Origin of the sequence: Pseudomonas sp. 28 E 9 (assembly GCF_900004785.1) — a bacterium.
GTDB lineage: Bacteria > Pseudomonadota > Gammaproteobacteria > Pseudomonadales > Pseudomonadaceae > Aquipseudomonas > Aquipseudomonas orientalis_A.
The window spans coordinates 53,781-111,451 of record NZ_CVTK01000008.1 but is presented as its reverse complement, the minus strand read 5'-3'; the positions used below and the strand labels follow the sequence as shown (position 1 = coordinate 111,451).

47 protein-coding genes and 1 pseudogene (2 of these 48 cut by a window edge) are annotated in these 57,671 nt (G+C 61.1%); 29 read left to right on the top strand and 19 right to left on the bottom strand.

Annotated features, from left to right (window positions below; genetic code table 11):
* Positions 1–413, bottom strand: partial view of a spermidine synthase gene (locus BFQ00_RS00745; RefSeq protein WP_065886310.1) — the 5' portion only. The gene continues 274 nt to the left of window position 1, outside the view; only the first 413 of its 687 coding nucleotides appear in the window; its start codon is at positions 411–413; its stop codon lies beyond the left edge, outside the window.
* A gap of 78 nt (positions 414–491) precedes the next feature.
* Between BFQ00_RS00745 and BFQ00_RS00740 the strand changes: the two genes are divergently transcribed.
* Positions 492–770 (top strand): hypothetical protein, encoded by a 279-nt coding sequence (locus tag BFQ00_RS00740; RefSeq protein WP_065893510.1) that lies wholly within the window; start codon positions 492–494, stop codon positions 768–770.
* Positions 771–835: 65 nt separating this feature from the next.
* Here the strand turns inward: BFQ00_RS00740 and BFQ00_RS00735 are convergent, their stop codons facing one another.
* Complete coding sequence (locus BFQ00_RS00735) at positions 836–2,878, bottom strand: S9 family peptidase (RefSeq protein ID WP_065932340.1); 2,043 nt, start codon at positions 2,876–2,878, stop codon at positions 836–838.
* 24 nt (positions 2,879–2,902) lie between these two features.
* Here BFQ00_RS00735 and BFQ00_RS00730 point away from each other — a divergent pair, with 24 nt between their 5' ends.
* Genes BFQ00_RS00730 through BFQ00_RS00720 form a run of 3 tightly spaced genes read left to right on the top strand, consistent with a single transcriptional unit; the run spans position 2,903 to position 4,790 of the window.
* Positions 2,903–3,430 carry an MFS transporter gene (locus BFQ00_RS00730; protein ID WP_065893512.1) on the top strand — a complete coding sequence of 176 codons (528 nt, stop codon included), beginning with the start codon at positions 2,903–2,905 and terminating at the stop codon, positions 3,428–3,430.
* Between the two features lie 30 nt (positions 3,431–3,460).
* Positions 3,461–4,237, top strand: a complete 777-nt coding sequence (locus BFQ00_RS00725) for a class II glutamine amidotransferase (protein WP_065886314.1) — start codon at positions 3,461–3,463, stop codon at positions 4,235–4,237.
* A 10-nt stretch (positions 4,238–4,247) separates the two neighbouring features.
* Positions 4,248–4,790 carry a DUF2937 family protein gene (locus BFQ00_RS00720; protein WP_065886315.1) on the top strand — a complete coding sequence of 181 codons (543 nt, stop codon included), beginning with the start codon at positions 4,248–4,250 and terminating at the stop codon, positions 4,788–4,790.
* 123 nt (positions 4,791–4,913) lie between these two features.
* On the opposite strand, the gene BFQ00_RS00715 is transcribed toward BFQ00_RS00720, so the two are convergent.
* Complete coding sequence (locus BFQ00_RS00715; protein ID WP_065932339.1) at positions 4,914–5,828, bottom strand: LysR family transcriptional regulator; 915 nt, start codon at positions 5,826–5,828, stop codon at positions 4,914–4,916.
* A gap of 177 nt (positions 5,829–6,005) precedes the next feature.
* Between BFQ00_RS00715 and BFQ00_RS00710 the strand changes: the two genes are divergently transcribed.
* From BFQ00_RS00710 to BFQ00_RS00695, 4 genes are all read left to right on the top strand, one after another.
* A complete protein-coding gene (locus BFQ00_RS00710; protein ID WP_065932338.1) occupies positions 6,006–6,746 on the top strand; it encodes a 5-oxoprolinase subunit PxpA in 741 nt (246 codons plus the stop codon).
* The gene (locus tag BFQ00_RS00705) at positions 6,743–7,447 is read left to right on the top strand and encodes a 5-oxoprolinase subunit B family protein (protein ID WP_065932337.1); all 705 of its coding nucleotides are present in this window, start codon (positions 6,743–6,745) and stop codon (positions 7,445–7,447) included. The genes BFQ00_RS00710 and BFQ00_RS00705 overlap by 4 nt, the downstream gene beginning before the upstream one ends.
* Positions 7,444–8,352 (top strand): 5-oxoprolinase subunit C family protein, encoded by a 909-nt coding sequence (locus tag BFQ00_RS00700; protein WP_065932336.1) that lies wholly within the window; start codon positions 7,444–7,446, stop codon positions 8,350–8,352. The genes BFQ00_RS00705 and BFQ00_RS00700 overlap by 4 nt, the downstream gene beginning before the upstream one ends.
* Before the next feature lie 123 nt (positions 8,353–8,475).
* Entirely contained in the window at positions 8,476–9,015 is a 540-nt protein-coding gene (locus BFQ00_RS00695; protein WP_065886320.1) for a hypothetical protein, read from the top strand.
* Between the two features lie 32 nt (positions 9,016–9,047).
* Here the strand turns inward: BFQ00_RS00695 and BFQ00_RS00690 are convergent, their stop codons facing one another.
* From BFQ00_RS00690 to BFQ00_RS00680, 3 genes are all read right to left on the bottom strand, one after another.
* On the bottom strand, positions 9,048–10,226 hold the full coding sequence (locus tag BFQ00_RS00690; RefSeq protein WP_065932335.1) for a vWA domain-containing protein: 1,179 nt from the start codon (positions 10,224–10,226) through the stop codon (positions 9,048–9,050).
* Positions 10,226–11,071 carry an AAA family ATPase gene (locus BFQ00_RS00685; RefSeq protein WP_003189627.1) on the bottom strand — a complete coding sequence of 282 codons (846 nt, stop codon included), beginning with the start codon at positions 11,069–11,071 and terminating at the stop codon, positions 10,226–10,228. The genes BFQ00_RS00690 and BFQ00_RS00685 overlap by 1 nt, the downstream gene beginning before the upstream one ends.
* Positions 11,072–11,220: 149 nt before the next feature.
* Positions 11,221–12,297, bottom strand: a complete 1,077-nt coding sequence (locus BFQ00_RS00680) for a DUF748 domain-containing protein (RefSeq protein ID WP_065886322.1) — start codon at positions 12,295–12,297, stop codon at positions 11,221–11,223.
* A 125-nt stretch (positions 12,298–12,422) separates the two neighbouring features.
* On the opposite strand from BFQ00_RS00680, the gene cysK reads away from it, so the two are divergent.
* Positions 12,423–13,397, top strand: coding sequence for a cysteine synthase A (gene cysK / locus BFQ00_RS00675; RefSeq protein WP_065886323.1), 975 nt, complete (start codon positions 12,423–12,425; stop codon positions 13,395–13,397).
* 250 nt (positions 13,398–13,647) lie between these two features.
* Complete coding sequence (locus tag BFQ00_RS00670; RefSeq protein ID WP_065886324.1) at positions 13,648–14,586, top strand: aspartyl/asparaginyl beta-hydroxylase domain-containing protein; 939 nt, start codon at positions 13,648–13,650, stop codon at positions 14,584–14,586.
* Between the two features lie 69 nt (positions 14,587–14,655).
* Here the strand turns inward: BFQ00_RS00670 and acnA are convergent, their stop codons facing one another.
* Complete coding sequence (gene acnA, locus BFQ00_RS00665) at positions 14,656–17,397, bottom strand: aconitate hydratase AcnA (protein WP_065893518.1); 2,742 nt, start codon at positions 17,395–17,397, stop codon at positions 14,656–14,658.
* 191 nt (positions 17,398–17,588) lie between these two features.
* On the opposite strand from acnA, the gene rlmM reads away from it, so the two are divergent.
* Positions 17,589–18,665 carry a 23S rRNA (cytidine(2498)-2'-O)-methyltransferase RlmM gene (rlmM, locus tag BFQ00_RS00660; RefSeq protein ID WP_065895781.1) on the top strand — a complete coding sequence of 359 codons (1,077 nt, stop codon included), beginning with the start codon at positions 17,589–17,591 and terminating at the stop codon, positions 18,663–18,665.
* 126 nt (positions 18,666–18,791) lie between these two features.
* The gene (gene tusA / locus BFQ00_RS00655; RefSeq protein ID WP_065886327.1) at positions 18,792–19,046 is read left to right on the top strand and encodes a sulfurtransferase TusA; all 255 of its coding nucleotides are present in this window, start codon (positions 18,792–18,794) and stop codon (positions 19,044–19,046) included.
* Between the two features lie 90 nt (positions 19,047–19,136).
* On the opposite strand, the gene BFQ00_RS00650 is transcribed toward tusA, so the two are convergent.
* Positions 19,137–20,540, bottom strand: coding sequence for an MATE family efflux transporter (locus tag BFQ00_RS00650; RefSeq protein ID WP_065932334.1), 1,404 nt, complete (start codon positions 20,538–20,540; stop codon positions 19,137–19,139).
* A 176-nt stretch (positions 20,541–20,716) separates the two neighbouring features.
* On the opposite strand from BFQ00_RS00650, the gene pdxB reads away from it, so the two are divergent.
* Positions 20,717–21,859 (top strand): 4-phosphoerythronate dehydrogenase PdxB, encoded by a 1,143-nt coding sequence (gene pdxB, locus BFQ00_RS00645; protein ID WP_065932333.1) that lies wholly within the window; start codon positions 20,717–20,719, stop codon positions 21,857–21,859.
* 54 nt (positions 21,860–21,913) lie between these two features.
* On the opposite strand, the gene BFQ00_RS29555 is transcribed toward pdxB, so the two are convergent.
* Positions 21,914–22,087, bottom strand: a complete 174-nt coding sequence (locus BFQ00_RS29555) for a PA1571 family protein (RefSeq protein WP_163001695.1) — start codon at positions 22,085–22,087, stop codon at positions 21,914–21,916.
* Positions 22,088–22,332: 245 nt separating this feature from the next.
* On the opposite strand from BFQ00_RS29555, the gene BFQ00_RS00640 reads away from it, so the two are divergent.
* Together BFQ00_RS00640 and BFQ00_RS00635 are read left to right on the top strand one after the other, a co-directional pair.
* Positions 22,333–24,099: an ABC transporter transmembrane domain-containing protein gene (locus BFQ00_RS00640; protein WP_065932332.1), complete on the top strand. Its 1,767-nt coding sequence runs from the start codon at positions 22,333–22,335 to the stop codon at positions 24,097–24,099.
* A 64-nt stretch (positions 24,100–24,163) separates the two neighbouring features.
* Positions 24,164–24,919, top strand: a pseudogene (locus BFQ00_RS00635) (Fic family protein); the annotation flags it as partial.
* Positions 24,920–25,006: 87 nt separating this feature from the next.
* Here BFQ00_RS00635 and BFQ00_RS00630 read toward each other — a convergent pair.
* Positions 25,007–26,935, bottom strand: coding sequence for a transglycosylase SLT domain-containing protein (locus tag BFQ00_RS00630; RefSeq protein WP_065932330.1), 1,929 nt, complete (start codon positions 26,933–26,935; stop codon positions 25,007–25,009).
* Between the two features lie 213 nt (positions 26,936–27,148).
* Between BFQ00_RS00630 and BFQ00_RS00625 the strand changes: the two genes are divergently transcribed.
* Positions 27,149–29,068, top strand: coding sequence for an ATP-binding cassette domain-containing protein (locus BFQ00_RS00625; RefSeq protein WP_065886332.1), 1,920 nt, complete (start codon positions 27,149–27,151; stop codon positions 29,066–29,068).
* Between the two features lie 181 nt (positions 29,069–29,249).
* Here BFQ00_RS00625 and BFQ00_RS00620 read toward each other — a convergent pair whose 3' ends face one another.
* A complete protein-coding gene (locus BFQ00_RS00620; protein WP_065886333.1) occupies positions 29,250–29,696 on the bottom strand; it encodes a universal stress protein in 447 nt (148 codons plus the stop codon).
* Positions 29,697–29,803: 107 nt separating this feature from the next.
* Here BFQ00_RS00620 and BFQ00_RS00615 point away from each other — a divergent pair, with 107 nt between their 5' ends.
* The 7 genes from BFQ00_RS00615 (at position 29,804) to BFQ00_RS00585 (ending at position 38,247) form a co-directional block, all read left to right on the top strand.
* On the top strand, positions 29,804–30,241 hold the full coding sequence (locus tag BFQ00_RS00615) for a hypothetical protein (RefSeq protein ID WP_065932329.1): 438 nt from the start codon (positions 29,804–29,806) through the stop codon (positions 30,239–30,241).
* 572 nt (positions 30,242–30,813) lie between these two features.
* On the top strand, positions 30,814–32,961 hold the full coding sequence (fadB, locus tag BFQ00_RS00610) for a fatty acid oxidation complex subunit alpha FadB (protein ID WP_065932328.1): 2,148 nt from the start codon (positions 30,814–30,816) through the stop codon (positions 32,959–32,961).
* A 29-nt stretch (positions 32,962–32,990) separates the two neighbouring features.
* Positions 32,991–34,166 carry an acetyl-CoA C-acyltransferase FadA gene (gene fadA, locus BFQ00_RS00605; protein ID WP_024074080.1) on the top strand — a complete coding sequence of 392 codons (1,176 nt, stop codon included), beginning with the start codon at positions 32,991–32,993 and terminating at the stop codon, positions 34,164–34,166.
* Positions 34,167–34,261: 95 nt separating this feature from the next.
* Entirely contained in the window at positions 34,262–34,498 is a 237-nt protein-coding gene (locus tag BFQ00_RS00600) for a DUF1653 domain-containing protein (RefSeq protein ID WP_065886336.1), read from the top strand.
* A gap of 114 nt (positions 34,499–34,612) precedes the next feature.
* Positions 34,613–37,234 carry a type I DNA topoisomerase gene (gene topA, locus BFQ00_RS00595; protein ID WP_065932327.1) on the top strand — a complete coding sequence of 874 codons (2,622 nt, stop codon included), beginning with the start codon at positions 34,613–34,615 and terminating at the stop codon, positions 37,232–37,234.
* 194 nt (positions 37,235–37,428) lie between these two features.
* Complete coding sequence (locus BFQ00_RS00590; protein ID WP_065886338.1) at positions 37,429–37,950, top strand: DUF6586 family protein; 522 nt, start codon at positions 37,429–37,431, stop codon at positions 37,948–37,950.
* Positions 37,951–38,013: 63 nt separating this feature from the next.
* Complete coding sequence (locus BFQ00_RS00585; RefSeq protein ID WP_026136850.1) at positions 38,014–38,247, top strand: hypothetical protein; 234 nt, start codon at positions 38,014–38,016, stop codon at positions 38,245–38,247.
* 23 nt (positions 38,248–38,270) lie between these two features.
* Here the strand turns inward: BFQ00_RS00585 and sulA are convergent, their stop codons facing one another.
* Positions 38,271–38,744, bottom strand: coding sequence for an SOS-induced cell division inhibitor SulA (gene sulA / locus BFQ00_RS00580; protein WP_065886339.1), 474 nt, complete (start codon positions 38,742–38,744; stop codon positions 38,271–38,273).
* A 10-nt stretch (positions 38,745–38,754) separates the two neighbouring features.
* Complete coding sequence (gene lexA, locus BFQ00_RS00575) at positions 38,755–39,363, bottom strand: transcriptional repressor LexA (RefSeq protein WP_017137423.1); 609 nt, start codon at positions 39,361–39,363, stop codon at positions 38,755–38,757.
* A gap of 263 nt (positions 39,364–39,626) precedes the next feature.
* Between lexA and BFQ00_RS00570 the strand changes: the two genes are divergently transcribed.
* The 3 genes from BFQ00_RS00570 (at position 39,627) to BFQ00_RS00560 (ending at position 44,914) form a co-directional block, all read left to right on the top strand.
* Complete coding sequence (locus BFQ00_RS00570) at positions 39,627–40,334, top strand: TetR/AcrR family transcriptional regulator (protein ID WP_065886340.1); 708 nt, start codon at positions 39,627–39,629, stop codon at positions 40,332–40,334.
* Positions 40,335–40,469: 135 nt separating this feature from the next.
* Positions 40,470–41,480, top strand: coding sequence for a beta-N-acetylhexosaminidase (gene nagZ, locus BFQ00_RS00565; RefSeq protein ID WP_065886341.1), 1,011 nt, complete (start codon positions 40,470–40,472; stop codon positions 41,478–41,480).
* Positions 41,481–41,608: 128 nt separating this feature from the next.
* Positions 41,609–44,914: a DEAD/DEAH box helicase gene (locus BFQ00_RS00560; protein ID WP_065932326.1), complete on the top strand. Its 3,306-nt coding sequence runs from the start codon at positions 41,609–41,611 to the stop codon at positions 44,912–44,914.
* Positions 44,915–45,015: 101 nt separating this feature from the next.
* On the opposite strand, the gene BFQ00_RS00555 is transcribed toward BFQ00_RS00560, so the two are convergent.
* Genes BFQ00_RS00555 through mfd form a run of 3 tightly spaced genes read right to left on the bottom strand, consistent with a single transcriptional unit; the run spans position 45,016 to position 51,743 of the window.
* The gene (locus BFQ00_RS00555) at positions 45,016–47,706 is read right to left on the bottom strand and encodes a DEAD/DEAH box helicase (RefSeq protein WP_065932325.1); all 2,691 of its coding nucleotides are present in this window, start codon (positions 47,704–47,706) and stop codon (positions 45,016–45,018) included.
* A 9-nt stretch (positions 47,707–47,715) separates the two neighbouring features.
* Positions 47,716–48,282, bottom strand: coding sequence for a CsiV family protein (locus tag BFQ00_RS00550; protein WP_065932324.1), 567 nt, complete (start codon positions 48,280–48,282; stop codon positions 47,716–47,718).
* Positions 48,283–48,293: 11 nt separating this feature from the next.
* Positions 48,294–51,743: a transcription-repair coupling factor gene (gene mfd, locus BFQ00_RS00545; RefSeq protein WP_065932323.1), complete on the bottom strand. Its 3,450-nt coding sequence runs from the start codon at positions 51,741–51,743 to the stop codon at positions 48,294–48,296.
* A gap of 340 nt (positions 51,744–52,083) precedes the next feature.
* On the opposite strand from mfd, the gene BFQ00_RS00540 reads away from it, so the two are divergent.
* On the top strand, positions 52,084–53,547 hold the full coding sequence (locus tag BFQ00_RS00540) for a glyceraldehyde-3-phosphate dehydrogenase (RefSeq protein WP_065886346.1): 1,464 nt from the start codon (positions 52,084–52,086) through the stop codon (positions 53,545–53,547).
* Between the two features lie 174 nt (positions 53,548–53,721).
* Here BFQ00_RS00540 and BFQ00_RS00535 read toward each other — a convergent pair whose 3' ends face one another.
* Positions 53,722–54,255 (bottom strand): chalcone isomerase family protein, encoded by a 534-nt coding sequence (locus BFQ00_RS00535; RefSeq protein WP_065932322.1) that lies wholly within the window; start codon positions 54,253–54,255, stop codon positions 53,722–53,724.
* A gap of 215 nt (positions 54,256–54,470) precedes the next feature.
* Here BFQ00_RS00535 and sthA point away from each other — a divergent pair, with 215 nt between their 5' ends.
* Positions 54,471–55,865 carry a Si-specific NAD(P)(+) transhydrogenase gene (gene sthA / locus BFQ00_RS00530; protein WP_065886348.1) on the top strand — a complete coding sequence of 465 codons (1,395 nt, stop codon included), beginning with the start codon at positions 54,471–54,473 and terminating at the stop codon, positions 55,863–55,865.
* Positions 55,866–55,907: 42 nt separating this feature from the next.
* On the opposite strand, the gene BFQ00_RS00525 is transcribed toward sthA, so the two are convergent.
* Together BFQ00_RS00525 and BFQ00_RS00520 are read right to left on the bottom strand one after the other, a co-directional pair.
* Entirely contained in the window at positions 55,908–56,630 is a 723-nt protein-coding gene (locus BFQ00_RS00525; protein WP_065893538.1) for a glycerophosphodiester phosphodiesterase, read from the bottom strand.
* Between the two features lie 44 nt (positions 56,631–56,674).
* Positions 56,675–57,253, bottom strand: coding sequence for a PilZ domain-containing protein (locus tag BFQ00_RS00520; protein WP_065893539.1), 579 nt, complete (start codon positions 57,251–57,253; stop codon positions 56,675–56,677).
* Between the two features lie 94 nt (positions 57,254–57,347).
* On the opposite strand from BFQ00_RS00520, the gene BFQ00_RS00515 reads away from it, so the two are divergent.
* Positions 57,348–57,671, top strand: the 5' portion of a protein-coding gene (locus BFQ00_RS00515) for a lipoprotein-releasing ABC transporter permease subunit (protein WP_065932321.1). The gene runs 927 nt beyond the window's last position; the window shows 324 of its 1,251 coding nt (coding positions 1–324); the start codon lies at positions 57,348–57,350; the stop codon falls past the right edge of the window.

Genomic DNA, 57,671 nt, shown 5'->3' with positions numbered 1-57,671 from the left:
TGGGGCTCGGCCTGCAGCACCTTGGCCACGTCTTCCATGCGCACCACCGTGCGCGGGTCGAGCAAAGGGCGGCCGGACTTTTCGCCGAGCGGCCCACGGTTCCACTCCACCACGCCCGGCACCAATTCGGCCACCACCACTTCGGCGCTCTTGCCCAGGTGCTTGAGCGCCGAAGCCAGGGTAAACCCCATGCCCAGGCCACCGATCAGCACCCGTGAACCCGGACGACCGGCGACCTTGCGGCACGGAATTTCCGCCAGAGCATCTTCGGAACCGTGCATGCGCGTGTTCATCAACTGGCCGCCGTCACCGCCCTGGATCTTGATGACGAAATCCTCGCCGTATTCGAACAGGCACAAGGCACCGCCGTTGTCGGGGATCGGAGTGGTGTCCAGCAGAACGAAACGTTTCATGGAAATCTCATTGGGAAGGGCATTCTTGCGCGGTTGGGAGTAGCCTTGTGACATTCCGGTCAGGCCATGGAGCCATCGATGAAGTGCAGCATTCTAACGGTCATTGTGCTTGGCGCGCTCACATTGGGTGCGGCGCAGGCGCAGGAGTTGCAAACCGTACCGGTCGCACCCGCGCCAACCCCCGGCGCGCCGGGCACGCCAACGCCCACGTTGTACCCGCAGGTCACGCCGCCCGCCGTGCCCAAGACCAACGGCTCGCCGCCCCTGGCGCCGATCGTGCTGCCGGCGCCGCCCAAGGACCAGACGGTCCCGGGCCTGCAGCAGAACGACAGCAAGCCGAAGACGCCCGGCGGTTAAAACTGTTGCGAGGGCGTCCTGTGTTCAGACAGGGCCGCCCGACCAAGCTCTTCAATCATACGTTCCTAAATCAGCTCGAGCGCCTTGAACACGAAGGCATATTCGAGCGCTACGTCACGTAATCCCTGGTAACGACCGCTCATGCCGCCGTGACCGGCGCCCAGCTCGGTCTTGAGCAGCAGCAGGTTGTCGTCCGTCTTCGTGTCGCGCAGTTTGGCCACCCACTTGGCCGCTTCCCAATACTGCACGCGACTGTCGTTGTAACCGGCAATCACCAGCATGTGCGGGTAGGCCTGGGCACGCACGTTTTCGTACGGCGCATAGGCCTTGATGCGCGCATACACCTCGGGCTCCTGCGGGTTGCCCCATTCGTCGTACTCGGTGACGGTCAGCGGCAGTTCCGGGTCGAGCATGGTGTTGAGCACATCGACAAACGGCACTTCGGCGATCGCTGCCTGGAACAGCTCCGGGCGTTGGTTGAGTACTGCACCGATCAACAGGCCGCCGGCGCTGCCGCCGCTGATCGCCAACTGGTTGGCGGTGGTCAGGCCCTGGGCGATGAGGTGTTCGGCGCAGGCGATGAAATCGCTGAAGGTGTTCTGCTTGTGTTCCTGCTTGCCGTTGCGGTACCAGGCTTCACCCAGCTCGCCACCGCCGCGCACGTGCGCGATGGCAAACGCCACGCCTCGGTCCAGCAGGCTCAGGCGCGCATGGGAGAACCATGGGTCCAGGCTCGAGCCATAGGCGCCGTAGCCATACAGGTACAGCGGCGTCGTCTGGCCGAGCTGGTCACGCTTGACCACCAGGCTGATCGGCACCTGGGTACCGTCGGCGGACGTGGCCCACAGACGCTGGCTGACATAATCGTCAGCGTTGAACTCACCGAGTACCGGGGTTTCCTTGAGCACCTGCTGTGCCCCGCTGGCCAGTTCCAACTGGCGCACCTGGGCCGGACGGTTCAGTGCTTCATAGCGCAGGCGAATCCTGTCGCTGGCAAATTCCAGGCTGTTCTGTACGTAAAGGCTGTAAGCCGCGTCAGGCAGTTCCACGCGATAGGCCGGTACGCCCTCGGGGTGCACTTCGATCACCGGCAGGCCGCCGATGCGCAGGCTCAGGGTCATGGCGCTGGCGTTGAGGCTGACGCCGTCGAGCATCACCTCGTCGCTGTGGGGGATCAGGTTCTGCCAGTCGGCTTCGGTCGGGGGCGTGCCGCTGTCAGGCGCGACGAACAGCGCGTAGTTGATACCGTCGCGGTTGCTGCGGATAAACCAGGTCCACTGGCCGTTCAACTGGCCGTGGTCGACATCGTATTCGTGATCTTCCACCCGCGGCGCCAGGCAGGTGAAGTCCAGGTGCGGCTGGTCGGCGTCGAGGGCGCAGATCTCGCTGGTGGTCTTGCTGCCCAGGGCCAACAGCAATTGGCGCTCGGAGCTGGAGCGGTAGCAATGCAGGAAGAAGCGTCCGTCGGGTTCGTGGAACACTTCCTGCGCCGCCGTGCCGTCCAGGCGGTAGCGGTAAAGCTTGTGCGGACGATGGGTGTCGTCCAGTTCGCCGAAAAACAGCGTGATGCTGTCGTTGGCCCAGGTCATGCTGCCGTCGCAGTTGTCGAATGCCAGCTCACTGACCTTGTCTGTCGCCAATTCCTTCACGTACAGGGTGTAGATCTCTTCACCGGTGGTGTCGAGGCTGTAGGCCAGGCGCTGATGGTCGGGGCTGATGCTGAACGCGCCGAGGGAGAAAAAGCCGCCATTGGCCAGCACGTTCGGGTCCAGCAGCAGTTCTTCGCTGCGCTCATCCACCTGGTTGCTGTCATCGGCCGGGCGCCGGCAGCGGTAGTGACGCGCGTATTCGTCACCGGCGGTGGTGCGCGTGTAGTAAAGGTACGGGCCCCAAGGGGAGGGCAGGGACAAGTCGGTTTCCAGGATACGGCCCTTGATCTCTTCGAACAGAGTGTCGCGCAGTGCCTGCTGGTCGGCCAGTTGGGTCTCCTGCCAGGCGTTTTCCGCCTTGAGGTAATCGAGCACCTCAGGGCTGTCACGTTCCTGCAGCCAGGCGTACGGGTCTGAACCTTGGGCTTTGCGGGCAATCGGTGCGGTCGAAATAGGCATGGATAATTCTCTATCGGGCGGACGGTGGCCGGCATTGCAGCCGCGACACGCAAAAGCCGTTATCATAGCCGCCTCTTTGCCAGCCTTGCCATGGACACCATGACCGAGAACGACTATCTGACCGCTTGGGGCCTTTACGCCTTCGCCGCTTTGGGCTGCCTGTTGGTGTGGTGGCGCATGACCCGCTGGATCTGGCGCTGGTTGCGTGAGCCGTTGCAGTTACTGATGGCGGTGCTGTTGCTCAGCCCCACCATTGTCGACCCGATCAAGACCCAGTTCGCGCCCGCCGTGGCGATCACTGCCCTGGACCTGCTGCTCAAGGTCGGCAATAACGCCTGGCGCGCCATCTCCGACCTGTTCATGTACACCATGATCGTGTTTGCGCTGTACATCGTGTTCGTGCTGATCCGCTGGCCCATCGAGCGCGCCGCCAACGCCCGCCGTGAGCGCAAGGCCGCCACGGATGCCGCGCTGGCTGCGGAGCCTGAGGAAGACGAACCGTTCCGTCGCCCGGCCCCCGCCTCCGGCATGCGGGTCGAACCGCGCCTTTAACGTTGTCCGCCCTGCAGCGAGAGCCCTGGCATGTGTGAATTATTGGGCATGAGTGCCAACGTCCCCACCGATATCGTGTTCAGCTTCACCGGGCTGATGCAGCGGGGCGGGCGAACCGGCCCCCACCGCGACGGTTGGGGCATCGCCTTCTACGAAGGCCGTGGCCTGCGGCTGTTCCAGGACCCGGCCGCGAGCAGCGAGTCGGAAGTCGCCCTGCTGGTGCAGCGCTATCCCATCAAGAGCGAAGTGGTGATCGGCCATATCCGCCAGGCCAATGTGGGCAAGGTGAGCCTGGCCAATACGCACCCGTTCGTGCGCGAACTGTGGGGGCGCAACTGGTGTTTTGCGCACAATGGCCAACTGGCGGACTTCAGCCCCCGCGCCACCTTCTATCGGCCGGTGGGCGACACCGACAGTGAAGCGGCGTTCTGCGACTTGCTCAACCGCGTGCGCGAAGCCTTCCCGGAGCCGGTGGATATCGAGCAGATGCTGCCGGACCTGATCGCCGCCTGCGCCGAATACCGCAGCAAAGGCGTGTTCAACTGCCTGCTCAGCGATGGCGACTGGCTGTTTTGCTATTGCTCGACCAAACTGGCGCAGATTACCCGGCGCGCGCCCTTTGGCCCGGCTCGCTTGAAAGATGTCGACGTGATCGTCGATTTTCAGGCCGAAACCACCCCCAACGACGTGGTAACGGTCATCGCCACCGAACCGCTGACCGACAACGAAAACTGGACCCGCTACGAACCGGGCCAATGGAGCCTGTGGCGACGCGGAGAATGCGTCAGCCAGGGCGTTACCGAATAAGGAATCGACCATGTTGCTCAGCTATCTGCGGTTGGTGCTGTTTGCCATAGGCTTGTTGGTCGGCGTGCAAGTGCCGGGGTTCATCAACGATTACGCCAAGCGCGTCGAAGCCCACCTGATCGAGGCCCAGACGGGCCTGCGCGGGTTTGAGTCCACCGCGCAGCAGTTCTTCAACGGTGACATGCAAGCGCTGGTGGCGCATTACCGTGCCAGCGATGACCCGGTCTTCCAGAGCGACGCCAGCAGCCTGGGCGCGATGCTTGACCGTCAACTGGCGTTGGACAAGCAATTCCAGGCCATGCAGGGCCCTTGGTACATTCGCGCCCTGCAGGTGGCGGTGGCGGCTGATCCGGATATTCGCCTGGAAACCTGGAATGGCTACAGCTACCAGATCCTGCTGACGCCCGAGGCCATGGGCTGGGGCCTGGGCGGGGCGATGTTGCTGTCGTTCGGTATCGAATGCCTGTATCGCCTGATCGACTGGGTGGTGCTGGGCGGCCGGCGCCTGCGCCAGAGCCGGCCGATTGAAGAGCGGGACCTGAAGGGTCTCTAAGTCCTGACACACATCCAATGTGGGAGGGGGCTTGCCCCCGATTGCAGTGTGTCAGCCAACATATGTTTAGCTGACCCACCGCGATCGGGGGCAAGCCCCCTCCCACATTTGGACCCGGTTCAGTCAGTTGCTCAGTACCATCCGCTCTTTACCGACTTCCTCGGCATAGCGGGCGACGACCTTCTGGCACAACCCCACAATCTCCTCCACCAACTCCACCCCCACGCGCCACGACACCACCACCTGCAGGTTCGGCAGTTGCTGCGCTATCGCCAGCATTACCAGCTCGCCCCGTGCCAGCTCTTCGCTGACCAGCACCGGCGGCAGCGCGCCAATGCCGAAGCCATCGCGCAGTAGCCGGGTGATGGCTGATACCGAGTTGACGCAGTTCATGCGCGGTGCGGCGACGCCGTTGGCCTGCATCAAACTCAACACATCCTGATGGGGACAGGAGTTTTTCGAGTAGGTGATGATGCGTTCCTGGGCCAGTTCGGCGAGGGAGGCGTAATCGCGGTTATAGATCGACTGGCTGGCGACAATCCAGGCCATGGGGTGGCTGCCCAGTTCCAGGCTGCGCACGCTCTCAAGGCGCAGCAGGTCGGTTTGCAGGATCAGGTCCAGGAAGCCTTTTTGCAGCTGATCGCTGAGGTTCAGCGCAGTATCGGCGACCAGTTCGATTTCAACCCGCGGGAACAGGGTCATCAGTTCAGCGACCAACGGGCTGAGCCAGGTGTGGATCACGGTGTCCATTGCGCCGATCCGAATGCGTCCGACCTTGCTGCTGGTGGTTTCCAGGGACTGCTTCAAACCCTGCAGGGTCACCATCATCTGCTCGGCATAATCGAGCACCTTCAAGCCTTCCGGGGTCAGGCTCACACCGCGCGAATCGCGCAGAAACAGCTTCACCCCCAACTCGCTCTCCAGCACCGCAATGCGGCTGGAGATCGACGCCTGGGTGGTGAACAGCTTTTCGGCGGTCAGGCGGAAACTCTTGAGCTTGGCCACCCAGACGAAGGTTTCGAGGAACTTCAAATTCATGGGATCAACTTTTTCTTATGCATGGATCGGTTTTTATTAGTTGGACGCCGCGGCGTGCCGGCGCCAAAAATCGAGCCGTTCCACGATAAGCGTCGTTGGGGTTCAGGACAACATCGTTGCGAGATGTTGGTAAAAGATCCCACACTACAAAAAAACAAAGCCTACAGGAGCGACCCCGTGAGCCGCCTGCTATTGAATTGCGACATCGGCGAAAGCTTCGGCAACTGGACCCTGGGTCTGGACGCCCAAGTCATGCCGTTCATCGACTGCGCCAACGTGGCGTGCGGCTTCCATGCCGGCGACCCGAGCATCATGCGCAAGACCGTCCGCCTGGCACTCAAGCATGGCGTGCAAGTGGGCGCGCACCCGGCCTATCAGGACCTGCAAGGTTTCGGCCGCCGCTCCATGCAGTACACCCCCCAGGAAATCCAGGACCTGATGCACTACCAGATCGGTGCGCTGGACGGCATCTGCCGCGCACAAGGCGGGCGCGTCAGCTACGTGAAACCCCATGGCGCGATGTACAACGACATGATGGCCAACCCCGCCCAACTGCGTGCGGTGATCCAGGCCGTGGCGGCCTATGGCGACCTGCCGCTGATGCTGCTGGCCACGCGCGACAACAGCGCGGCCCAGGCCCTGGGCGATGAGTACGGCGTGACCCTGTGGTTCGAAGCCTTCGCCGACCGCGCCTATGACAGCCGGGGCCATCTGGTTTCGCGCCAGTTGCCGGGCGCGGTGCATCATGACGCCGAGACCATCGTCCAGCAGGCCCTGACCCTTTCCCGTGGTGAGCCGCTGGTCGCCAGCGATGGCGGCGCGCTGGTGCTGCAGGCCAATACCTTATGCGTGCATGGCGACAACGCCAGCTCGGTCGCGGCGGTGCAGCGTATTCGCCAAGCGTTGAAGCCAGCATGAAACCACGGATTGAAGTGGCGGCCATCGACTGCCTGATGGTGCGCCTGTTTGACGCGATTGCCGAAGCCAACATGCCGTGGATGCTCGCCGCCACCGAGCGCCTGCGCAGCGGGTTCGGCGCAGCGTTAGTGGACCTGGTGCCGTCCTACACCACCTTGATGGTGCATTACGACCTCGTGGCGTTGACCCCGGGCCAGGCCCGGGCGTTGATCGAGCATGCCCTGACCGACCTGCAACCCCAGGCCCAGGGCGCTGGCCGGTGCCATGTGCTGCCGGTGTGGTACGACCTCAGTGTCGGCCCGGAATTGACCTTGCTGTCCCGGCGCAGCGGACTGGCTGTGGATGAGGTGATTCGTCGCCACAGCGACCACCTGTATCAAGTGTTCGCCCTGGGTTTCGCCCCCGGTTTTGCCTTTATGGGACTGGTGGACGAGATCCTCGCCACGCCGCGTCTCAACACCCCACGCAAACGCGTAGCGGCCGGCAGCGTGGGCATCGCCGAGCGGCAAACCGCCGCCTACCCGGTCGTATCCCCCGGCGGCTGGAACCTGATCGGACGCACCCCGGCGACACTGTTCGACCGCGAACGCGACGGCTACAGCCTGATGCAGCCCGGCGATACGGTGCGTTTCGAGGCGGTCGGCCACGCTGAGTTCGTCAACCTGGGCGGCGATGACACGCCTCTGGAGGCGCAGGCATGAGCCGCTTGATCATTGAGGCCAGCACACCGCTGTGCCTGTTGCAGGACGCCGGTCGTTTCGGCGTACGCCACCTTGGCGTGACCCAGGGCGGGGCGCTGGATTGGGTGTCGATGTCATGGGCCAATTGGCTGCTGGACAATGCCCTGGATGCGCCGGTAATAGAAATTACCCTGGGCGGTTTTACCGTGCAGGCCGAGGACTACTGTTTGTTGGCCCTGGCCGGTGCGGACCTGGGCGCCTTCATTGATGAACGGGCGATCAGCCCGGGGCGCAGCTTTATCCTGCAAAAGGGCCAGCGGCTGCGCTTCACCCAGCCGTTCAAAGGCGCGCGGGCTTACCTGGCGGCACCAGGCGGGTTCGATGCGCCGGCTGTGTTGGGCAGTTGCGCCACCGTAGTACGTGAGGAACTGGGTGGCGTAGACGGTTTCGGCAAGGCGTTGGCTGAAGGCGGGCGCCTGGCTTATTCCGGTACGGGCGGCGCAATGAAGGTGCAGGCCAACCCGGATCTGCCATCCGGTGCATCACTGGACGTGATCGTCGGCGCTCAGATCGGCCGGTTCAGCGGCCAAAGCCTGTTCGATGCGTTCAACACCGAATGGGCCCTGGACAGCCGCGCCGACCGCATGGGCATGCGCTTGCTGGGCACGCCGCTGCAGTACCAGGGGCCATCGTTGATTTCCGAAGGTATTCCCTTGGGCGCCATCCAGGTACCGCCGGACGGGCAGCCGATTGTGTTGCTCAATGATCGGCAGACCATTGGCGGCTATCCGCGTCTGGGGGCGTTGACGCCCTTGGCGCTGGCGCGACTGGCGCAGTGTCTTCCAGGCGAGAAGGTACGATTGGCGCCCGTGGTGCAAGAGACGGCGCATCGCCAGCACCTCGACTTTCTACGCCGGCTCAGTTGATCGCTGAGGCCGTGCGGCAACGACAGTGCAGGATTTATCCCACGTGACTTAAATCCATCGCCGTATTGGTTCACAAGCAGGCGCATGAAAGGCTTGGTGGTTCATTTGCTATCAGGATTCAACATGCGCTACATGAAGATCTACGCACAGGACGTATACGATAACGACGTGCCTGATGTGGTTACGCTTGAGTTTCACGACGATACCCGCGCGCCGACACTCGTTCATCAGGCCACGACATTCGATATCACCGATGATGGGAAGTTGGACTGGGTGATCGCCGATGATGTGAACCAGGACGGCGTCGTCGATGCTCTCGACCGTGCACAGGCGATTGAGTTGGCCCAGCTGTTCCTTGCGTTCAACTGGTTCAGTCTCGATGCACCGTTCGATAAATATTTGAAGGTATTTGCCCAGGATTTTGATGACAACGGCGTGCCTGACACGGTGCGGCTGCATTTTCATCAAGGCGAGGGGGCACCGACCGATGAAAGCATCGCCTACACCGCAGCCATTTATGCCGATGGTAATGGCCTTGGCGGGAGTGTGATCAATCAGGACGTCAATAACGACGGTAAGACCAACAGGCAGGACGCTGAGTTGGTCAAACAGTTCTGCGCGCTGTTTCTGAAGTTCGGCTGGATCGACGCCGGGCGCTGCTGATGGCGAGCCTGTAGCCGCTGTGCGGCTACAAGCTACTTCGACAGAAAGCGCATGCCTTCTTCCAACCCGCGAAGTGTCAGCGGATACATCTGATCCTCCACCAACTCCCGCACAATCGCCGTCGATGCCGTATAGCCCCAAGTATCCTTGGGATAGGGGTTTATCCAGATCAGTTTCTTGTACTTGGCCATGAACCGCTGCATCCACACATACCCAGGCTCCTCGTTCCAGTGCTCGACGCTGCCGCCGGCCTGGGTGATCTCATAGGGCGCCATGGACGCATCGCCGATGAAAATCACTTTGTAATCTGCGCCGTATTTGTGCAGCACATCCTGGGTGGAGGTGCGTTCCGAGGTGCGCCGCTGGTTGTTCTTCCACACCGACTCGTAGACGAAGTTGTGGAAGTAGAAGTACTCCAGGTGCTTGAACTCGGTTTTGCACGCCGAGAACAGTTCTTCGCAGATTTTCACGTGGGCGTCCATCGAGCCGCCGATGTCGAACAGCAACAACAGCTTGATGGTGTTGCGCCGCTCAGGACGCATCTGGATATTCAGCAGCCCGGCGTCGCGTGCGGTGTGGTCGATGGTGCCGTCGATGTCCAGCTCTTCGGCCGCGCCCTGGCGGGCAAACTTGCGCAGGCGGCGCAGGGCGATCTTGATATTGCGCGTGCCCAACTCAACCTGGTCGTCGAGGTTCTTGTACTCGCGCTGGTCCCAGACCTTGACCGCCTTGCCCTGGCGCTTGCCGGCATCGCCCACGCGGATGCCTTCGGGGTTGTAGCCACCGGAACCGAAGGGGCTGGTACCGCCGGTGCCAATCCACTTGTTGCCGCCGGCGTGGCGTTCCTTCTGTTCTTCCAGGCGCTTTTTGAATTCCTCGATCAGTTTGTCGAGGCCGCCGAGGGACTGGATCTGCGCGCGCTCCTCATCGCTCAGCGAGCGTTCGAACTCCTTGCGCAGCCAGTCTTCGGGGATCAGCGCCTGCAAGTGGTCATCGAGCTTTTCCAGGCCGTTGAAGTAGGCACCGAAGGCCCGGTCGAACTTGTCGAAATGCCGCTCGTCCTTGACCAGGATCGCCCGGGCCAGGTAGTAGAACTCGTCCATGTCGGCGAAGGTCACGCGCTGTTTCAGCGCATTGATCAGGTCGAGCAGCTCTCGCACCGACACGGGCACCTTGGCGGCGCGCATTTCATTGAACAGGTTGAGCAACATTATCGATTACCGCGACGGCTCATGAATGCCAGACGTTCCAGCAGTTGCACGTCCTGCTCGTTCTTCACCAGGGCCCCGGCCAGTGGGGGGATGGCCTTGGTCGGATCGCGTTCGCGCAGCACCGCTTCGCCGATGTTGTCGGCCATCAGCAGCTTGAGCCAGTCGACCAGTTCGGATGTGGAGGGTTTTTTCTTCAGGCCCGGCACCTTGCGCACGTCAAAGAACACATCCAGCGCTTCGCTGACCAGGTCTTTCTTGATGTCCGGATAGTGCACATCGACGATTTTCTGCAGGGTCGTGCGGTCGGGAAAGGCGATGTAATGGAAGAAGCAGCGGCGCAGGAAGGCGTCCGGCAGCTCTTTCTCGTTGTTGGAGGTAATGATGATGATCGGGCGTTTTTTGGCCTTGATGGTCTCGTCGATTTCGTAGACGTAGAACTCCATCTTGTCGAGTTCCTGCAACAGGTCGTTGGGGAACTCGATGTCGGCCTTGTCGATTTCATCGATCAGCAGGATCACCCGCTCTTCGGACTCGAAAGCCTCCCAGAGCTTGCCCTTTTTCAGGTAGTTGCGCACGTCATGCACTTTGTCCACGCCCAGTTGCGAGTCGCGCAGGCGGCTGACCGCGTCGTACTCGTAGAGACCCTGGTGGGCCTTGGTGGTGGACTTGATGTGCCAGGTGATCAACCTGGCGCCGAAGGACTCGGCCAGTTGCTCGGCAAGCATGGTCTTGCCGGTGCCCGGTTCGCCCTTGACCAGCAGCGGCCGCTCCAGGGTGATGGCGGCGTTGACGGCCAGTTTCAGGTCATCGGTAGCCACATAGGCCTGGGTGCCTTCGAACTTCATCGGTCATTCCTCGAATTCATCAATGCCCGACTATACCGCGCAGCCCCGGCGACTGTGAACGCAGACGGGTTATTCAGTCTCTGAATGGCCGGTCACTTCAATCTCCCGGCCAATGGGGTAAATGTGGGAGGGGGCTTGCTCCCACAGTTCTAATCGGCACTGGGCTTGGGTTGTTCATAGCGAGCATTGAAGGCCTGGATAAAGCCGTTGCGCAGAATGGCAATAACTGCTGAAAACGCACTGACATTCTGCTGGTGCACGCTGCCGCTCAGTTCAACCCGGGTCGCGAACTGGTTCTTGCGCTGGTTCTTCAATACCGTCTCGCTGGCGCCGACCACGGCCTCCCAGATCGAGCGGAAGATGTTCTTGTCTTTGTTTTCCACATCCTGCTGCCAGTCGAAGACTTCGACATCGCGCAGCAGTGGCTTGATGTAGCCGCGCAATTGGCCTTTTTCGGCCTGGGCTTCGATGACCACGTCGCCGGTACCGGCCTTGAAGTCGAATTTGCCGTAAGCCGAGGCGAAGTCATTCATGCGCTTGAGTTGCAGGTCGCGGGCACGAAAGCGGAACTCGAACTCTTCGAAATCACTCAGCGGGTCAAAGGTGGCGCTGGCTTCCAGCGGCGCCTGGCCTTGCAGCAGCGCCTTGCCCTCGAAGCGCGCGTCGCGCTTGCCCTCAACGTCCACCACGTTGGTCAGGTTGTAGAGACTGGCATTGACCCCGGTGGCGTTGATATTCACCTCAGGCTTGGAACTGAAGTTATGAAAGGCGATCTTGCCGTCTTCGATGCGCACTTCGTTGAGGGTGATCGGCAACAACTTGCTCAGTTGTTCCTGCCAGTCGGTGCCCTTACCGGTCTGGGACGCCTGCTTGTTGGCGCCGCCGTCGACGAAGTTGATTTCCGGGCGTACGAAATGCCCTTCGGCCACGACGGCATGGTCGTACCACAGTGAATGCCAGCTCACCGCGAACTCGATCAGCGGCGCCTTGACGAACGGCACCGGCACCTTGCCGTCCACCTTGACGATCTGCAGCCCGTTGATCCGGTAGGCGCCGCGCCACAAGGCCAGGTCCACATCGGCAATTTCGCCACGGTAATCGCCCATGTCGGCGAGCTTTTCATTCAGGTAGTTGCGCACCAGGTAAGGCAGCGCGATGTTTGCGGCAACCAGGACCAGCACCAGCCCGGCGACGGTCCAGAGCGGCCAACTGTAGCGACGTTTCATGGGGCAGTTCTCCTTGCTCGTAGGAGATGGACTGCTGCAACCCGCGCAACGTTCCTGCGACTGGACGCCTAGTGGCACGAGGCATACCCTTGGGGCCTTTCCGACATTGCCAAACAGGACCCGTCATGAGCCGCATTTTTGCAGACAACGCGCACTCCATCGGTAATACGCCCCTGGTGCAGATCAACCGCATCGCACCGCGCGGGGTCACCATCCTGGCCAAGATCGAGGGGCGTAACCCCGGCTACTCGGTCAAGTGCCGCATTGGCGCCAACATGATCTGGGACGCGGAAAGCAGCGGCAAGCTTAAACCGGGCATGACCATTGTCGAACCCACCTCCGGCAACACCGGCATCGGCCTGGCGTTCGTGGCGGCGGCACGCGGCTACAAACTGCTGCTGACCATGCCCGCGTCCATGAGCATCGAGCGCCGTAAAGTGCTCAAGGCCCTCGGCGCCGAGCTGGTGTTGACTGAACCGGCCAAGGGCATGAAGGGCGCCATCGACAAAGCGGGCGAAATCGTCGCCGGCGACCCGAGCACCTACTTTATGCCGGCCCAGTTCGAAAACCCGGCCAACCCTGCCATTCACGAGAAAACCACCGGCCCGGAAATCTGGAACGACACCGACGGCGCCGTGGACGTGCTGGTGGCAGGCGTGGGCACCGGCGGCACGATCACCGGTGTGTCGCGCTATATCAAGCACACCGCAGGCAAGCCGATCCTGTCGGTGGCGGTGGAACCCGCCGTGTCGCCGGTGATTACCCAGGCGCTGGCCGGTGAAGAGATCAAGCCCAGCCCGCACAAGATCCAGGGCATTGGCGCCGGTTTCGTGCCGAAAAACCTCGACTTGTCGATGGTCGACCGCGTCGAGTTGGTCACCGACGACGAATCCAAGGCCATGGCCCGGCGCTTGATGCAGGAAGAGGGCATTTTGTGCGGCATTTCCTGCGGCGCCGCCATGGCCGTGGCGGTGCGCCTGGCCGAGAAACCGGAAATGCAGGGCAAGACCATCGTGGTGATTCTGCCGGACTCGGGCGAGCGTTACCTGTCGAGCATGCTGTTCAGTGACCTGTTCACCGACCAGGAAAACCAGGCGTGAATCATCTGTAGGAGCGAGCTTGCTCGCGAAGAACGTCAACGATAACGCGGGTTTACTGATTCAACGTGGCGTTCTCAGGTTCTTCGCGAGCAAGCTCGCTCCTACAGGGGGAAGGCGTGTTGATCCAGGTCAGCCGGTCGGCAGGGGCCTTCTGCATAATGCGCCAAGTGTTTATCATGGCCGGCTGCTACGTCTGGTTTCCCCGCGACGGGAAGCTGTTGGCCAGGCGCTTATTTTCAGGAGTTGCTGCATGACCTTTTCTTTGGCCGCCAAACTGTCGGTGTTGCTGCTGTTTATCGGCAGTACGCTGTATGTGCACCTGCGCGGCAAGGCCCGTTTGCCGATGTTGCGTCAGTTCGTCAACCATTCGGCGCTGTTCGCCCCGTATAACGCCTTGATGTACCTGTTTTCCGCAGTGCCGTCCAAGCCCTACCTGGACCGCAGCAAGTTCCCGGAACTGGACGTGCTCAAGGACAACTGGGAAGTGATCCGCGAAGAGGCCATGCACCTGTTCGACGAGGGTTATATCCGCGCCGCCGAAAAGAACAACGATGCCGGTTTCGGTTCGTTCTTCAAGAAGGGCTGGAAGCGTTTCTACCTCAAGTGGTACGACAAACCGCTGCCATCGGCCGAGGCCCTGTGCCCGAAAACCGTGGCGCTGGTCAGCAGCATCCCCAACGTCAAGGGCGCAATGTTCGCGTTGTTGCCGGGCGGCAGCCACCTGAACCCGCACCGCGACCCCTTCGCCGGCTCCTTGCGTTATCACCTGGGGCTGTCCACGCCGAACTCCGACGACTGCCGCATCTTTGTCGACGGCCAGGTGTATGCCTGGCGCGACGGCGAAGACGTGATGTTCGACGAAACCTACGTGCACTGGGTGAAGAACGAGACTGAAAAGACCCGTGTGATCCTGTTCTGTGACATCGAGCGACCGTTGAGCAATCGCCTGATGACCCGCATCAACCGTTGGGTCAGCAAGCAACTGGGACGCGCGACCGCGCCGCAGAATCTCGACGACGAGCGCGTGGGCGGGATCAACCAGGCGTATGCCTGGAGCAAGACCTTCAGCGACAAGTTCAGCGGCCAGGTCAAGCAGTGGAAGCGCAAGCATCCCAAGGCCTACCGCATTGCGCGGCCGGTGCTGGCGGTGGTTGTTCTGGTACTGCTGTGGAAGTGGCTGTTCGGCTGATCTGAAATCTGGAATGCCATCAATGTGGGAGGGGGCAAGCCCCCTCCCACATTTGATCTGCAGCGATCTTCAGCTGGCGATCAACTGGCGCAATACATAGTGCAGAATCCCACCGGCCTTGAAGTATTCCACTTCATTCAAGGTATCAATCCGGCACAGCACCTCAACCTTCTCGCTGCTGCCATCTTCGCGTGTAATCACCAACGTCAGGTTCATCCGTGGCTCAATCTCGGCATCGGTCAGCCCGAGGATATCGATCTTCTCCTTGCCGGTAAGCTTGAGCGCCTTGCGGTTCTGGTCCAGCTTGAACTGCAGCGGCAGCACGCCCATGCCCACCAGGTTGGAGCGGTGGATACGTTCGAAGCTCTCGGCGATCACCGCCTTGACCCCCAGCAGGTTGGTGCCCTTGGCCGCCCAGTCGCGGCTCGAACCGGTGCCGTATTCCTGGCCGGCGATCACCACCAACGGTGTGCCCGATGCCTGGTACTTCATGGCGGCATCGTAGATCGCCATCTTCTCGCCGGTGGGGATATACAGCGTGTTGCCGCCTTCTTCACCACCGAGCATTTCATTGCGGATACGGATGTTGGCAAAGGTGCCGCGCATCATCACTTCATGGTTGCCGCGACGTGAGCCGTAGGAGTTGAAGTCCCGTGGCTCCACGCCTTGCTCGCGCAGGTAGCGCCCGGCCGGGCTGTCGGTCTTGATGTTGCCGGCGGGGGAGATGTGGTCGGTGGTCACCGAGTCGCCGAGCAGGGCCAGCACGTTGGCGCCCTTGACGTCCTCGATCACCGGCAGCGGGCCGGCAATATCGTCGAAGAACGGCGGGTGCTGGATATAGGTGGAATCCGCTTGCCACACGTAGGTCGCCGCCTGCGGTACCTCGATCGCCTGCCACTGTTCGTCGCCGGCAAAGACTTCGGCGTATTCCTTGTGAAACATCCCCGTGGTGACCTGGGCCACCGCGTCGGCGATCTCCTGGCTGCTGGGCCAGATGTCCCTCAGGTACACCGGGTTGCCCTGCCGGTCGTTACCCAGTGGTTCGCTGCTGATGTCGATACGCACTGTACCGGCCAGCGCGTAGGCCACCACCAGGGGCGGCGAGGCCAGCCAGTTGGTTTTCACCAGCGGATGCACACGGCCTTCGAAGTTGCGGTTGCCGGACAGCACCGATGCCACGGTGAGGTCGGCTTTCTGGATGGCTTTTTCAATCGGCTCGGGCAGCGGCCCGGAGTTGCCGATGCAGGTGGTGCAGCCGTAGCCCACCAGGTCGAAACCGAGTGTGTCCAGGTAGTGAGTGAGGCCGGCCGCGTTGTAGTAGTCGGTGACCACTTTCGAGCCCGGCGCCAGCGAACTCTTGACCCACGGTTTGCGCGTCAGGCCTTTTTCCACGGCCTTCTTCGCGAGCAGCCCGGCCGCCATCATCACGCTGGGGTTGGAGGTGTTGGTGCACGACGTAATGGCGGCGATGACCACGGCACCGTTTTTCAGGCGATAGGTGTTGCCTTCATATTCGTAGTCGGCTTCGCCCACCAGGTCGGCATTGCCCACGGCGACGCCACCGCCGCCTTCACTTTCCAGGCGGCCTTCTTCCTTGCTGGTGGGTTTGAATTGCAGGTCGAGGAAATCACTGAACGCCTGGCCCACATTGGGCAGGGCGACGCGGTCCTGCGGGCGTTTCGGCCCGGCGAGGCTGGCTTCGACGCTGCCCATGTCCAGGGCCAGGGTGTCGGTGAAGATCGGCTCCTGGCCGGCGTTGCGCCACAGACCCTGGGCCTTGGTGTAGGCCTCGACCAGCTTGACGGTTTCCGCGGGGCGACCGGACAGGCGCAGGTAGTCCAGCGTTACCTCGTCGACCGGGAAAAAGCCGCAGGTGGCGCCGTATTCCGGCGCCATATTGGCGATGGTGGCACGGTCGGCCAGGGGCAGATCTGCCAGGCCGTCGCCATAGAATTCGACGAATTTACCGACCACGCCTTTTTTGCGCAGCATCTGGGTCACGGTCAGCACCAGGTCGGTGGCGGTGATACCTTCCTTCAATTTGCCGGTGAGCTTGAAACCGATCACTTCCGGGATCAGCATCGACACCGGCTGGCCGAGCATCGCCGCTTCCGCTTCGATCCCGCCCACGCCCCAGCCGAGTACGCCGAGGCCGTTGATCATGGTGGTGTGGGAATCGGTGCCTACCAGGGTATCGGGGAAGGCGTAGGTGCGGCCATCTTCCTCCTTGGTCCACACGGTGCGGCCCAGGTATTCCAGGTTGACCTGATGGCAGATGCCGGTGCCCGGTGGCACCACGCTGAAGTTATCGAAGGCGCTCTGGCCCCAGCGCAGGAAGGCGTAGCGTTCGCCGTTACGCTGCATTTCGATATCGACGTTCTGCTCGAAGGCGTCGGCGTTGCCGAACTTGTCGACCATCACTGAGTGGTCGATCACCAGGTCCACCGGCGACAGCGGGTTGATGCGCTGCGGATCGCCCCCGGCCTTGGCCACGGCGGCGCGCATGGCGGCCAGGTCGACCACGGCGGGCACCCCGGTGAAGTCCTGCATCAGCACGCGGGCGGGGCGGTATTGGATTTCGCGGTCGGACTGGCGTTCCTTGAGCCAGGCGGCGATGGCCTTGAGGTCGGTGCCGGTGACGGTTTTGTTGTCCTCCCAGCGCAGCAGGTTTTCCAGCAGCACTTTGAGCGACATCGGCAGCTTGTCCAGGTCACCCAGGCTCTTGGCGGCTTCGGGTAGGCTGAAGTAGTGGTAGGTCTTGCTGTCTATTTGCAGTGTCTTAAGGGTTCTCAGGCTATCGAGGGATGACATTACATGACTCCTTTTGATCCGCACGGCCACGGACCTGACGGGACGAACAGAGCGTTCAACTTAGCGCTGTTTTCATTAGCAGGCTAATAACTGGACTCTATCGCTGAGTCCAAGGTTCCGAACTCGGCTATCATGCGCGCGTTTTCATGACAGGTATTGCGATAGAGCAATCCAGTTGCCAGGAGATTCAATTGAACACCCTTTTTATGCACTGCCGCCCGGGTTTTGAAGGCGAAGTCTGTTCCGAGATCGCGGAACACGCCGCGCGCCTGAACGTGTCCGGCTACGCCAAGGCCAAGACCGGCAGCGCTTGCGCCGAATTTGTCTGCACTGAAGAAGACGGCGCGCAGCGCCTGATGCACGGCCAGCGCTTCGCCGAGCTGATCTTCCCAAGGCAGTGGGCGCGCGGGGTGTTTATCGACCTGCCGGAAACCGACCGCATCAGCGTGATCCTCGCCCACCTGCGCGCGTTTCCGGTGTGCGGCAGCCTGTGGCTGGAGATGGTCGATACCAACGACGGCAAGGAACTGTCGAACTTCTGCAAGAAATTCGAAGTGCACCTGCGCAAAGCCTTGCTTAACGCCGGCCGGCTGGTGGACGACCCGAGCAAGCCGCGCCTGCTGCTGACGTTCAAGAGCGGCCGCGAAGTGTTCATGGGCCTGGCCGAGTCGAACAACTCGGCTATGTGGCCCATGGGCATCCCGCGCTTGAAATTCCCGCGTGACGCGCCCAGCCGCTCGACCTTGAAGCTGGAAGAGGCCTGGCACCACTTCATCCCCCGCGAGCAATGGGACGAACGCCTGCACGGCGACATGACCGGTGTCGACCTCGGCGCGGCCCCCGGTGGCTGGACCTGGCAACTGGTCAACCGGGGCATGCTGGTGACCGCCATCGACAACGGCCCCATGGCCGAAAGCCTGATGGACACTGGCCTGGTGCAGCACTTGATGGCCGACGGCTTCACCTTCGTGCCCAAGCAGCCGGTGGACTGGATGGTGTGCGACATCGTCGAGAAGCCCGCGCGCAACGCCGCGTTGCTGGAAACCTGGATCGGCGAGGGACATTGCCGCGAGGCGGTGGTCAACTTGAAGTTGCCGATGAAACAGCGCTATGCCGAAGTGAAGCGTTTGCTTGAGCGCATCGAAGAGGGCTTCAAGGCCCGCGGCATTCGTGTGGAAATCGGCTGCAAGCAGCTGTACCACGACCGTGAGGAAGTGACGTGCCACTTGCGCCGGTTGGTGGACGTAAAGAAACCCAAGAGACACTGATATCCAATGTAGGAGCTGGCTTGCCTGCGATAGCGGTATCACTGTCGAAATTGATGTTGAATGTGCCCCCGTCATCGGGGGCAAACCCCCTCCCACAGGAGATCGGGTTGGTTTTAGGAGTGAAGTATGAGTCTTGAATTGCCTGTCGACGGCACCCTCGACGCCACCGGCCTCAACTGCCCGGAGCCGGTGATGATGCTGCACCAGCACATCCGCGACCTGCCGCCGGGCGGCCTGCTCAAGGTGATCGCGACCGACCCGTCGACCCGCCGCGATATTCCCAAGTTCTGTGTGTTCCTTGACCATGAACTGGTCAGTCAACAAGAAGAGGCCGGCACGTACCTTTACTGGATCCGCAAAAAAGCCGCCGAACCCCTGTAGGAGCGAGCTTGCTCGCGAAAAACGCTAACGATCACGCAGCGCTTCTGGTTTAACCCGGCGTTCTCAGGTTTTTCGCGAGCAAGCTCGCTCCTACAGGGCGCGCGTGAGCGCGGTGCCTGCCCGGATGCGTCGGCGCGCACTGCGCGCCAGGCGCACCAGCAGCATGCCCGCCGCGCAACTCAGGCCTACGATCAGGCCCTGCCACAAACCGCTTGGGCCGCTGGGTTCGCCCAGCCAGTCGGTCAGCCCCAGGGCGTAACCCACCGGCAACCCCACGCCCCAGTAGGCGAGCAAGGTCAGCAGCATGGTCACCCGCGTGTCCTGATAGCCGCGCAGCGCACCGGCGGCGGTGACCTGGATCGAGTCGGAGAACTGGAACAGCGCCGAGAACACGATCAGCATCGATGCCAGGTGGATCACCACCGGGTCGGGGGTGTAGATCGACGCAATGTGTTCGCGAAACACCAGCATCAGGCTGCAGGACAGGCAGGCATAGGCCAGCGCCGTACCCATGCCGACGCCTGCGGCAAAGCGTGCTTCACGCGGTTCGCCACGGCCCAGGGCCTGGCCGACGCGCACGGTGACGGCCATGCTCAGGGAGTAGGGAATCATGAACACCAGGGAGCTGACATTCAGCGCGATCTGATGGCCGGATACCACCGTGGCGCCCAGGTTGCCCAGCAGCAGGGCGATGACCGCGAAGATGCTCGATTCGGCAAAGATCGCCACGCCAATCGGCAGGCCGATCCCCAGTACGCGCTTGATCACCGCCCATTGTGGCCAGTCGAAGCGCTTGAACAATTCGCTGCTCTGATACGCCGCGCCCCAGCGCGTCCACCCGGCCATGCCGAGCATCATCACCCACATTGCAATCGCCGTGGCCCAGCCGCACCCCACGCCGCCCATGGCCGGCAGGCCGAGATGGCCGTAGATGAAGATGTAGTTCAGCGGAATATTCAGCGCCAGGCCAATCAGGCCCATGACCATGCTCGGCCGCGTACGGCCCAGGCCGTCACTGAAGCAGCGAAACACGTAATACAGCGCAATGGCCGGCATCCCGGCCGCGATGCCATGCAGATAGCCCATGGACGGCTCGATCAGGTCGGGCTCGACCTTCATCACATGCAGTATCGGCTCGGCGCACAGCAACAACAGGCCGCCGCACAGGCCGACCACCACGGCCAGCCACAATGACTGACGCACCAAAGGCCCGATTTCGTTGAGCTTGCCCGCCCCGTAGCGCTGCGCGACTTTCGGCGTGGTGGCCAGCAGGGTGCCAGTCATCAGCAGGTACACCGGGATCCAGATCGAGTTACCCAGGCCCACCGCCGCCAGGTCCTTGGGGCTGACCCGACCGGCCATCACCGCGTCGACAAAGCTCATCGCGGTGGTTGCCAGTTGGCCGATCATGATCGGCAGGGCCAGTGTCAGCAGGCCGCGCACTTCCCGACGGATGCGGGCGGGGCGGGTGAGGGTAGCGGTCGCGGTGTTCACGTACAGGTGTCCAATCAAAAAGGCAGTCGCAAGGACGGCGGATTCTACGCCTTGACGCAACGGTCAGGAAAAAACCTGTGTTGCTGATTTGTAATGCGACTACACAGGCACCCCATAACCCATGTGTCACTTCAATCCCATGCCTGTACACTGCTGATCCGCCAAAGGAGCCCGCCATGCTGATTGTTGCCGACGAAAATATTCCGCTGCTCGATGCATTTTTCCAGGGATTTGGCGAGATTCGCCGCGTACCCGGCCGTTCGATTGACCGCGCCACGGTGGAGCAGGCCGATGTGCTGCTGGTGCGTTCGGTGACCAACGTCAACCGCGCCCTGCTTGAGGGCTCGAAGGTGGGTTTTGTCGGCACCTGCACCATCGGCACCGATCATCTGGACCTTGATTATTTCCGCCAGGCCGGTATCCAGTGGTCCAGCGCACCGGGCTGCAATGCGCGGGGCGTGGTGGATTATGTGCTGGGCAGCTTGCAGACCCTGGCCGAAATCGAAGGGGCCGACCTCACCCGGCGTACTTATGGCATCGTGGGCGCCGGTGAGGTCGGCGGGCGGCTGGTCCAGGTGCTCGAGGGCCTGGGTTGGAACGTGCTGGTCTGCGACCCGCCACGACAGATCGCCGAAGACGGCGACTACGTGAGCCTGCAACAGATCATCGAGCAATGCGACGTGATCAGCCTGCACACGCCGCTGATCAAGTCCGGCAATGGCGCCACCTGGCATCTGTTTGATCGCCAGCGCCTGGAACAACTCAAGCCCGGCACATGGCTGATCAACGCCAGTCGAGGCGCGGTGGTGGATAACGCCGCCCTGCGCGACGTATTACTTGAGCGCGAAGATCTGCAAGCGGTGCTGGATGTGTGGGAGGGCGAACCGCAGGTGGATGCCGACCTGGCTGACCTGTGCGTACTGGCCACCCCGCATATCGCCGGCTACAGCCTCGACGGCAAGCAGCGCGGCACGGCGCAGGTCTATCAGGCGTTCTGTGCCCACCTGGGCCAGGAGCCGAGCATCCACTTGAGCGACCTGCTGCCGCAACCGTGGCTGGCCGAGGTGCACCTGAACGCGTCGACCGACCCGGCCTGGGCGTTGGCGACCTTGTGTCGCAGCGTGTACGACCCGCGCCGCGATGATGCGGATTTGCGTCGCAGCTTTGTGGGAACGGTGGACGAGCAGCGCAAGGCCTTTGACTTATTGCGCAAGCACTACCCGGAGCGCCGCGAGATTGATGGCCTGAAGGTGCGCATCAACGGCGAGTCGGCCGTGTTGTCCAACATCGTGACCGCACTGGGAGCGGTCTGCGTTTAGACAGCCGATAAAAAACCCGGCCACCTGGGCCGGGTTTGAAAGAGCATGGGCGTTTCAGCCTTGCTGCGCAGGCTTGACCAGGCGCTGTTCCAGTTCGCTGCATGCTTGCTGGATCATTTCTTCGGTAATCTGCACTTCGCGGCCCTTGGCATCGATGTAAGAGCAAGGCAGCGCCTGCGGTTGGCGGATCACTTCAATCTTGGCATTGCTGCTGTTTTGCAAGGTCATGGCCTGTCTCCTCATCAGGTTGTGTACCTACTTTAATTCCCCCGCGTGACCGAGCTGTTACAACTCCATACACGTTCACCGGTTCGGACACCCAGTCCACCAGAAACCGGCACATATTTCCAGATCAGTCTTAGACCGATAGCCTCTAGCGGCCTCTGTCGGCGGGCATAATTAACCTGACTCATTGTTATTTGCGCAAGTTCCCCCAATGTTGAGGGTTAGACTCCGTCAGTGGTGAAGCCCGTATGTTCTCAACCCGTCAACGCCGCGCGATCCGCCTGGCCAGCCGCTTTATCGCGCCCTACCGCTGGCAGGCGCTGGGCGCCCTGTTGGCGCTGATCGTCACCGCCGGTATTACCTTGTCCATGGGGCAAGGCATTCGCCTGCTGGTCGACCAGGGTTTCATGACCCAGTCACCGCATCTGCTCAACCAGTCCATCGGCCTGTTCATGCTGCTGGTGCTGGGCCTGGCGGTGGGCACATTCACGCGCTTCTACCTGGTGTCGTGGATCGGCGAGCGCGTAGTGGCGGACATTCGCCGGCAAGTGTTCAACCACCTGATCTACCTGCATCCCGGTTTCTACGAGAACAACCGCAGCTCGGAAATCCAGTCGCGCCTGACCACCGACACCACCTTGCTGCAATCGGTGATCGGCTCATCACTGTCGTTGTTCCTGCGCAATGCCTTGATGGTCATTGGCGGTATCGTGCTGCTGTTCATCACCAACCCCAAGCTCACCAGCATTGTGGTGGTGGCGTTGCCGCTGGTGCTGGCGCCGATCCTGATCTTCGGCCGGCGTGTGCGCAGCCTGTCACGGCAGAGCCAGGACCGCATCGCTGATGTCGGCAGCTACGTGGCCGAGACCCTGGGCCAGATCAAGACCGTGCAGGCTTATAACCATCAGGCGCAGGACGAACAGCGTTTTGCCCTGACCGTGGAAGAGGCGTTTGCCACCGCGCGCAAACGCATCCTGCAGCGGTCCTGGCTGATTACCCTGGTGATCATGCTGGTGCTCGGCGCCGTGGGCGTGATGTTGTGGGTGGGCGGTATGGACGTGATCAGCGGGCGCATTTCCGGCGGTGAGCTGGCGGCGTTCGTGTTCTACAGCCTGATCGTCGGCAGCGCCGTCGGCACCTTGAGCGAAGTGCTTGGCGAATTGCAGCGGGCCGCCGGTGCGGCGGAGCGAATTGGCGAGCTGTTGCAGTCGAGCAACGACATCCAGGCGCCGGCCAGCGGCAGCGTACGCTTGCCGGCGCGTGTCAGCGGGCGCATGACGCTTGAGGACCTGCGCTTTTGCTACCCGTCGCGGCCAGACAGCTACGCCATCGATGGCCTGAACCTGACGATCAACCCCGGCGAAACCCTCGCGCTGGTGGGCCCTTCCGGCGCGGGCAAATCGACGCTCTTTGACCTGTTGCTGCGCTTCTACGACCCCCAGCAAGGCCGCATCCTGCTCGAAGGCAGGCCGCTGACCGAACTCGACCCGCTGGACCTGCGCCGCCACTTCGCCCTGGTCTCCCAGAGCCCGGCGCTGTTTTTTGGCAGCATCGAAGACAACCTCCGCTACGGCAACCCCACCGCCACCCGCGAACAGGTCGAGGCCGCTGCGCGTATCGCCCATGCCCATGACTTCATCCTGCAAATGCCCGACGGCTACCAGACCCACCTGGGCGACGGTGGCCTGGGCCTCTCCGGTGGTCAGCGGCAACGCCTGGCCATCGCCCGTGCCTTGCTGGTGGATGCCCCCATCCTGCTGCTCGACGAAGCCACCAGCGCCCTTGATGCCCAGAGCGAACACCTGATCCAGCAAGCCCTGCCGCAATTGATGCAGGGCCGTACCACCCTGGTGATCGCGCATCGCCTGGCCACGGTGAAAAACGCCGACCGGATAGCGGTGATGGACCAGGGCAAACTGGTGGCCGTGGGCACGCATCAGCAGTTGATTGCGAGCAATCCGCTGTATGCGCGGTTGGCGGCGTTGCAGTTCAGTGATGGCGGGCAGGAGGAATGAAGCTGCAGTGTGCTTGCGCCTTAGGGCATCATAGGGCCTTTCGATAAATGATCTGGATGAGGATATGAGCCGTTATCAACCTCCGTTGACGCTGACGACAAAGATGCTGGCGCTGGTAGCCGATATCAGTGAGCAGATCGGTCAGCTCTCGGCGGGCAACGATAGCCGCCAGACGCCTCAGCTGAGGCGCGGTAATCGGATTCGCACCATTCAGGCTTCGCTCGCGATCGAGAACAATACGCTCAGCGTCGAGCAAGTCACCGCTGTCCTGGAGGGTAAGCGAGTACTGGGCCTGCCACGGGAAATCCAGGAAGTGCGCAACGCCTTTGCAGCCTATGAGGCGATGCCGCACTGGACGCCGAGTGATCGTGCTGACCTGCTCAAAGCCCACGAACTGCTGATGTTCGGATTGATAGACGATGCCGGACGGTTTCGTCACTCGGGGGTTGGCATTTATCGCGGCGAGCAATTGGTTCATATGGCGCCGCCTGCGAGTCGCGTCGCGCATCTGATCGATGATTTGCTGCAATGGCAGTCAGCTTCAGATTGGCACCCCTTGATCGCCAGTTGTGTATTCCATTACGAGTTCGAATTCATCCATCCCTTTGCAGACGGCAATGGACGAATGGGGCGGCTCTGGCAAACGTTGATACTCAGCCAATGGCGCCCGGCGCTGGCTTATCTGCCAGTGGAGGCGGTCATTCGGGATCAGCAGGATGCCTACTATGCTGCGCTGTCGGCGGCGGATCAGCAGGCAGAAGCGACGCCCTTTGTTGAATTCATGTTGCAAGCCCTGAGCCTGGCGCTGGCTGAGGCGGTGTAAAGCCGACTCATAAAAAAATGCCCGCATCTCTCAATACGGGCATTCCTCTTGAAGCTTCAAACTTGCCGCTTGAAGCTGCCCCTCTTACTGGTCATCAAAATACCGCTCATGCCAATCCACCAACGGCTGCGGCGAATTGAGCTTCTGCCCGTAGATCACCGAATAAGACAGCACGTTCTGTACATATTGGCGGGTTTCGTCGAACGGGATGCTCTCCACCCACACGTCGAAACTCAGGTGATCGGCACCGCGCAGCCATTGACGCACGCGGCCGGGGCCGGCGTTGTAGGCGGCGGAAGCGAGCACACGGTTGCCGTTGAACTGGCTGTGCACCTGGCTCAGGTAGGCGGCGCCGAGCTGGATATTTTTGTCCGGGTCCAGCACCTGGGCCGGGGAGGCCAGGGGAATGCTGAACTTGCGCGCGGTTTCCTTGGCGGTGCCGGGCATCAGTTGCATCAGGCCGCTGGCGCCGACACCGGAGCGGGCATCGTCCATGAAGGCGCTTTCCTGGCGGGTAATTGCGAACACCCAGCTTGAATGCAGGCCGCGCACCTTGGCTTCGCGCACCAGGGTGTCGCGGTGGGCCATCGGGAAGCGGATGTCCAGGTCGTCCCAATATTGTGCCTGGCTGATCGTGCGGATCGCCGGGAAGTACCACTTCATGTCGTAGGCCAGCTTCGCCTGCGCGACCATTTCATCACGGTTGAAGTGACGGCTGACGTGGTACCACTCGCGGCGGCCATCGACGATCTGGCCACGAGCATAGAACTCCAGGGCACGGCGCACGCCTGGGGTATTGCGCACTTTATTGACCAGCGCCTGGCTCATCACCAGCGGTTTGTTGTTCAACTGGTAAGGGGTCTTGGAGCGGTCGGCGGCGAGGAAACCGTAGAAGTCGCGTTCCTTGGCCACGTTTTTATACAGCACCAGCGCCTGCGGGTTTTTCGGTTCGGCCAGCTCCAGGCTGCGCGCCTGCCAGTAGCGCCAGCGGTTGGTGGTGGCCAGGTCCTGGGGCAGCTTGCGGGTCAGTTGGTAGGCATCTTCCCAGCGCGCCAGGCGCAGCAGCAGGCGCAGGCGCCATTCCGAAACGGTGTTGTCGCGCAACTCCGGGTCGTATTGGGTCATGACGTCCAACGCACGAGGGTCATAGCGACGGGCGAGTGTCAGGCCGATTTCCCGGGCAATCGAGACTTTTTCGTCACGGGAGAAGTGCATGCTGCTGGCGTAGCCGTCCAGCAGGGCCATGGCCTTGTCCGGGTCCTGGCGGGCCAGTCGGCGCAGGCCCAGGCCCACGGCGTCGGACATGGCCTCGGTGGCCGGCAGGAAGCGCGACGGGTCGCCGAGCATGTCGGGTTTTTGCGCCACGTCGATCATCAGGCGGCCCTGGGCGCCGAGCGTCGGCAGGGTTTTCACCAGGCTGTTGGCCAGTGCGTAGTTGCGTGCTTCGGCGGCAAGCTTGGTGCGGTCCCAGATTTTCTGCTCGGTCAACTGACCGTCGGATGCCCACTGGCCAAAGGTCACATCGCAGGCGGCCGGCTGGGATTTGCCGGTCATCCACAGCTTCTCGGCGGTCTTGTAGCCTTCGGCCTTGAGGTTGTGGGTCAGTTGGTACTGGCCGTGCAGGCAGTCCAGCTCGACGAAATTGAGCTTGGTATCGTAGTACTTTTCAAAGGTCTGCCAATCACCCCGTTCGGCCAGCCAGCGCAACCAGCGCAGCTTCATCCAGTTGGCCTGGGGCAGGTCGCCGTTTTTGGCGAGAAACTGTTCGATTTCCTGGTTGCTCGCGGTTTTAAGGCGTGCGGTCAGTTCGTCATACGCCAGGTACGGCGTCAGCGGGTAGTCGGCCAGGGCCTGGCTGTATTGCATGTAGGGGCCACTGTCACCCTTGGCGAGGGCGCGCTTGGCTTCATCGTAATATTGACGTTGGGTGGTGAGGTCCACGGCCTGGGCAGATTGAACGGCGGTGGTGGAAAGAAGCAGACAGGATAAAAAGTTGAAAAGGCGACTGCGCATGAGACGTCCGTGCAGAGAAATCACGACTAGCACCGGCATCGCCGACACTGATTGCCCCTAGCTTAGCCTTTTGCCAGCGGCCGGCGAAAGCTTTGCCGGCCGGTTGGTTGAAGTTCGCGGAAAATGTCCTGCAGAACGTGTCGGCAGCGAAAATGCAGGCCGCATCCCACCCTCAACTCAGGTAGAATGCGCGCCCAGTTTTTGGAGAAGCGTATGACCCTGCTCAAATTCAGCGATGTGTCCCTTGCTTTCGGCGCTATGCCGTTGTTGGACAAGGTGTCCTGGCAGATCGCCCGTGGTGAGCGGGTGTGCATCATCGGCCGCAACGGCACCGGCAAGTCGAGCATGATGAAGCTGGTAAAAGGCGACCAGAAGCCCGATGAGGGCTCTGTCTGGCGCGCTCCGGGCCTCAAGATTGGCGAATTGCCGCAGGAATTGCCGGTAGCCGACGAGCGGACAGTGTTCGACGTGGTCGCCGAAGGCCTGGACGGCGTTGGCGAATTGCTTGCGCAATACCATCACCTGGCGCAGAACTGCGTCACCGAAGCCGACCTGGACAAGCTGATGCACGTCCAGCAAGACCTCGAAGCCCGCGATGGCTGGCGCTTGCAGCAACTGGTCGACAGCACCCTGAGCCGCCTGCAACTGCCGGCCGACAAGACCCTCGCCCAGTTGTCCGGCGGCTGGCGTCGTCGCGTGCTGCTGGCCCAGGCCCTGGTGTCCGAACCGGATCTGCTGCTGCTCGACGAGCCGACCAACCACCTGGATATCGGCGCTATCGCCTGGCTGGAAGAAGCCCTCAAGGATTTCCAGGGCGCCGTGCTGTTCATCACGCACGACCGTTCCTTCCTGCAAAACCTGGCCACCCGCATCCTCGAACTGGACCGTGGCGGCCTGATCGACTGGAACGGCGACTACGCCAGCTTCCTGGTGCACAAGGAAGCCGCACTCTCGGCTGAAGAGACCGCCAACGCGCTGTTCGACAAGAAACTGGCCCAGGAAGAAGTCTGGATCCGCCAGGGCATCAAGGCGCGTCGCACCCGTAACGAAGGCCGTGTACGCGCGTTGAAAGCACTGCGGGTTGAGCGCAGCGAACGTCGCGAGCGTACCGGCAAGGCCAATATCCAGCTCGATACGGCCGACAAGTCGGGCAAGCAGGTCATGGTGCTGGAGAACGTCAGCTTCCATCACCCGGAAGGTCCGTTCCTGATCAAGGACTTCTCCATGGTCCTGGCGCGCGGCGACCGTATCGGTCTGCTGGGCGCCAACGGCACCGGCAAGACCACTTTGCTCAAGCTGATGCTCGGCGGTCTGCAGCCGACCAGCGGCACGGTGGAAGAGGGCACGCGTATCGACGTCGCCTACTTCGATCAGCTGCGCCACCAGTTGGACCTGGAGAAAACCGTGATCGACAACGTCGCCGAAGGTCGCGACTTTATCGACATCGACGGCCAGAGCCGCCACGTCCTCAGCTACCTGGGCGACTTCCTGTTCAGCCCGCAACGTGCGCGTACCCCGGTGAAAGCCTTGTCCGGTGGCGAGCGCGCGCGCCTGCTGCTGGCCAAGCTATTCAGCAAGCCGGCGAACCTGCTGGTACTCGACGAACCGACCAACGACCTCGACGTGGAAACCCTCGAGTTGCTCGAAGAAGTGCTGTTGACCTTCAACGGCACCGTATTGATGGTCAGCCACGACCGGGCATTCCTCGACAACGTGGTCACCAGCACCCTGGTCTTCGAAGGCGAGGGCAAGGTGCGCGAGTACGTCGGTGGTTATCAGGACTGGCTGCGCCAGGGCGGTTCGCCGCGCCTTTTGGGCGTGACCGAAAGCAAGTCCGGCAAGGCCGACCTGACCTCTGCGGTCGTCGCGCCCGTGGCCGCTGCTGCTCCGGCACAGGAAGCTGCGCCTTCGGCCAAGAAAAAGCTCAGCTACAAGCTGCAGCGCGAGCTGGAAGCCTTGCCGGGTGATATCGACGCCAAGGAACAGCAGATTGCCGCAGTAGAGGCAGAGATGGCTGACGCCGGTTTCTACCAGCGCCCGGCGGCGGAAACCGCCAAAGTCATCGCCACCCTGGAGACGTTGAACCAGGAGTTGGAAGCGCTGGTTGAGCGTTGGGCCGAGCTGGATGCCTGAGTGATTTCAAAGCATTAAAAAACCCGGTGCTCACTTGATGAGCACCGGGTTTTTTATATGAAATGCGATCCAAATGTGGGAGGGGGCTTGCCCCCGATAGCGGTGTATCAGTCACCAGATATATCAACTGACAGAATGCTATCGGGGGCAAGCCCCCTCCCACATTTGATCTTCATCGGTCTTACTTGCTGGTGTCTTTGACCAACTTCACCGCCAGCACATCACACGGCGCGCCATGCAGCACATCATTGGCAGTAGAGCCCAGCAGCAGCGCCAGGCCATGGCGGCCATGGCTGCCGACCACGATCAGGTCGCAGCCCTGTTCCTTGGCCAGTTGATGGATTTCCTGGCGCGGCTGGCCGTAGGTGAGGTGGCAGGCGTCTTTAGTCAGGTGAGGATATTTGACTATCAGCCGCTCGAGACGCTCCTTGGCCTGGTCAAATTGCTGTTGCTGCAACTGGGAAAGATCCATCGGCACGTCGCCGCCGAAGGCCATGGCCATCGGCTCAACGATATGCACCAGCGACAGTTTGGCGCCATTGGCGATGGACGATTCCTGCGCACGCTTGATCACTGGATCGCACTCTTCGGTCAGGTCGACGGCGACCAGAATATGTGTGTAGGGCATGGGGCGTTCCTCCAGGGGGACTGCAATAAGTTCAGTATGGCTGCTTTCCAAGCGGATGCGGTTGCGTCAGGTCAAATCCGCTCATCTAGAAATTCGGGAGTACACATATGACGGTCTGGATAGTGGTGTCAATCCTTGTCGTGGTGCTGAGCCCTCTGGCATGGCTGCGCCCCTCGCGCCATCAGAGCGGGCGCATGGCGCTGCGCATGGAGGCGCGCCGCATCGGGCTGGCCATGCAACTGGCGCCCCAGGTGTGGCCGCACTGGCTCAAGCAAGAGCCGCCGAGCCCCTGCGCGCAGTACTGCCGGCCACGACGCGGCAGCGCGCCGGCCATCTGGAGTTACTGGCAGTGGGAGCCGGGCGTATGGGTCAACCAGTGGCGCGAGGTGTGCGTGGACGAGAAGTTGTTGCCGTATTTTTCAACGCTGCCGGCCAACGTCTACAAGGTCGAGGCGGACAAGCAGATGATCGCGTTGTACTGGGGCGAGAAGGGCGATGCGAGCGTGTTGAAGGATATTGATGCACTGCTCAAAGCCCTGGCCTGACATAACCTACTCATTGTAGGAGCGAGCTTGCTCGCGAAAAACCCGAGAGCGACGCGTTAAAGCTGAGGTAGCTGCGTTATGGTTGGCGATTTTCGCGAGCAAGCTCGCTCCTACAGAAAAACCGGAAGGCCGGGCAATAAAAAGCCCGACTCATCATCGGGCTGGAGTTGGCCAGGCAGGCCGGTAAATCCTCAAGTTGCGGTTAGCCTAGCCGTCTATCCCTTTCTGTACAGGCTTTTCCCCTATCTTTCCTATTATTGATCCTGTGAATAGTTAAATATTGACGGGTTGCCATCTTGCGCTTCGGGTTCTGAACTGACTGGAAAGTCGCGTTTTTCCTAGTCTTTGGAGCGATTGACAATTGCCCGGAATTGGATGAAGGTGGCGTACCCAAATCAAACGGGCGTATGAATTGAGCGTTTGTCCTACAGACAGCTCTGACATAACCCCGACTATCGCACTGGCGGGTGTGCCTGGCGGATTGGCGTGAGCATTGATGCAGGTGTCAATGTCCAACCAGAGGCCAGCGTCCGGTGTGTACTGTTCAGCTTCCATATCGTGGAGATCAGTTGATGATTTACGAAGGTAAAGCCATCACGGTTACGGCTCTTGAAAGTGGCATCGTCGAATTGAAATTCGACCTCAAGGGTGAGTCCGTCAACAAGTTCAACCGTCTAACCCTGAACGAACTGCGTCAGGCCGTAGACACCATCAAAGCAGATGCTTCGGTCAAGGGCGTGATCGTCTCCAGCGGCAAGGACGTGTTTATCGTCGGCGCTGACATCACCGAATTCGTCGACAACTTCAAGCTGCCCGATGCCGAGCTGGTGGCTGGCAACCTTGAAGCCAACAAGATCTTCAGCGATTTCGAAGACCTCAACGTACCCACCGTGGCTGCAATCAACGGTATCGCCCTGGGCGGCGGCCTGGAAATGTGCCTGGCGGCGGACTTCCGCGTCATGTCGGCCACTGCCAAAATCGGCCTGCCTGAAGTCAAGTTGGGTATCTATCCGGGCTTTGGCGGTACCGTGCGCCTGCCGCGCATCATCGGTGCCGACAACGCCATCGAATGGATTGCCGCCGGCAAGGAAAACCGTGCTGAAGACGCGCTGAAAGTCGGTGCTGTCGATGCTGTGGTTACCCCGGACAAACTGGCTGAAGCCGCGCTGAACCTGATCAAGGGCGCCATCAGCGGCGAATTTGACTACAAGGCCAAGCGTCAGCCGAAGCTGGAAAAACTCAAGCTCAACGCCATCGAACAAATGATGTCGTTCGAAACCGCCAAGGGTTTCGTGGCTGGCCAGGCCGGCCCGAACTACCCGGCGCCGGTTGAAGCGATCAAGACTATCCAGAAAGCCGCGAACTTCGGTCGCGACAAGGCGCTGGAAATCGAAGCTGCCGGTTTCGTCAAACTCGCCAAGACCTCTGCTGCGCAGAGTTTGATCGGCCTGTTCCTGAACGATCAGGAGCTGAAGAAAAAGGCCAAGGCCTACGACGAAATCGCCCGCGACGTGAAGCAGGCCGCCGTACTCGGCGCCGGTATCATGGGCGGCGGTATCGCCTATCAATCGGCGTCCAAAGGCACGCCGATCCTGATGAAAGACATCAACGAGCACGGTATCGAGCAGGGCCTGGCGGAAGCCGCCAAGCTGCTGGTAGGCCGCGTTGATAAAGGTCGCATGACCGCTGCGAAAATGGCTGAAGTGCTTAACGGCATTCGTCCTACGCTGTCCTACGGCGATTTCGGCCATGTCGACCTGGTGGTCGAAGCGGTTGTCGAGAATCCGAAGGTCAAGCAGGCGGTATTGGCTGAAGTCGAGGCCCAGGTTAAGGACGACACCATCCTGGCGTCGAACACCTCGACTATTTCCATCAGCTTGTTGGCCAAGGCCCTCAAGCGTCCGGAAAACTTCGTCGGCATGCACTTCTTCAATCCGGTGCACATGATGCCGCTGGTGGAAGTGATCCGTGGCGAGAAGTCCAGTGAACAGGCGGTGGCCACCACCGTTGCCTACGCCAAGAAAATGGGCAAGAACCCGATCGTGGTCAACGACTGCCCGGGCTTTTTGGTCAACCGCGTGCTGTTCCCGTACTTCGGCGGTTTCGCCAAGCTGGTCAGCGCCGGTGTGGACTTCGTGCGCATCGACAAGGTCATGGAGAAATTCGGCTGGCCCATGGGCCCGGCGTACCTGATGGACGTGGTCGGCATCGACACCGGCCACCATGGTCGCGACGTCATGGCTGAAGGTTTCCCGGACCGCATGAAAGACGACCGTCGTTCGGCGATCGACGCGCTGTACGAGGCCAAGCGCCTGGGCCAGAAGAACGGCAAGGGTTTCTACGCCTACGAGGCCGACAAGAAGGGCAAGCAGAAGAAAGTGGCCGACCCGTCGGTGCACGAAGTGCTGGCCCCGGTCATCTACGAACAGCGTGAGGTGTCGGACGAAGACATCATCAACTGGATGATGATCGCCCTGTGCCTGGAAACCGTACGTTGCCTGGAAGACGGCATCGTCGAGACCGCCGCCGAGGCCGATATGGGCCTGGTGTACGGTATTGGTTTCCCTCCATTCCGTGGTGGTGCGCTGCGTTACATCGACTCGATCGGTGTGGCCGAGTTCGTTGCCCTGGCTGACAAATACGCTGATTTGGGCCCGCTGTACCACCCGACCGCGAAGCTGCGTGAGATGGCCAAGAACGGCCAGAGCTTCTTCGGTTAAGCGCCCAATCGACTAGAGCGAGAATATTTATGAGCTTGAATCCAAGAGACGTCGTGATTGTCGACTTCGGTCGCACGCCGATGGGCCGCTCCAAGGGCGGCATGCACCGCAACACCCGCGCCGAAGACATGTCGGCGCACCTGATCAGCAAGCTGCTGGAACGCAACGTCAAGGTTGACCCGAACGAGGTCGAAGACGTGATCTGGGGCTGCGTCAACCAGACCCTGGAGCAGGGCTGGAACATCGCGCGCATGGCGTCGTTGATGACCCAGATCCCGCACACCGCGGCCGGCCAGACCGTGAGCCGCCTGTGCGGTTCGTCGATGAGCGCGCTGCACACCGCTGCGCAAGCGATCATGACCGGCAACGGCGATGTGTTCGTGGTCGGCGGCGTGGAGCACATGGGCCACGTCAGCATGATGCACGGCGTCGACCCTAACCCGCACATGTCGCTGTACGCGGCAAAAGCCTCGGGCATGATGGGCCTTACCGCGGAAATGCTCGGCAAAATGCACGGCATCACCCGTGAAGCCCAGGACGCGTTCGGCTTGCGCTCCCACCAACTCGCCCACAAGGCGACCGTGGAAGGCAAGTTCAAGGATGAAATCATCCCGATGAACGGCTATGACGAGAACGGTTTCCTGAAATTGTTCGACTACGACGAGACCATCCGTCCGGACACCACCCTGGAAAGCCTGGCGGCGCTCAAGCCGGCGTTCAACCCCAAGGGCGGCACCGTGACAGCCGGTACGTCGTCGCAGATCACCGATGGCGCTTCGTGCATGATCGTGATGTCGGCGCAGCGTGCCCAGGACTTGGGCATCCAGCCGCTGGCGGTGATTCGCTCGATGGCCGTAGCGGGTGTGGACCCGGCGATCATGGGCTATGGTCCAGTACCGGCCACGCAAAAAGCCTTGAAGCGCGCAGGCCTGACCATCTCCGATATCGACTTCTTCGAGCTCAACGAAGCCTTCGCCGCACAGGCCCTGCCAGTGCTGAAAGATCTGAAAGTACTCGACAAGATGAATGAGAAGGTTAACCTGCACGGCGGCGCGATTGCCCTGGGCCACCCATTCGGTTGCTCCGGTGCCCGCATCTCCGGCACATTGCTTAACGTGATGAAGCAAAATGGCGGCAACCTTGGGGTTGCAACCATGTGCATTGGTCTCGGCCAAGGCATTTCCACCGTCTTCGAACGCGTTTAATCGTTCGCTTGACGGAAGCCGGGGCCCAGTGCCCCGGTTTTTGTTTTTTGGAATTTTTATATTTTTTTCAACAAATTTTGTACGAGGGCCAGAGCATGAAAGTCGAACCAGGGCTCTACCAACATTACAAGGGGCCGCAGTACCGCGTTTTCAGCGTGGCACGGCACTCCGAAACCGAAGAAGAAGTGGTGTTTTACCAAGCACTGTATGGCGAATACGGCTTTTGGGTGCGTCCCTTGAGTATGTTCCTGGAGACCGTCGAAGTTGACGGCGAGCAGGTCCCGCGCTTTGCTTTGGTCCAGGCCGAACCCAGTCTTTTTTCAGGGCAATAACGGCAGGTCGCGCAGAATGCTGCGCTTGACCTCATCTTGTTGCCACTATATATAGCGTTGCCGCGACAGGCGCCAACTGCCTTTCACTTCTCGAATTCAGGAATTTTCCGATCCATGGGCAAATCGCTGGTCATTGTGGAATCCCCGGCTAAGGCCAAGACCATCAACAAGTACTTGGGCAACGAGTACGTGGTGAAGTCGAGTATCGGCCATATCCGAGACCTGCCCACCAGCGGTTCGGCTAGCGCCAGCAAGGAGCCAGCCGCCAAGCGCGGCAAGGCGGCTGCGGGCGAAGGCCCGGTGCTCACCCCTAAAGAGAAAGCGCGCAAGCAGCTGGTCTCACGCATGGGTGTTGACCCGGACCATGGCTGGAAGGCCAAGTACGAAATCCTTCCGGGCAAGGAAAAGGTCATCGAAGAGCTGCGCCGGCTCGCCAAGGATGCCGACACCATCTATCTCGCAACGGACTTGGACCGCGAAGGGGAGGCTATTGCCTGGCACCTGCGGGAAGCCATCGGCGGCGACGACAGCCGCTACAAGCGCGTGGTGTTCAACGAAATCACCAAGAAAGCCATCCAGGAAGCCTTCTCCAAGCCGGGCGAGCTGGACATCGACCGTGTCAACGCGCAACAGGCCCGGCGTTTCCTCGACCGCGTGGTGGGCTACATGGTCTCGCCGCTGCTGTGGGCGAAAATCGCCCGTGGCCTGTCGGCCGGCCGTGTGCAGTCGGTTGCGGTCAAGCTGGTGGTGGAGCGTGAGCGCGAAATTCGTGCGTTCAACCCCGAAGAATACTGGGAAGTCCACGCTGACCTCGGCACTGCCAAGGGCAACAACGTGCGCTTTGAAGTGGCCCGCGAGAAAGGCGAGGCGTTCAAGCCGCTGAACGAAGCCCAGGCCATGGCTGCACTGGAGAAGCTCAAAGTCTCCAGCTACAGCATCGTCAAGCGTGAAGACAAACCGACCAGCAGCAAGCCGTCGGCGCCGTTCATCACCTCCACCCTCCAACAGGCCGCGAGCAACCGCCTGGGCTTTGGTGTGAAGAAGACCATGATGATGGCCCAGCGTCTGTACGAAGCGGGCTACATCACGTACATGCGTACCGACTCGACCAACCTGTCGCAAGACGCGGTGGCGATGGCGCGTACTTATATCGAAAGCGAATTCGGCAAGAAGTACCTGCCGGAAAAGCCCAACGTCTACAGCAGCAAGGAAGGCGCACAGGAGGCTCACGAAGCGATTCGCCCCTCCGACGCCAACACCGAGCCGAGCAAGCTCAGCGGCATGGAGCGCGACGCTGAACGCCTCTACGAGCTGATCTGGCGCCAGTTCCTGGCCTGCCAGATGCTGCCGGCGCAATACTTGTCCACCACGGTCAGCGTGGGGGCGGGCGACTTTGAGCTGCGTGCCAAGGGCCGCATCCTCAAGTTCGACGGTTATACCCGCGTAATGCCGCAAATCGCCAAGCCAGGCGACGACGATGTACTGCCGGATATGGCGCAGGGCGATACGTTGAAGCTGATCAAGCTTGATCCGTCCCAGCACTTCACCAAGCCGCCGGCGCGCTATTCGGAAGCCAGCCTGGTCAAGGAGATGGAGAAACGCGGTATCGGTCGTCCTTCGACCTATGCTGCGATCATCTCCACGATTCAGGACCGTGGCTACGTGGCGCTGCACAACCGCCGCTTCTATTCGGAAAAGATGGGCGATATCGTCACCGAGCGTCTGTCCGAGAGCTTCTCCAACCTGATGGACTACGGCTTCACCGCCGGCATGGAGGAGAACCTCGACGACGTGGCCCAGGGCGAACGCGACTGGAAAAACGTGCTGGACGAGTTCTACGGCGACTTCAAGAAGAAACTCGAGGTGGCCGAGAGCCCCGAGAGTGGCATGCGCGCCAACCAGCCGGTCATGACCGACATTCCGTGCCTCACCTGCGGCCGGCCGATGCAGATCCGTACGGCATCCACCGGCGTGTTCCTGGGGTGCTCGGGCTACAGCCTGCCGCCGAAAGAGCGCTGCAAGGCTACCGTCAACCTGGTACCGGGCGATGAAATCGCCGCGGACGACGAGGGCGAATCCGAGTCGCTGGTACTGCGTGGCAAGCACCGTTGCCCGATCTGCAGCACGGCGATGGATGCCTATCTGCTGGATGAAAAGCACAAGCTGCACATCTGCGGTAACAACCCGGATTGCAACGGCTACGAGATCGAGGAGGGCACCTACCGCATCAAGGGCTACGAAGGTCCGAGCCTGGAGTGCGACAAGTGCGGCAGCGAGATGCAGCTCAAGACCGGGCGTTTCGGCAAGTTCTTCGGTTGCACCAACCCGACCTGCAAGAACACCCGCAAACTGCTGAAAAGCGGTGATGCGGCGCCGCCGAAGATGGACCCGGTGAAGATGCCCGAGCTCAAGTGCGAGAAGGTCAACGACACCTATATCCTGCGCGACGGTGCTTCGGGCCTGTTCCTGGCCGCCAGCCAGTTCCCGAAAAACCGCGAGACCCGTGCACCGCTGGTGCTGGAGATCGTGCCGCACAAGGACGAGATCGATCCCAAGTACCACTTCCTGTGTGAAGCGCCGAAGAAGGACCCGGATGGTCGCCCAGCCGTGATCCGCTACAGCCGCAAGACCAAGGAGCAGTACGTGCAGACCGAAGTCGACGGCAAGCCTACCGGCTGGAAAGCGTTCTACGACGGTGGCAAGTGGAAGGTCGAGGACAAGCGCCAGGGCGCTTGATTGAGTCATCCTGGAAATACAAAGGCCGCCTTTATAGGCGGCCTTTTCTTGGTGTGTAGGAGCGAGCTTGCTCGCGAAGGTCGTTAACGATGACGCGAGAAATCTGATACACAGTGGTGCTCTAAAGTTTTTTCGCGAGCAAGCTCGCTCCTACAAGCCAGCATCAGGCCTAATTCGTCGTGGAGATTGCCGTCATGGCCAACGAACTCTATACCCGTACCAATCAGAAAATTTACTTTGCGGGTTTGTCCCTGGAAGCCCTTGGCCGTGCCGAGGTGGGGAAGGAGATGAATGCCATTGCGCTGGTCCAGGCGGGGCGTGAAGCCGCTTTGTTTCACCTGTACGGCGCCTTGCTGGGTCTATGCCATGAAATCGCCGGGTTCTACCGTCTGCCCCAGGCAGGTTCGCCCCGTGCGGAAATGATCATGACCCGCGAAGTATTGGAAACCATGGCTATCCCGGAATTGGCCGAGCTGGTGGAAATGGCCCAGAGTCCGGACAGTTGGCTGGCACGCCTGCTCAAGGCGCATGCGGACATGTTCCAGCCGCCCCGCGTCCCCCATGTACCCAAGGGCGATGTGACGCAGCCATTGATCGTGGCGGTTGCATTGGAGACGGATGAACCCAAGCCCTTGAGCCGCGAAGAGCTGGAAAGCTGGCGCCAGGAGCTGAAAAAGCTGGCATTGCGCTTTCGCGAAGGCCTGGCCGAGTGCTGAGCGGGCAAGCCTGCACGCCACAACACTGATATAATCCCGCGCTTTCGTGGAGAACAGACTTTTATGCCAACGTCCTTTCTGGAAATTGTTGAACTGCCTGACGGCCGAATCGAGCTGCGCCGGGCTGAGGACGAAGGTTCTCTGGTTACCCTGGACTTCTCCGAAGACGCAAAAGCGTTCCTGCAAGGCCAGCATGTGGAAGTGGCTAAAGCGATGTTGAGCGTTGGGGTGCAAATGGCCGGTCGCCTGGCTGAAGGCGAGCCGGAAAAGGACGATGGTCCAAGGGTTCTTCACTGAGCCCGTTGTAACCCGCTCATCCCTTATCCCAGTCGAATATTCAAACTCTGCGCATCACCTGTGTGTGCGGCACTGATCAACTGCTGCTTGGCCGTTGCGTTCAACGGGTTCAACCAGCTCACCACGGTATGGCTACGGCCCAGGCGCAAGGCTTCACACGTCAATTGTTGAGCACTTTGCGCGCCCCGTGGCTGCAGCAACAGAATCCTTTCGCGGTTGAGGCCAGCATCCCGTAGCCAGGCCTGGGTCAGGCTGGCGGGCGGTGCGATCAGGGTCAACCAGCGCGCGTCCTGCTCTTCACTGAGTTCGCGAAGGATTGGCGCCAGCAGGCTCAAGCAGCTCCCGGCAGCACCACGCAACGACAATTCACTGAATACCTCGGGTTCGCAGCTCCAGGGCGCTTCGACCGTTTCCTTGAGGATGGGCGCAAGGGGTTGAGCCATGAAGGCCTCGAACAGCGACAGTTGTGTGTGTTGTGGGGTGTGCACGAGCTGCATGATGTCTCCTTTAGCGGCGAATGACGCCGACACTCAAGCCTTCGATCACCAGGTCCTGGTCTTTGAGGTTCACTTCAATGGGCGCGAACTCCGGGTTCTCGGCCATAAGCCAGACCTTGCTGCCTTCACGCTTGAAGCGTTTGACGGTGACCTCATCGCCGATCCGGGCCACGACGATCTGGCCATTGCGGGCTTCACGGGTGGTGTGAACGGCCAGCAGGTCGCCGTCGAAAATGCCCACGTCCTTCATGCTCATGCCATGCACACGTAGCAGGTAGTCGGCGCGAGGATGGAAGAAGGTCGGGTTGATGTTGCAGGATTCCTCGACGTGCTGTTGCGCCAGGATCGGCGCACCGGCGGCCACTCGACCAATGATCGGCAGTGTCGATTCGTCGGCCTTGGCTTCGAAACCCGGGATGCGAATACCGCGTGAAGCCCCCGGGGTCATCTCGATCGCGCCTTTGCGAGCGAGGGCCTTGAGGTGTTCTTCAGCGGCGTTGGGAGACTTGAAACCCAGTTCCAGCGCAATTTCGGCGCGTGTCGGTGGGTAACCGTTGTCATCAAGGCAGCGCTTGATAAAAGCCAGAATCTCAGCTTGGCGTGGCGTCAGTTTTAGCATGTTGATCGCTCTGTCTTTTTATACAGTGACTGGGATTATATACAGTGAATCGCGCTTGGCAATCATCCTTTTTTGCGGCTCCGCTGGACGGTCATTCATCAGCTGCGCCGGGAGGCGAAGACAGCGCTGCCTACAGGCGGTGGAGGATGTGATTAAATAGCGACGAAACAGGTGACTGCCCGGCCGGAAAATGGGCGCGCAGGCTTGACAAGACATACCCTGAAACGTATGTTTCAAACAAGTGTTTGTCAGGCGGAGTAGCCATGGCCCAGTCGGAAACCGTTGAACGCATTCTCGATGCTGCCGAGCAGTTGTTCGCGGAAAAAGGATTTGCTGAAACTTCATTGCGGCTGATCACCAGCAAGGCTGGGGTCAACCTGGCCGCCGTGAATTATCATTTCGGCTCAAAAAAGGCCCTGATCCAGGCGGTGTTCTCGCGTTTTCTGGGGCCGTTCTGCGCCAGTCTCGACCGTGAACTCGAACGTCGCCAGGCCAAAGCCGACAATAAGCCCAGCCTGGAAGAGCTGCTGGAAATCCTCGTTGAGCAAGCGCTGGTGGTTCAACCACGCAGCGGCAACGACCTGTCGATCTTCATGCGTCTGCTGGGCCTGGCGTTCAGCCAGAGCCAGGGCCACTTGCGACGTTACCTGGAAGACATGTACGGCAAGGTGTTCCGTCGCTATATGTTGCTGGTCAACGAAGCGGCCCCGCGTATCCCGCCCATCGAACTGTTCTGGCGCGTGCACTTCATGCTCGGCGCCGCCGCCTTCAGCATGTCCGGGATCAAGGCCTTGCGCGCGATTGCCGAGACCGATTTCGGCGTCAATACCTCCATCGAGCAGGTGATGCGCCTGATGGTGCCGTTCCTCGCCGCAGGCATGCGCGCCGAAACCGGCGTGACCGATCAGGCCATGGCCGTGGCCCAATTGCGCCCGCGCAGCAAATCCACGCCGGCACTCGCCAAGGTTTGACCGCTGCGGGTGTGCGTGGCCGCTTGCATCCGCTAAGCTAGCCGCCATGCCGATTTCAGCTCTTTACGCGCAACCCGTTGTGCTTACCGTACCTGGTAGGAATGACGGGTTGTGCGCGTTATTTAAGGAAAGTTTATGACTGCTGCCCTGCAAGGTTCTTTGATGGTCGACGTTGCCGGTACCTGGCTGACGGCCGAGGATCGCCATCTGTTGCGCCAACCTGAAGTGGGCGGCTTGATCATTTTTGCGCGCAATATCGAGCACCCGCGCCAGGTCCGCGAGTTGAGTGCGGCAATCCGTGCGGTGCGCCCGGACCTGCTGCTGGCGGTCGACCAGGAAGGCGGACGCGTGCAGCGCCTGCGCCAGGGCTTCGTGCGCCTGCCGGCCATGCGCGCGCTGGCGGATAACCCCAATGCCGAGCACCTGGCCGAACAGTGTGGCTGGGTCATGGCCACCGAAGTGCTGGCCGTGGGCCTCGACCTGAGTTTCGCCCCCGTGCTGGACCTCGATTACCAGCGCAGCGCCGTGGTCGGCACCCGCTCGTTCGAAGGCGATCCCGAGCGCGCCGCCGTGCTCGCCGGTGCCTTTATCCGTGGCATGAACAGCGCCGGCATGGCGGCCACCGGCAAGCACTTTCCCGGCCACGGCTGGGCCGAGGCCGATTCCCACGTCGCGATTCCCAATGACGAGCGCAGCCTTGAACAGATTCGCGCCAATGACCTGGTACCGTTCGCGCGCCTGAGTAAACAATTGGCCGCCGTGATGCCGGCGCATGTGATCTACCCGCAGGTGGACAGCCAGCCGGCCGGTTTCTCACGCCGCTGGTTGCAGGACATCCTGCGCGGCGAGTTGCAATTCGACGGGGTGATCTTCAGTGATGACCTGTCCATGGCGGGCGCCCATGTGGTGGGCGATGCGGCGAGTCGAATCGAGGCGGCACTGACGGCGGGTTGTGACATGGGGCTGGTGTGCAACGACCGTGCGGCTGCCGAGCTGGCGCTGAGTGCGGCGCAGCGGATGAAGGTCACACCGTCGGCGCGGATTGCGCGTATGCGTGGGCAGGCGGTTGCATCGACTGATTACAAACAGGATCCACGCTGGCTGACGGCCATCACAGCGTTGCGAGACGCGCAACTGATTGAATAAACGTCGCCTGTGCTGTTTAAGATGCTTGGTGTAGGAAGTGTCTGGATGTGGCTGTAGCTGTCTCTTACCGCAGTGTAGGAGTTGCCCTGCTTTAAAACCCGTTGCTGACGGCTGTAGAGTTCTGCTCCATGAATGACCTGATTGCACGTATTGTTGAGTTGGATTGGCAGGAGCTCTTTGACTCTCGTTCGCTGGAGCGCGGGTTCGAGTATGCTCGCGAGAAGCGTCTTGAGATCAAAGAGTTCGGACACAACAGACTGATTGCACATTGCAGCGGGTCTGGCCGCAATGTCTATAGCCTGGCGATTACCCTGGAGGGCGCCACATCCCGTTGGGCGGGCATCAGATGCGTGTGTTCTTGCCCTGTAGCGATCAATTGCAAGCACGCCGCTGCGGCCCTGTTTACATTGACCGCGCTGTATGACGAGCTGAACGAACCGAAAAAGCAGGCGGCTGACCGTCTGAGCCCGCAGCTCGAAAGCTGGCTTGAGACTATCCCCAAGCCCGGCCAGAACGATGAGACTCAGCCCAGGAATACCGGTACCTGCTTGCTGTACCAAATCACTCCCGATGTGTATTCCAATGGCTGGTCATTGGAGGTGTACCGGGCGCGCGTGACGAAAAAAGGTGACTACAGCGATATCAAACCGCTGTATTCGATGGACGAAACATTGCGGCGTGCCCCAGGCTATATGCACGAGTTGGATACACGCATTGGTCGATTGCTGTTGTTGAGCCGATCTTACGGCTCCTACAGCAACAGTTTTCAACTGGTCGGCGAGCCAGGTGCCGAAATTCTCCAATTGGCGCTGAAAACCCAACGCTTGTTTCATGAGCTGAGCCCAGGACTGGCGTTTAACCCTGGCCCGGTCTGCACCGCTCGTTTCGATTGGGCCGTGATGCCCGATGGCAATTATTTGCCCCGCTGGATCAGCGACGGGCGCGAGTTGGACGAAGTGCTGCCCCTCAAGCCGCTTCATTATCTTGACCTCGATAACATGACGATCGGGGTGGTCGAGCACGGGCTGGATGAAAATCTGGCCATGCATCTTTGCGCCTTGCCGGTGATTCCTGCTGAGCAAGTCGCCTTATTCAGTCATCGCATCAGCGCGGCGTCCAAGGCGATTCCTCCGCCGCGCGAGCTGACCGAGCGCGTCGTGGATACGTTGGAGCCCCAAGGGTGCCTTACATTGGGAAGCGACGAATCCTACGTGTACAGCCAGGCCGACTATCGGCGGATGCCCAGCCTGGAACACCGCGCTGCCTTGGCTTTCCGTTACGACACAAGCCTGGTCAGCGGCAAGGGCACTGAGGACATCCTGTTTCTCAGCGGCACCGAAACCCAACGCATCCAACGCAAGCCCGCGGCTGAAAAAGCCTTGCGCAAGACGCTCACGAAAATCGGCTTTAAAACGGTCAATCGCAAAAGCGGTGCACTGCCTGTCGGTGCAGGAGAGATGTTCGATCTTCCCAACGATGAAGCCTGGCTGGCTTTTGTTGAAAGCCAGCTGCCGGTTCTGCGTGAAGCAGGGTGGGACGTCGTCATTCAACCGGGGTTTTATTACGATGTGGAGGCTGTTGACGGCTGGTACGCGGACATTGAAGAGTCACCCGGTCATGAGTGGTTCGACCTTGAGCTGGGCATTGAGGTCAATGGCGAGCGGCACAGCCTGTTGCCCATCATGCTCGACTTGATGCGGCGTCAACCCAAGCTGCTTGACGCCGCCTACATGGCCGAACGTGATGATGACGAGCGCGTATTGGTCAGTTTGGGTGACCGCACTCATACCAAAGTTGCGCTGCCCTACGGTCGTATCAAGCCTCTGATGGCGACCCTCGGCGAACTCTACCTGCGTGCACCTGAAGGCGATGCACTGCGGCTTAGTGCGCCGGATGCGGCACGGCTCAGTGATCTGGATGCAATACCGTTGGTCTGGCAGGGTGGCGAGCGACTGCGTGATTTCGCCAAGCGTCTCAAAAGCTCCACCCATGCTCATGTATCTGCACCTCAGGGCCTGAACGCCGAACTTCGAGGCTATCAGCTCGAGGGGCTCAACTGGATGCAAACCCTGCGCGAGCTGGAAGTCGGCGGGATTCTTGGGGATGACATGGGCCTGGGCAAAACCCTGCAAGCCCTTGCACACCTGCTCTGTGAAAAACAGGCCGGGCGCTTGCAGGCGCCCGCTCTGGCGGTGATGCCCAACAGCCTGATACCGAACTGGATGGACGAAGCAGCACGGTTCACACCACAGCTCAAAGTCCTGGCGCTGCACGGTGCACAGCGTCAGGCTGCTTTCACGCGCTTGACCGATTACGACCTGATACTCACTACCTATGCACTGTTGCCGCGCGACCTTGAAGTCCTGCAGCCTCAGCGTTGGAGCGTGCTGATCCTCGACGAAGCTCAAAATATCAAGAACCCCAATAGCAAGGCGGCCCAGGCTGCTCGTCAGTTGGAGGCTGGCCAGCGCTTGTGCTTGAGCGGTACACCGTTGGAAAACCACTTGGGCGAGTTGTGGTCATTGTTTCACTTCTTGTTGCCGGGTTGGTTGGGGGATAGCAAGACCTTCAATCGCGATTACCGCACGCCCATCGAGAAGCACGGCAACGCTCAGCGTATGCAGAACCTCACTGCGCGTATCAAACCGTTTCTATTACGGCGAAAAAAGGAGCAGGTTGCCACGGAATTACCGCCCAAGTCCGAAATCGTGCATTGGGTCGAGCTGAGCGACGCACAGCGGGATGTCTACGAAACCGTGCGTGTGGCCATGGATAAAAAGGTGCGCGATGAGATCAGTCGCCACGGGGTAGCCCGCAGTCAGATCATCATTCTTGAAGCCCTGCTCAAACTGCGCCAGGTGTGCTGTGACCTGCGGTTGGTCAAATCGGCACCGATGACCAAGGCTGCCAAGGCCGGCACTGGCAAGCTGGGTAGCTTGATGGAAATGCTGGAAGAGTTACTCAGCGAGGGACGGCGGATTTTGTTGTTTTCGCAGTTCACCTCGATGCTGGCATTGATTGAACAAGAGCTCAAACAACGCGGGGTCGAGTACTCGCTCCTGACCGGTGACACCCTTGATCGGCGTACGCCGGTGAAAAACTTTCAGGACGGCAAGACACCGTTATTCCTGATCAGCCTGAAGGCGGGCGGGACGGGCTTGAACTTGACCGCTGCGGATACCGTGATCCATTACGATCCCTGGTGGAATCCGGCGGTGGAAAACCAGGCCACCGACCGTGCGTATCGCATCGGGCAGGACAAACCGGTGTTCGTTTACAAGATGATTGCGCGGGGCACGGTGGAGGAAAAAATTCAGGCGTTGCAGTTGGAGAAGGCTGCATTGGCCGATGGGGTGCTGGAAGGTGGCGCCAGTGCGGGTTGGAAGCTGGAGCAGCGGGATATTGAGGCGCTGTTTGCGCCTTTGCCTGGCTGATGACCGCGGCGCGCCCTTCGGGGGCAAGCCCCCTCCCACACATTGAATTGTGAATACATACAAATGTGGGAGGGGGCTTGCCCCCGATGGCGATCCAACAGTCAGCGCTTTTCCTGCTTATTGGGCAACGGCGCAAACAGCGCCTCGATATCCTCATTACCTAACTGCCAGTCCCCAGTTGTACGCCCATCCAGCACGCCCGCCGCCAGGTCGGACTTCTCCTTCTGCAAGTGCTGGATTTTCTCCTCCACCGTGCCCCGGGCAATCATTTTGTAGACGAACACCGGCTTCTCTTGCCCGATGCGATACGCGCGGTCAGTGGCCTGGTTTTCGGTGGCGGGGTTCCACCACGGGTCGTAGTGGATCACGGTGTCGGCTTGGGTCAGGTTCAGGCCGACGCCGCCCGCTTTGAGGCTGATCAGGAAAATCTGCAGCTTGCCGCTTTGGAAGTCCTTCACCGGTGTGCGCCGATCACGGGTCTGGCCGGTCAGCAAGGCGTAGGCGATGTCGCGTTTCTTCAGTTCGACCTCAATCAAGCTCAGCATCGAGGTGAACTGCGAGAACAGCAGAATCCGCCGCCCCTCGGCAAACAATTCCTCAAGCATCTGCATCAGGCTGTCGAGCTTGCCCGAGCTGCTGCCACGGGCGGGCAGGGTGGCGTCGTTGACCAGGCGCAAATCGCAGCACACCTGGCGCAATTTGAGCAGTGCCTCAAGGATGATGATCTGGCTGCGCGCCACGCCCTTGCGGGTAATCTCGTCGCGGACCTTTTTATCCATGGCCAGGCGCATGGTTTCGTACACGTCGCGCTGTGCTTCATTAAGATCGACCCAGTGGATGATCTCGGTCTTGGGCGGCAGTTCCGTGGCCACCTGCTCCTTGGTGCGGCGCAGCAGGAACGGCTTGATCCGACCGTTGAGGTGCTGCAGTCGCACTTCACTGGCGCGTTTTTCAATCGGCACGCGGTAATCGCGGTTGAAGCTTTTCACGTCGCCCAGCCAGCCCGGCAGCAGGAAGTGGAACAGCGACCACAGTTCGCCCAGGTGGTTTTCCAGCGGCGTACCGCTCAGGCACAGGCGCTGTCGTGCATTGAGCTCACGGGCCGCTTGAGCCGCCTTGCTGGTGGGATTCTTGATGTATTGGGCTTCATCGAGAATAAGCACGTGCAAGGGCAGGGCGGCGAGTTGTTCAATGTCCTTGGGCAGGAGGGCGTAGGTGGTGAGCAGCAGGTCGTAGTCCTGCAGGTTGGCGAAATGCTTCTTGCGCCCGGCACCGTACAGCGCCTGTACCCTCAGTTGCGGGGTGAAATGCGCGGCTTCATCGAGCCAGTTGGGGATCAGGCTGGTGGGCATGACGACCATGCACGGCCTGTCCAGGCGCCCGGCGGCTTTCTCCGTAAGAATATGCGCAAGGGTCTGCAAGGTTTTACCCAGGCCCATGTCATCCGCAAGAATTCCACCCACCTCCAATTGGCGCAGCGACTGCATCCAGCTCAGGCCCTCCAACTGGTAAGGGCGCAAGGTTGCGTTCAACCCTTCCGGCGCCACGCAGGTGAAATCCTTGATGTCCCGCAGACGCTGGGCAAAGTTGCGGATCTTCTCGCCGCCCTCCCATTGCAGCGGCAGGTCTTCCAGCGGGTTCAGGCGGATCGCGTCGGCCTTGGCCAGGCGCAGCGTGGTGGTGCCGGCTTCCTGCAGGTAGAACTCGCCGAGGGTCGCCAGCACCGGTTTCAATCGCCCATAAGGCAGCGCCACCTGCAGCGGACCGTGGCCGTTGGGCAGGCCGGGAATATTCACCAGGATGAGTTCATCATCGCGACGTCGGGCGAGTTTTTCCGGATTGAGGATCTCGGTGTGGGAGCGCATCAAGTTGAGCAGGATCGGCAGCAGGCTCAGCCGTTCGCCGTTGACGATAATTCCCAGCTCCAGGTCGAACCAGTCACGCTCGGGGGCTTCATCGACGCTGGCGTACCAGTCTTCCACGGGGCTCAGGTCGAAACCGAAGTCTTCATCGATCTGCAGCTCCCAGCCCTCGGCCCGCAGCGCGGGGGATGCGTTGAGGGTGAAATTCAACCAGGCGCTGTCATTGACCATCTCGAACAGTTCGCCGGCACTCTCCGGCAGGGCCTTGCTCTGGCGCGTGGCGATCTTGAAACCGAGCAGGCGCAGTTGCTCGCGATACGGTTGTTCCAGCTCCGGATGGCGCTTGATGCGCAGGCTCTGGGTTTCCTGGCGCACGATGATGTCGGCGTTCTTTTGCCCGCTGACGTAATTGCCCTCGTAGTTGAACGACAGCGCCGCGCGATGCTGGATGTAACGCTGCATCTTGCCATTGCGCGGCTCGAACGCGCTGAACTCCACACTGGCCAGCCACAGGCGCGGCACGGGGCGCACGTCTTCCATGACCACCTGCGGCAACACCACGCGGTTGTCGAGGACCGCCTGGAGTTTGCCCAGCAGCTCGGCATCCTGGGCCGCCGCCGGGTAGGCCAGGGTTTCCTGGACCTTTAGCAGCACCGCCGCGATGTGTTTGCAATTGGTGTGCACCGGGCAGGTACAGCGGCTGTCCACCAGGATCAGCATGCCCTTGGCCGATTCGCGCAACGAGATGGTCTGCCGGTACACGTTGCCGCCCGAACCTTCGCAACTGGCCGTGATGGTGCTGTCGCCGGACTCGACGATGCGCACCCGATTCTCCAGCGCATAACGGCGCCCGCGCTCCAGGCTTTGCTCCTTGAAGCGATTGGCCCATGACGGGGCCAGGGGTTTGGTCAGCGATGACGTCAGGGGCATGGCGCTGGATCAGTCCTGCAGGTCGGGCGGTGGTGCGCTGGGGGGCTTGGCGGTCAGCGAGGTGATCTTGATCAGCAGCGCCAGGTGGCCGCCATCCAGGTAATTGAGCTGGTTGTTCTTGGTGCGCACCTCTTTCTGGCTCAAGTGTTCGCTTGCGATCACGCTGCCGTTGGCGTCGAACTGGTTGATCCAGAAGTCGGCATCGATGTCGGTGAAACGTCCCAGTTGCAGGTTCAGTACGCCCTCGATAGGGAATTGGCCGAACTGCTCCTGGCCGTCGGTAATCGCGATCTTCACCGGTTGCTCGCCCAGGTTCTGTTCCCAGGCCTTGTGCGCGAGCACGGTGTAGTTGGAATCGGCGCGCAGCTTGTCGACGATGTTACCCAGGCGCGGCGGGCTCATGCGCTCGCCCAGGCGCGGCGCGCCGCCATCCCAGTTTTCCGGGGCGGCGCGGCTGTTGATCACCGGCTCCGCATTCTGACGCACCAGGATCATTTCCACCTGGTAGGGGCTGTCGGCAAAGGCTGAAGGCGCGAGTACCACCAACAACAGGCTCAGAATGCGGAACACGCGCATGGAGGCGTCCTTCAAGCAGATTTCGGAATGAGGCGCTCAAACAGCGCCTCCAGGGTGTTGAAGCGTTCTTCGGCACGTTCCATCGGCACCATGAACTTGAACAGCGTAGCCCCTTCGAACTTGTAGCGGTTGGGCTGGCCCTGGATCAGCTTGATCAGCACCAACGGGTCCACCGGCGTCTGGGCTTCGAATTCGATACGCCCGCCCTGCGGCCCGGCGTCGACCTTCTTGATGCCCAACTGCTCGGCCTGCAACTTGAGCAGGGTCAGGCGCACCAGGTTCTTGGTCGGTTCCGGCAGCAGGCCGAAGCGGTCGATCATCTCCACCTGCAGGTCCTTGAGGCCTTCTTCGTCGGTGGCCGAGGCGATGCGCTTGTACAGGATCAGCCGCGCATGCACATCCGGCAGGTAGTCTTCGGGAATCAGTGCCGGCAGGCGCAGGTTGATTTCCGGGCCACCGCCCAGCGGTTGATCGAGGTTCGGTTGCTCGCCCTTGCGAATGGCTTTCACCGCGCGCTCCAGCATCTCCATATACAGCGTGAAACCCACCGCCTGGATCTGCCCGCTCTGGCCGTCGCCGAGCAGTTCGCCGGCGCCACGAATTTCCAGGTCGTTGGTGGCCAGTACAAAGCCGGCGCCCAGGTCCTGGGTGTTGGCGATGGCTTCCAGGCGTTTTTCCGCATCGCTGGTAATTTGCTGGCGCGGCGGCGTCAGCAGGTAGGCATAGGCCTGGTGGTGGCTGCGCCCGACGCGGCCGCGCAGTTGGTGCAACTGGGCCAGGCCGAACTTGTCGGCGCGCTCGATGATGATGGTGTTGGCGCTCGGTACGTCGATACCGGTCTCGATGATGGTCGAGGCGATCAGCACGTTGAAGCGCTTGTGGTAGAAGTCGCTCATCACCTGTTCGAGTTCGCGCTCGCGCATCTGCCCGTGGCCGATGGCGATGCGGGCTTCCGGCACCAGTTCGGCGAGGTCAGCGGCGCACTTCTCGATGGTCTTCACGTCGTTGTGCAGGTAATACACCTGGCCACCGCGCAGCAATTCGCGCAGCAGCGCTTCCTTGACCGTGCTTTTGTTCTGCTCCATCACGAAGGTGCGCACCGACAGGCGGCGCGCCGGCGGCGTGGCGATGATCGACAGGTCGCGCATGCCCGACACGGCCATATTCAGCGTACGTGGAATCGGCGTCGCCGTGAGCGTAAGAATGTCGACTTCGCTGCGCAGGGCCTTGAGTTGCTCCTTCTGGCGCACGCCGAAGCGGTGTTCTTCGTCGATGATCACCAGTCCCAGGTTTTTGATCTTCACATCGTCCGACAGCAGCTTGTGCGTGCCGATGACGATATCGATCTTGCCTTCGGCCAGGTCGGCAATCGCGGCATTGACTTCCTTGGCCGATTTGAAGCGGCTCATCACTTCCACCGTCACCGGCCAGTCGGCAAAGCGGTCGCGGAAGCTGTTGTAGTGCTGCTGGGCGAGCAGGGTGGTCGGCACCAGGATCGCCACCTGCCTGCCGCCATGCACCGCAATAAAGGCGGCGCGCATGGCCACTTCGGTCTTGCCGAAGCCCACGTCGCCGCACACCAGGCGGTCCATCGGCTTGGGCGCGAGCATGTCGGCGCGCACGGCTTCGATGGTGGTTTGCTGGTCCGGGGTTTCTTCGAAGGCGAAGCCGGCGCTGAAGGTGGCGTAGTCGGCTTTCGGGTCGGCGAACGCATACCCTTCGCGCGCGGCGCGGCGGGCGTAGATGTCGAGCAGTTCGGCGGCCACGTCGCGCACCTGTTCGGCGGCCTTGCGCTTGGCTTTCTGCCAGGTCTCGGAGCCCAGGCGATGCAACGGCGCCAGCGCGTCGTCGCTGCCGGTGTAGCGCGCGATCAAGTGCAGGCTGGCCACCGGCACGTAGAGCTTGGCGCCTTCGGCGTATTCCATGGTGAGGAATTCGGCGGCCTGGTTGTCGATTTCCAGGGTCTGCAAACCGAGGTAGCGGCCGACGCCGTGGTCGATGTGCACCACCGGCGCGCCTTCGCGCAGCTCGGTGAGGTTCTTGATCACCGCATCGTTATTGGCGTCGGCGCGTTTTTCGCGACGGCGACGCTGCATTACACGCTGGCCGAACAAAGGGCTTTCGGCGATCAGGGCCAGGGCCGGGTCATCCAGCAGCAGCCCTTCGTCCAGCGGCGCGATGGTGATTGCCAGGCGCTCTTTGCTTTTTACAAAATCCGGCCAGCTGTCGACGGTTTTCGGGCGCAGCTTCAGGCGCTCCAGCAACTCCAGCAACACCTCGCGACGCCCGGCGGATTCGGCGGTAAACAGCACGCGGCCGGGGAAGTCGCCGAGGAAGTTGGACAGCGCCTCCAGCGGCTGTGTGGCTTTGGCCTGGATCGCCAAATCCGGCAGCGCCGCTGCGGGGAAGCGCTCGCGGCCGCTGCCGGCGTCCACATCCTGCTGGCTGGCGACCACGCGCGGCCAGTTTTTCAGGCGCGCGAAGCAGTCTTCCACCGGCAGGAACAGCTCGGCGGGGGGCAATAAAGGTCGGGACGGGTCGACGCGGCGCTCTTCATAGCGGTTGCGCACGTCGTTCCAGAAATTTTCCGCCGCCTGCTCGATGCCCGGCAGCGAGAACACTTGGGTGTCCTGGGGCAGGTAATCGAAGAGCGTGGAGGTTTCGTCGAAGAACAGCGGCAGGTAGTACTCGATACCGGCCGGCGTAATCCCGCTGCTCAAGTCCTGGAAGATCGGGCAACGGCGGAAGTCCACATCGAAGCGCTCGCGAAAGCGCGCCTTGAAGCGCGTGACCGCATCTTTTTGCAGGGGAAATTCCCGTGCCGGCAGCAACTTGATCGACTCGACTTTATCGATGGAGCGCTGGTTTTCCGGGTCGAAGGTGCGCAGCGTTTCGATCTCGTCATCGAACAGGTCGATGCGATACGGCAACTTGCTGCCCATCGGGAACAGGTCGATCAATGCACCGCGTACGGTGAATTCGCCGTGTTCGTACACCGTGTCGACATAGCGGTAGCCGGTGGCCTCCAGGCGCGTGCGCATCTGCTCCACGTCGAGTTTCTGGCCGACATCCAGCACCAGGCTGCTGCCCAGCAGGAACTTGGTCGGCGCCAGGCGGTGCAGGGCGGTGGTGATCGGCACCACCAGCACGCCGTGGGCCAGTTCCGGCAGGCGGTACAGGCTGGCGATGCGCTGGGAAATGATGTCCTGGTGCGGCGAGAACAGGTCGTAGGGCAGGGTTTCCCAGTCGGGAAAGTGCAGCACCGGCAAATCGGGGGCGAAGAAGCTCAGCTCCTGCTCCAACCGTTCGGCGCTTTGGCTGTCGGCGGTCAGCAGCAGGGTAAAGCGCTTGGCTGCGCTGGCAGCCTCGGCAATGGCCAGGCTCAGGGCGGCACCGGGCAGGTTGCCCCAATGCTGTTTACCTGCCGCGGCAGGGAGTAGCGGTAGACGCAGAACGGGCACGGAAGGTTGAGCTCCAAGCGTTGCGACAAAGTCGGTAATTGTAACGGCCAGAGGTGCCGCCTGTCAGTTGCTGACTGTGCCTATTACGGTTTGTTGGAAATGTAGTGGCTAAGACAAACAATCGTGGGTTTTGACTCAATATGTAGTGCCAAAATGCGCGAATGTTTAGGAGGGTTACGGACAAGTCGGCCTGCTCGTCAAATGGGTGGCCTTCTGGAACCCGCGTATTTCCTGGGCTGTAGCGCGGTGGTATTTTTTTGCAAGGGGTTTTTGTTGCCTGTAGCGCATTGCTCAACGGTCAGTCGGGCGACATAATGTAGCCCCTTTTTTCAGCCCCTACATGTGGAAGGTTCCCGTGACTCAGAAGCCCGACCAGTGTCTTGGTGAATGGATCGACCGTGAAGCACTCGCTGAAGCGATGATTCCGCTTATCGGTCAGCTGTACCGCAATAACAATGTGGTGAGCTCGATCTATGGCCGCAGCCTGATCAATCAGTCCGTCATCGCGATTCTCAAGGCGCACCGCTTTGCGCGCCACCGTTCTGCCGACGACAGCGAACTCTCCGTCCACGAAACATTCCCGTTGCTCAAGGCCATGAGCGAGCTCAAGCTCGGGGCGGCTTCGGTCGACCTGGGCAAGCTGGCCTACAAATTCCGCAAGGAAGGCGCCGGTCGCAGTGCCGAGCAGTTCGTGCGTGAAGAAATGGCCGAGGTAATCGGCCAGCAAAGCGCCGCTGCCCGCAAAGGCACCGACGTGGTGCTCTACGGCTTTGGTCGTATCGGCCGCCTGCTGGCGCGCATCCTCATCGAAAAAACCGGCGGCGGCGACGGCCTGCGCCTGCGTGCCATCGTGGTGCGCAAAGGCGCCGAGAACGACCTGACCAAGCGCGCCAGTCTGTTGCGCCGCGACTCGGTACACGGTCCGTTCAACGGCACCATCGTTATCGACGAAGCAAACAACACCATCACCGCCAACGGTAACCTGATCCAGGTGATCTACGCGAAGAACCCGTCCGAGGTGGATTACACCCAGTACGGCATCCAGGACGCGCTGCTGGTGGACAACACCGGCGTATGGCGTGATGCCGAGGGCCTGGGCCAGCACCTGGCCTGCCCGGGTGTCGACCGCGTTGTCCTGACCGCGCCTGGCAAGGGCAAGCTCAAGAACATCGTGCACGGCATCAACCATGCCGAAATCACCGCTGACGACAAGATCGTGTCCGCCGCTTCCTGCACCACCAACGCCATCGTGCCGGTGCTCAAGGCTGTGAATGACAAGTTCGGCATCGTCAACGGCCACGTCGAGACGGTTCACTCGTACACCAACGACCAAAACCTGATCGACAACTTCCACAAGGGCGACCGCCGTGGCCGCAGCGCCGCGCTGAACATGGTGATCACCGAGACCGGTGCCGCCACCGCTGCCGCCAAGGCTCTGCCTGAGCTGGCCGGCAAGCTGACCGGTAACGCGATCCGTGTGCCGACGCCGAACGTGTCGATGGCCATTCTCAACCTGAACCTTGAGAAAGCCGCCACCCGTGAAGAGATGAACGAGTACCTGCGCTACATGGCGTTGCACTCCGATCTGCACAAGCAGATCGACTTCGTCAATTCCCAGGAAGTGGTGTCCACCGACTTCGTCGGCTCGCGCCACGCCGGTGTGGTGGACGCCGAGGCGACCATCAGCCAGGACAACCGCGTTGTGCTGTACGTGTGGTACGACAATGAGTTCGGCTACAGCTGCCAGGTGGTTCGCGTGATGGAAGACATGGCTGGGGTCAACCCGCCGGCGTTTCCGCGCTAAGCCTGAGTGTTGAATGAAAAGGCCCCGACTGGTTCGGGGCTTTTTTATGCCTGGGGGTTTTGTGGTGTCTGGGAGGGCCTCATCGGGGGCAAGCCCCCTCCCACAGTTTGATTTGCGAACACATTCAAATGTGGGAGGGGGCTTGCCCCCGATGGCGGTGCTACAGCCGACACATCAATCCAGCAACTTGTCGCGCAACTCATCAGACAACCCTTCAGGTGCCAGCCAGATACCCAGGTAAGCCCTCGCCAGCGCATCATCGCTACTGCTGAACACCACCTGGCCATTGATCTCGAGGTTCAAACCCCGGCCCGGGCGAAAATCCAGGGCATAGCGGTCACCGCTACGAATATCCCGAAAGCGCGCGTGCAGCCTGGCTATCTCCGGATTCAAGCCGGCATTGGCTTGCTGGCGTTCCAGGGTGGCGCTGGCCGCCTTGATCACATCCGCGCGATCAATGTTGCGAAAGTAATACAGCACAAGGCGCAACGCTTTCTGTTGGTCCCAGGCTTGCCTTGCGCTCAGATCAGCCGGCGAGTACAGCGCCGCCGCATACACATCCGCCCAGAGATAGTTGAGCACCGCCTGGTTTTTCAGCGCCAACCCCTCGACCTGCGCGGGGAAGCCGGCCTGCTTGAGTCGGTCCGTATCACTGGCCTGGGCCGTGATCGACAGCATCAGCATCAAACCGATAAAGAGTTGTCGCATAATGGCTGATCCTTGAATCGACGCTGCTTTGCGCCCTGTTAGTATGGCAACACTGGCCTACGACGCGACCAAGGGTTAATGTGCGCGGCGTTGAGCCTTATATAGACTGTGCCCCGGTTCACACACTTGAGCCAAATTGTCCTTCATGCCCGCTGGCCGCGGCATGATTTAGCCAGGCGTCCAACCGTACGCCTGGCCTGTTCTGAGGAGTACGCATGGCTGTCTACAACTACGACGTGGTGGTACTGGGTTCCGGCCCGGCTGGAGAAGGCGCGGCGATGAACGCTGCAAAGGCAGGGCGCAAGGTGGCGATGGTCGACAGCCGTCGCCAGGTCGGCGGCAACTGCACCCACCTGGGTACCATCCCGTCCAAGGCGTTGCGTCACTCCGTGCGCCAGATCATGCAATTCAACACCAACCCGATGTTCCGGGCGATTGGTGAGCCGCGCTGGTTCTCGTTCCCGGACGTGTTGAAAAGCGCCGAGAAAGTCATCTCCAAGCAAGTCGCGTCGCGCACCGGCTTCTATGCCCGCAACCGCGTCGACCTGTTCTTCGGCACCGGCAGCTTCGCCGACGAGCAAACCGTCGAAGTGGTCTGCGCCAACGGCGTGGTCGAAAAACTGGTGGCCAAGCACATCATCATCGCTACCGGCTCGCGCCCGTATCGCCCGGCGGACATCGATTTCCACCACCCGCGTATCTACGATAGCGACACCATCCTGAGCCTGGGCCACACCCCGCGCAAGCTGATCATCTACGGCGCCGGCGTGATCGGCTGCGAGTACGCCTCGATCTTCAGCGGCCTGGGTGTACTGGTGGAACTGGTGGACAACCGTGACCAGTTGCTGAGCTTCCTCGACTCGGAAATTTCCCAAGCGTTGAGCTACCACTTCAGCAACAACAACATCACCGTGCGCCACAACGAAGAATACGAGCGCGTCGAAGGCCTGGACAACGGGGTGATCCTGCACCTCAAGTCCGGCAAGAAGATCAAGGCCGACGCCTTGCTGTGGTGCAACGGGCGTACCGGCAACACCGACAAGCTGGGCATGGAAAACATCGGGGTCAAGGTCAACAGCCGTGGCCAGATCGAGGTGGACGAGAACTACCGCACCTGCGTGACCAACATCTACGGCGCCGGTGACGTGATCGGCTGGCCAAGCCTGGCCAGCGCCGCCCATGACCAGGGCCGTTCGGCGGCCGGCAGCATCGTCGACAACGGCAGCTGGCGCTACGTGAACGACGTGCCGACCGGCATCTACACCATTCCCGAGATCAGCTCGATCGGCAAGAACGAGCACGAACTGACCAAGGCCAAGGTGCCATACGAAGTGGGCAAAGCGTTCTTCAAGAGCATGGCGCGTGCGCAGATCGCCGGTGAGCCCCAGGGCATGCTGAAGATCCTGTTCCATCGCGAAACCCTGGAGGTGCTCGGCGTACATTGCTTCGGCTACCAGGCGTCGGAGATCGTGCACATCGGCCAGGCGATCATGAATCAGCCGGGTGATCTGAATACGCTCAAGTATTTCGTCAACACCACGTTCAACTACCCGACCATGGCGGAAGCCTATCGGGTAGCGGCCTACGACGGCCTCAACCGGCTTTTTTGAGCGGCTCCGGCCGGTGGCCTGAGCCGGCCGGGGAGACCGATTTCAGTAATTCCCGAGGGTGGCAGTGGCCAAACCGGGAAAGTCTGTAATCAGGCTATCTACGCCGAAGTCGGCGAGCCTGCGCATCAGCGCGGGTTCGTTGACCGTCCATACGGATACATGCAAACCCTGGCGCTGGGCTTTTTCCAGCCGCTCGGGGGTGCACAACGTCCAGTTCAACGCCAGGTACTCACAGCTATAGTTCTGCGCGACCTTCAGTGGGTCGAGCCAGGCGTATTCGGCCACCAGTCCGCGTGACAGGTCGGGGGTCAGTTCAATCGCCGCTTTGAGCACTTCCCGCGAACTTGAGGTGACGGTGACTTTGTCCATCAGGCCAAAGCGCACGGCCATCTCGCGGATCGCCAGCACGGTGGTGGCGGCGCGGGTGCGCGAAGCGCTTTTGACTTCCAGCTGCCAGTGATCGAAGTCGCACTTTTCGAACAACTCCTCCAGGCGCGGGATCGGGCAAGGGCTGACCCAGCCCGGGCCGCCTTTGCGCGCATCCATCTTCACCAGGTCGGCTGCCGAGTACTCGACGACTTTGCCGCGTCGGTCGGCCGTGCGCTTGAGGGTAGGGTCGTGGATGACCATCAGTTCGCCGTCCATGGACAGGTGCAGGTCCAGTTCGCAGCGGCGTACGCCGTGCTTGAGGCATTCCTGAAAGCTGGTCAGGGTATTTTCCGGTGCTTCGCCTTTGGCACCGCGATGGCCGTAAATCAGGGTCACAGTTGCTCCTTTGCGCCAGGATGGCTGGCGTCGTGAATACGCATTCAGAGATCGTCGCTTTGTTCTCGCGCCAGGCGGCGTTCCTGGGCCTGTTTCTGCAGGATGTAGCGTGCCAGCAGTTGGCGTTGGGCGTCGGTCATGGATTCGAATTCCGTGCCCACGTCAAAGCCGTCGCCCTTGGGATCGCAATGGGTCACCCGCGCGCGCAACAGCAGGCCGAGTGCCTGGGGCATCAGCACCAGCTTGACCGCCAGGTGCGTGTCGGGCGCCAGTGGGGCAGGGTGCTGGAAGTCGATGCCGCCTTCGGACAGGATCACCGGCTGCGGCGCGCCCACCTCGTTGAGCAGCCCGCGGGCCATGACCTGGCTGAGCAGGTCCAGGCGCTTGTTCTGCACTTTGAGGAACGCCGCCAGGCTGCGGTCTTTTTCGTTGATCTGGCGCAGCAGGTGCTGGGCTTCGAACTCGCTGAGGTGCAATTCACTGAGCAGATTGAACAGCGGCGAATCATCCAGCAACACTTCCTTGCTCGCCGCGTCGGGCGCCGACAGACTTTTGATTTGGAGTGCGATCATGTCGTCGATACGGTAGTATTCGCGGCGCTCTTCTTCATCTAATGTCGACATGGCGAACCCCAGGTAACGGTAATGGTCTGAGTGTAAAGCTGCTGACCAGACCCCGCCACCGGGACGTCTTCTTTTCCTCCGAACAAGCCCCGACATGTTCAGACCTCTCTTCGTATTTATCGGCACGCGTTATACCCGTGCAAAGCGTCGCAATCATTTTGTGTCGTTCATTTCCCTGACCTCGATGATCGGTCTCGCCCTGGGCGTGGTCGTGATGATCGTGGTGCTGTCGGTGATGAACGGCTTCGATCATGAGATGCGCACCCGCGTGCTGGGCATGGTGCCCCACGCGACCATCGAGGGCGATGCGCCCATCAGCGACTGGCAAAGCCTGGCCGCCAAGGTCAAGCAGAACCCCAAGGTGCTGGCCGTTGCGCCGTTTACCCAGATGCAGGGGTTGCTGACCAATGACGGCAAG

What these genes read in the sequence shown, in the direction of transcription:
- BFQ00_RS00740 (WP_065893510.1), top strand. Translation starts at nt 492, where the DNA reads ATGAAGTGCAGCATTCTAACGGTCATTGTGCTTGGCGCGCTCACATTG.
- BFQ00_RS00735 (WP_065932340.1), bottom strand. Translation starts at nt 2,878, where the DNA reads ATGCCTATTTCGACCGCACCGATTGCCCGCAAAGCCCAAGGTTCAGAC.
- BFQ00_RS00725 (WP_065886314.1), top strand. Translation starts at nt 3,461, where the DNA reads ATGTGTGAATTATTGGGCATGAGTGCCAACGTCCCCACCGATATCGTG.
- BFQ00_RS00720 (WP_065886315.1), top strand. Translation starts at nt 4,248, where the DNA reads ATGTTGCTCAGCTATCTGCGGTTGGTGCTGTTTGCCATAGGCTTGTTG.
- BFQ00_RS00715 (WP_065932339.1), bottom strand. Translation starts at nt 5,828, where the DNA reads ATGAATTTGAAGTTCCTCGAAACCTTCGTCTGGGTGGCCAAGCTCAAG.
- BFQ00_RS00705 (WP_065932337.1), top strand. Translation starts at nt 6,743, where the DNA reads ATGAAACCACGGATTGAAGTGGCGGCCATCGACTGCCTGATGGTGCGC.
- BFQ00_RS00700 (WP_065932336.1), top strand. Translation starts at nt 7,444, where the DNA reads ATGAGCCGCTTGATCATTGAGGCCAGCACACCGCTGTGCCTGTTGCAG.
- BFQ00_RS00695 (WP_065886320.1), top strand. Translation starts at nt 8,476, where the DNA reads ATGCGCTACATGAAGATCTACGCACAGGACGTATACGATAACGACGTG.
- BFQ00_RS00690 (WP_065932335.1), bottom strand. Translation starts at nt 10,226, where the DNA reads ATGTTGCTCAACCTGTTCAATGAAATGCGCGCCGCCAAGGTGCCCGTG.
- BFQ00_RS00685 (WP_003189627.1), bottom strand. Translation starts at nt 11,071, where the DNA reads ATGAAGTTCGAAGGCACCCAGGCCTATGTGGCTACCGATGACCTGAAA.
- BFQ00_RS00680 (WP_065886322.1), bottom strand. Translation starts at nt 12,297, where the DNA reads ATGAAACGTCGCTACAGTTGGCCGCTCTGGACCGTCGCCGGGCTGGTG.
- cysK (WP_065886323.1), top strand. Translation starts at nt 12,423, where the DNA reads ATGAGCCGCATTTTTGCAGACAACGCGCACTCCATCGGTAATACGCCC.
- BFQ00_RS00670 (WP_065886324.1), top strand. Translation starts at nt 13,648, where the DNA reads ATGACCTTTTCTTTGGCCGCCAAACTGTCGGTGTTGCTGCTGTTTATC.
- acnA (WP_065893518.1), bottom strand. Translation starts at nt 17,397, where the DNA reads ATGTCATCCCTCGATAGCCTGAGAACCCTTAAGACACTGCAAATAGAC.
- tusA (WP_065886327.1), top strand. Translation starts at nt 18,792, where the DNA reads ATGAGTCTTGAATTGCCTGTCGACGGCACCCTCGACGCCACCGGCCTC.
- pdxB (WP_065932333.1), top strand. Translation starts at nt 20,717, where the DNA reads ATGCTGATTGTTGCCGACGAAAATATTCCGCTGCTCGATGCATTTTTC.
- BFQ00_RS29555 (WP_163001695.1), bottom strand. Translation starts at nt 22,087, where the DNA reads ATGACCTTGCAAAACAGCAGCAATGCCAAGATTGAAGTGATCCGCCAA.
- BFQ00_RS00640 (WP_065932332.1), top strand. Translation starts at nt 22,333, where the DNA reads ATGTTCTCAACCCGTCAACGCCGCGCGATCCGCCTGGCCAGCCGCTTT.
- BFQ00_RS00630 (WP_065932330.1), bottom strand. Translation starts at nt 26,935, where the DNA reads ATGCGCAGTCGCCTTTTCAACTTTTTATCCTGTCTGCTTCTTTCCACC.
- BFQ00_RS00625 (WP_065886332.1), top strand. Translation starts at nt 27,149, where the DNA reads ATGACCCTGCTCAAATTCAGCGATGTGTCCCTTGCTTTCGGCGCTATG.
- BFQ00_RS00620 (WP_065886333.1), bottom strand. Translation starts at nt 29,696, where the DNA reads ATGCCCTACACACATATTCTGGTCGCCGTCGACCTGACCGAAGAGTGC.
- BFQ00_RS00615 (WP_065932329.1), top strand. Translation starts at nt 29,804, where the DNA reads ATGACGGTCTGGATAGTGGTGTCAATCCTTGTCGTGGTGCTGAGCCCT.
- fadB (WP_065932328.1), top strand. Translation starts at nt 30,814, where the DNA reads ATGATTTACGAAGGTAAAGCCATCACGGTTACGGCTCTTGAAAGTGGC.
- fadA (WP_024074080.1), top strand. Translation starts at nt 32,991, where the DNA reads ATGAGCTTGAATCCAAGAGACGTCGTGATTGTCGACTTCGGTCGCACG.
- BFQ00_RS00600 (WP_065886336.1), top strand. Translation starts at nt 34,262, where the DNA reads ATGAAAGTCGAACCAGGGCTCTACCAACATTACAAGGGGCCGCAGTAC.
- topA (WP_065932327.1), top strand. Translation starts at nt 34,613, where the DNA reads ATGGGCAAATCGCTGGTCATTGTGGAATCCCCGGCTAAGGCCAAGACC.
- BFQ00_RS00590 (WP_065886338.1), top strand. Translation starts at nt 37,429, where the DNA reads ATGGCCAACGAACTCTATACCCGTACCAATCAGAAAATTTACTTTGCG.
- BFQ00_RS00585 (WP_026136850.1), top strand. Translation starts at nt 38,014, where the DNA reads ATGCCAACGTCCTTTCTGGAAATTGTTGAACTGCCTGACGGCCGAATC.
- sulA (WP_065886339.1), bottom strand. Translation starts at nt 38,744, where the DNA reads ATGCAGCTCGTGCACACCCCACAACACACACAACTGTCGCTGTTCGAG.
- lexA (WP_017137423.1), bottom strand. Translation starts at nt 39,363, where the DNA reads ATGCTAAAACTGACGCCACGCCAAGCTGAGATTCTGGCTTTTATCAAG.
- BFQ00_RS00570 (WP_065886340.1), top strand. Translation starts at nt 39,627, where the DNA reads ATGGCCCAGTCGGAAACCGTTGAACGCATTCTCGATGCTGCCGAGCAG.
- nagZ (WP_065886341.1), top strand. Translation starts at nt 40,470, where the DNA reads ATGACTGCTGCCCTGCAAGGTTCTTTGATGGTCGACGTTGCCGGTACC.
- BFQ00_RS00560 (WP_065932326.1), top strand. Translation starts at nt 41,609, where the DNA reads ATGAATGACCTGATTGCACGTATTGTTGAGTTGGATTGGCAGGAGCTC.
- BFQ00_RS00555 (WP_065932325.1), bottom strand. Translation starts at nt 47,706, where the DNA reads ATGCCCCTGACGTCATCGCTGACCAAACCCCTGGCCCCGTCATGGGCC.
- BFQ00_RS00550 (WP_065932324.1), bottom strand. Translation starts at nt 48,282, where the DNA reads ATGCGCGTGTTCCGCATTCTGAGCCTGTTGTTGGTGGTACTCGCGCCT.
- BFQ00_RS00540 (WP_065886346.1), top strand. Translation starts at nt 52,084, where the DNA reads ATGTGGAAGGTTCCCGTGACTCAGAAGCCCGACCAGTGTCTTGGTGAA.
- BFQ00_RS00535 (WP_065932322.1), bottom strand. Translation starts at nt 54,255, where the DNA reads ATGCGACAACTCTTTATCGGTTTGATGCTGATGCTGTCGATCACGGCC.
- sthA (WP_065886348.1), top strand. Translation starts at nt 54,471, where the DNA reads ATGGCTGTCTACAACTACGACGTGGTGGTACTGGGTTCCGGCCCGGCT.
- BFQ00_RS00520 (WP_065893539.1), bottom strand. Translation starts at nt 57,253, where the DNA reads ATGTCGACATTAGATGAAGAAGAGCGCCGCGAATACTACCGTATCGAC.